The 56526-nt window shown below is 71.2% G+C and carries 54 protein-coding genes and 1 pseudogene (1 of these 55 only partly in view); 34 read left to right on the top strand and 21 right to left on the bottom strand.

Going from position 1 to position 56526, the window contains the following annotated elements; genetic code table 11:
* The 3 genes in view from E1281_RS02050 to E1281_RS02040 are tightly spaced (each overlapping or abutting the next) and all read right to left on the bottom strand, a layout consistent with a single transcriptional unit that may run on beyond the window.
* Positions 1–37, bottom strand: the 5' portion of a protein-coding gene (locus tag E1281_RS02050) for an ABC transporter ATP-binding protein (RefSeq protein WP_131875376.1). The gene continues 773 nt to the left of window position 1, outside the view; the window shows 37 of its 810 coding nt (coding positions 1–37); it begins with the start codon at positions 35–37; the stop codon falls past the left edge of the window.
* Positions 34–1095, bottom strand: coding sequence for an iron ABC transporter permease (locus E1281_RS02045; RefSeq protein WP_207943045.1), 1062 nt, complete (start codon positions 1093–1095; stop codon positions 34–36). The genes E1281_RS02050 and E1281_RS02045 overlap by 4 nt, the downstream gene beginning before the upstream one ends.
* On the bottom strand, positions 1092–2090 hold the full coding sequence (locus E1281_RS02040; RefSeq protein WP_131875375.1) for an iron ABC transporter permease: 999 nt from the start codon (positions 2088–2090) through the stop codon (positions 1092–1094). The genes E1281_RS02045 and E1281_RS02040 overlap by 4 nt, the downstream gene beginning before the upstream one ends.
* Before the next feature lie 443 nt (positions 2091–2533).
* Between E1281_RS02040 and E1281_RS02035 the strand changes: the two genes are divergently transcribed.
* Positions 2534–3910, top strand: coding sequence for a hypothetical protein (locus E1281_RS02035; protein ID WP_207943044.1), 1377 nt, complete (start codon positions 2534–2536; stop codon positions 3908–3910).
* A 7-nt stretch (positions 3911–3917) separates the two neighbouring features.
* Here E1281_RS02035 and E1281_RS02030 read toward each other — a convergent pair whose 3' ends face one another.
* The 3 genes from E1281_RS02030 to E1281_RS02020 form a co-directional block, all read right to left on the bottom strand.
* Entirely contained in the window at positions 3918–5201 is a 1284-nt protein-coding gene (locus tag E1281_RS02030; protein ID WP_131875373.1) for an MFS transporter, read from the bottom strand.
* Positions 5180–6385: a glycosyltransferase family 4 protein gene (locus E1281_RS02025; RefSeq protein ID WP_207943043.1), complete on the bottom strand. Its 1206-nt coding sequence runs from the start codon at positions 6383–6385 to the stop codon at positions 5180–5182. The genes E1281_RS02030 and E1281_RS02025 overlap by 22 nt, the downstream gene beginning before the upstream one ends.
* A 97-nt stretch (positions 6386–6482) precedes the next feature.
* Positions 6483–8018 carry a GMC oxidoreductase gene (locus tag E1281_RS02020; protein WP_243716480.1) on the bottom strand — a complete coding sequence of 512 codons (1536 nt, stop codon included), beginning with the start codon at positions 8016–8018 and terminating at the stop codon, positions 6483–6485.
* 238 nt (positions 8019–8256) lie between these two features.
* Here E1281_RS02020 and E1281_RS02015 point away from each other — a divergent pair, with 238 nt between their 5' ends.
* The 8 genes from E1281_RS02015 to E1281_RS01980 all read left to right on the top strand — a co-directional run bounded on the left by E1281_RS02015 (position 8257) and on the right by E1281_RS01980 (position 15364).
* Positions 8257–9336, top strand: a complete 1080-nt coding sequence (locus tag E1281_RS02015; protein WP_131875371.1) for a dihydrodipicolinate reductase — start codon at positions 8257–8259, stop codon at positions 9334–9336.
* The gene (locus tag E1281_RS02010; RefSeq protein WP_131875370.1) at positions 9333–9812 is read left to right on the top strand and encodes a carboxymuconolactone decarboxylase family protein; all 480 of its coding nucleotides are present in this window, start codon (positions 9333–9335) and stop codon (positions 9810–9812) included. The genes E1281_RS02015 and E1281_RS02010 overlap by 4 nt, the downstream gene beginning before the upstream one ends.
* 260 nt (positions 9813–10072) lie before the next feature.
* Positions 10073–10819, top strand: a complete 747-nt coding sequence (locus tag E1281_RS02005) for a methyltransferase domain-containing protein (protein ID WP_165958754.1) — start codon at positions 10073–10075, stop codon at positions 10817–10819.
* Positions 10820–11197: 378 nt separating this feature from the next.
* Entirely contained in the window at positions 11198–12898 is a 1701-nt protein-coding gene (locus E1281_RS02000) for a DUF262 domain-containing protein (protein WP_131875368.1), read from the top strand.
* A 54-nt stretch (positions 12899–12952) separates the two neighbouring features.
* The gene (locus tag E1281_RS01995; protein WP_243716479.1) at positions 12953–13702 is read left to right on the top strand and encodes a UPF0758 domain-containing protein; all 750 of its coding nucleotides are present in this window, start codon (positions 12953–12955) and stop codon (positions 13700–13702) included.
* A 361-nt stretch (positions 13703–14063) separates the two neighbouring features.
* On the top strand, positions 14064–15017 hold the full coding sequence (locus E1281_RS42780) for a helix-turn-helix transcriptional regulator (RefSeq protein WP_131875390.1): 954 nt from the start codon (positions 14064–14066) through the stop codon (positions 15015–15017).
* Positions 14974–15198, top strand: coding sequence for a DUF397 domain-containing protein (locus tag E1281_RS01985; protein WP_131875367.1), 225 nt, complete (start codon positions 14974–14976; stop codon positions 15196–15198). Before E1281_RS42780 ends, E1281_RS01985 begins: the two co-directional genes overlap by 44 nt.
* Positions 15161–15364, top strand: a complete 204-nt coding sequence (locus E1281_RS01980; RefSeq protein ID WP_131875366.1) for a DUF397 domain-containing protein — start codon at positions 15161–15163, stop codon at positions 15362–15364. The genes E1281_RS01985 and E1281_RS01980 overlap by 38 nt, the downstream gene beginning before the upstream one ends.
* Before the next feature lie 49 nt (positions 15365–15413).
* Here E1281_RS01980 and E1281_RS01975 read toward each other — a convergent pair whose 3' ends face one another.
* The 6 genes from E1281_RS01975 to E1281_RS01950 form a co-directional block, all read right to left on the bottom strand.
* Positions 15414–16559, bottom strand: coding sequence for a restriction endonuclease subunit S (locus E1281_RS01975; RefSeq protein ID WP_131875365.1), 1146 nt, complete (start codon positions 16557–16559; stop codon positions 15414–15416).
* Entirely contained in the window at positions 16556–17989 is a 1434-nt protein-coding gene (locus tag E1281_RS01970; RefSeq protein ID WP_207943042.1) for an N-6 DNA methylase, read from the bottom strand. Before E1281_RS01970 ends, E1281_RS01975 begins: the two co-directional genes overlap by 4 nt.
* A gap of 63 nt (positions 17990–18052) precedes the next feature.
* Positions 18053–18919, bottom strand: a complete 867-nt coding sequence (locus E1281_RS01965) for a nucleotidyl transferase AbiEii/AbiGii toxin family protein (RefSeq protein WP_131875363.1) — start codon at positions 18917–18919, stop codon at positions 18053–18055.
* Positions 18916–19518, bottom strand: a complete 603-nt coding sequence (locus tag E1281_RS01960) for a hypothetical protein (protein ID WP_131875362.1) — start codon at positions 19516–19518, stop codon at positions 18916–18918. Before E1281_RS01960 ends, E1281_RS01965 begins: the two co-directional genes overlap by 4 nt.
* An 84-nt stretch (positions 19519–19602) precedes the next feature.
* Positions 19603–22044, bottom strand: coding sequence for a type I restriction endonuclease subunit R (locus E1281_RS01955; RefSeq protein WP_165958753.1), 2442 nt, complete (start codon positions 22042–22044; stop codon positions 19603–19605).
* A 206-nt stretch (positions 22045–22250) separates the two neighbouring features.
* Positions 22251–23177: a hypothetical protein gene (locus tag E1281_RS01950; protein WP_243716478.1), complete on the bottom strand. Its 927-nt coding sequence runs from the start codon at positions 23175–23177 to the stop codon at positions 22251–22253.
* Positions 23178–23221: 44 nt separating this feature from the next.
* Here E1281_RS01950 and E1281_RS01945 point away from each other — a divergent pair, with 44 nt between their 5' ends.
* Positions 23222–24058, top strand: coding sequence for a 2,3,4,5-tetrahydropyridine-2,6-dicarboxylate N-succinyltransferase (locus tag E1281_RS01945; RefSeq protein ID WP_131875360.1), 837 nt, complete (start codon positions 23222–23224; stop codon positions 24056–24058).
* On the opposite strand, the gene E1281_RS01940 is transcribed toward E1281_RS01945, so the two are convergent.
* Positions 24048–24725: a 4'-phosphopantetheinyl transferase superfamily protein gene (locus tag E1281_RS01940; RefSeq protein WP_131875388.1), complete on the bottom strand. Its 678-nt coding sequence runs from the start codon at positions 24723–24725 to the stop codon at positions 24048–24050. The two genes, E1281_RS01945 and E1281_RS01940, sit on opposite strands and share 11 nt — an antisense overlap.
* A 30-nt stretch (positions 24726–24755) precedes the next feature.
* Between E1281_RS01940 and dapE the strand changes: the two genes are divergently transcribed.
* Positions 24756–25832 carry a succinyl-diaminopimelate desuccinylase gene (gene dapE / locus E1281_RS01935; protein WP_131875359.1) on the top strand — a complete coding sequence of 359 codons (1077 nt, stop codon included), beginning with the start codon at positions 24756–24758 and terminating at the stop codon, positions 25830–25832.
* Entirely contained in the window at positions 25829–26629 is an 801-nt protein-coding gene (locus E1281_RS01930) for a TIGR00730 family Rossman fold protein (protein ID WP_131875358.1), read from the top strand. Before dapE ends, E1281_RS01930 begins: the two co-directional genes overlap by 4 nt.
* On the opposite strand, the gene E1281_RS01925 is transcribed toward E1281_RS01930, so the two are convergent.
* Positions 26580–27101 (bottom strand): hypothetical protein, encoded by a 522-nt coding sequence (locus E1281_RS01925; protein WP_131875357.1) that lies wholly within the window; start codon positions 27099–27101, stop codon positions 26580–26582. The genes E1281_RS01930 and E1281_RS01925 overlap by 50 nt on opposite strands.
* A gap of 130 nt (positions 27102–27231) precedes the next feature.
* Here E1281_RS01925 and E1281_RS42455 point away from each other — a divergent pair, with 130 nt between their 5' ends.
* From E1281_RS42455 to E1281_RS01870, 12 genes are all read left to right on the top strand, one after another.
* On the top strand, positions 27232–27354 hold the full coding sequence (locus E1281_RS42455; protein ID WP_279433575.1) for a hypothetical protein: 123 nt from the start codon (positions 27232–27234) through the stop codon (positions 27352–27354).
* Positions 27351–27440: a K(+)-transporting ATPase subunit F gene (gene kdpF, locus E1281_RS01920; protein WP_131875356.1), complete on the top strand. Its 90-nt coding sequence runs from the start codon at positions 27351–27353 to the stop codon at positions 27438–27440. The genes E1281_RS42455 and kdpF overlap by 4 nt, the downstream gene beginning before the upstream one ends.
* Positions 27440–29101, top strand: a complete 1662-nt coding sequence (gene kdpA / locus E1281_RS01915; protein WP_131875355.1) for a potassium-transporting ATPase subunit KdpA — start codon at positions 27440–27442, stop codon at positions 29099–29101. The genes kdpF and kdpA overlap by 1 nt, the downstream gene beginning before the upstream one ends.
* 83 nt (positions 29102–29184) lie before the next feature.
* A complete protein-coding gene (kdpB, locus tag E1281_RS01910; protein ID WP_243716488.1) occupies positions 29185–31242 on the top strand; it encodes a potassium-transporting ATPase subunit KdpB in 2058 nt (685 codons plus the stop codon).
* A complete protein-coding gene (locus E1281_RS01905) occupies positions 31242–32111 on the top strand; it encodes a potassium-transporting ATPase subunit C (RefSeq protein ID WP_131875353.1) in 870 nt (289 codons plus the stop codon). Before kdpB ends, E1281_RS01905 begins: the two co-directional genes overlap by 1 nt.
* 13 nt (positions 32112–32124) lie before the next feature.
* Positions 32125–34665: a DUF4118 domain-containing protein gene (locus E1281_RS01900; RefSeq protein ID WP_131875352.1), complete on the top strand. Its 2541-nt coding sequence runs from the start codon at positions 32125–32127 to the stop codon at positions 34663–34665.
* Positions 34662–35327 carry a response regulator gene (locus tag E1281_RS01895; RefSeq protein WP_131875351.1) on the top strand — a complete coding sequence of 222 codons (666 nt, stop codon included), beginning with the start codon at positions 34662–34664 and terminating at the stop codon, positions 35325–35327. The genes E1281_RS01900 and E1281_RS01895 overlap by 4 nt, the downstream gene beginning before the upstream one ends.
* A gap of 59 nt (positions 35328–35386) precedes the next feature.
* The gene (locus tag E1281_RS01890; protein WP_131875350.1) at positions 35387–36454 is read left to right on the top strand and encodes a trypsin-like peptidase domain-containing protein; all 1068 of its coding nucleotides are present in this window, start codon (positions 35387–35389) and stop codon (positions 36452–36454) included.
* Positions 36455–36534: 80 nt separating this feature from the next.
* Positions 36535–37203, top strand: a complete 669-nt coding sequence (locus E1281_RS01885) for a TetR/AcrR family transcriptional regulator (RefSeq protein ID WP_131875349.1) — start codon at positions 36535–36537, stop codon at positions 37201–37203.
* Positions 37200–38117 (top strand): ABC transporter ATP-binding protein, encoded by a 918-nt coding sequence (locus E1281_RS01880; protein WP_131875348.1) that lies wholly within the window; start codon positions 37200–37202, stop codon positions 38115–38117. The genes E1281_RS01885 and E1281_RS01880 overlap by 4 nt, the downstream gene beginning before the upstream one ends.
* Positions 38114–39718 carry an ABC transporter permease gene (locus tag E1281_RS01875; protein WP_131875347.1) on the top strand — a complete coding sequence of 535 codons (1605 nt, stop codon included), beginning with the start codon at positions 38114–38116 and terminating at the stop codon, positions 39716–39718. Before E1281_RS01880 ends, E1281_RS01875 begins: the two co-directional genes overlap by 4 nt.
* Positions 39719–39735: 17 nt before the next feature.
* The gene (locus E1281_RS01870) at positions 39736–40338 is read left to right on the top strand and encodes a TIGR00730 family Rossman fold protein (RefSeq protein WP_243716477.1); all 603 of its coding nucleotides are present in this window, start codon (positions 39736–39738) and stop codon (positions 40336–40338) included.
* 15 nt (positions 40339–40353) lie between these two features.
* Here E1281_RS01870 and E1281_RS01865 read toward each other — a convergent pair whose 3' ends face one another.
* Entirely contained in the window at positions 40354–42156 is a 1803-nt protein-coding gene (locus E1281_RS01865) for a thiamine pyrophosphate-requiring protein (protein ID WP_131875345.1), read from the bottom strand.
* Between the two features lie 263 nt (positions 42157–42419).
* Here E1281_RS01865 and E1281_RS01860 point away from each other — a divergent pair, with 263 nt between their 5' ends.
* The gene (locus E1281_RS01860; RefSeq protein WP_131875344.1) at positions 42420–43304 is read left to right on the top strand and encodes an inositol monophosphatase family protein; all 885 of its coding nucleotides are present in this window, start codon (positions 42420–42422) and stop codon (positions 43302–43304) included.
* Between the two features lie 67 nt (positions 43305–43371).
* The gene (locus tag E1281_RS01855; RefSeq protein WP_131875343.1) at positions 43372–44745 is read left to right on the top strand and encodes an alkaline phosphatase PhoX; all 1374 of its coding nucleotides are present in this window, start codon (positions 43372–43374) and stop codon (positions 44743–44745) included.
* A gap of 73 nt (positions 44746–44818) precedes the next feature.
* Here E1281_RS01855 and E1281_RS01850 read toward each other — a convergent pair whose 3' ends face one another.
* On the bottom strand, positions 44819–45130 hold the full coding sequence (locus tag E1281_RS01850) for a hypothetical protein (protein ID WP_243716476.1): 312 nt from the start codon (positions 45128–45130) through the stop codon (positions 44819–44821).
* A 73-nt stretch (positions 45131–45203) separates the two neighbouring features.
* Here E1281_RS01850 and E1281_RS01845 point away from each other — a divergent pair, with 73 nt between their 5' ends.
* Genes E1281_RS01845 through E1281_RS01835 form a run of 3 tightly spaced genes read left to right on the top strand, consistent with a single transcriptional unit; the run spans position 45204 to position 46675 of the window.
* Positions 45204–45644 carry a DivIVA domain-containing protein gene (locus E1281_RS01845; protein ID WP_131875341.1) on the top strand — a complete coding sequence of 147 codons (441 nt, stop codon included), beginning with the start codon at positions 45204–45206 and terminating at the stop codon, positions 45642–45644.
* The gene (locus E1281_RS01840; protein WP_131875340.1) at positions 45641–46090 is read left to right on the top strand and encodes an SRPBCC family protein; all 450 of its coding nucleotides are present in this window, start codon (positions 45641–45643) and stop codon (positions 46088–46090) included. The genes E1281_RS01845 and E1281_RS01840 overlap by 4 nt, the downstream gene beginning before the upstream one ends.
* A 9-nt stretch (positions 46091–46099) precedes the next feature.
* Entirely contained in the window at positions 46100–46675 is a 576-nt protein-coding gene (locus E1281_RS01835) for a DNA-3-methyladenine glycosylase I (RefSeq protein ID WP_131875339.1), read from the top strand.
* Between the two features lie 8 nt (positions 46676–46683).
* Here the strand turns inward: E1281_RS01835 and E1281_RS01830 are convergent, their stop codons facing one another.
* The 3 genes from E1281_RS01830 to E1281_RS01820 all read right to left on the bottom strand — a co-directional run bounded on the left by E1281_RS01830 (position 46684) and on the right by E1281_RS01820 (position 51108).
* Positions 46684–47451, bottom strand: coding sequence for an ABC transporter ATP-binding protein (locus E1281_RS01830; protein ID WP_131875338.1), 768 nt, complete (start codon positions 47449–47451; stop codon positions 46684–46686).
* Positions 47452–47566: 115 nt separating this feature from the next.
* Positions 47567–50155, bottom strand: coding sequence for an ABC transporter permease (locus E1281_RS01825; protein WP_131875337.1), 2589 nt, complete (start codon positions 50153–50155; stop codon positions 47567–47569).
* A 167-nt stretch (positions 50156–50322) separates the two neighbouring features.
* Positions 50323–51108 carry an enoyl-CoA hydratase-related protein gene (locus tag E1281_RS01820; protein WP_131875336.1) on the bottom strand — a complete coding sequence of 262 codons (786 nt, stop codon included), beginning with the start codon at positions 51106–51108 and terminating at the stop codon, positions 50323–50325.
* 261 nt (positions 51109–51369) lie between these two features.
* Between E1281_RS01820 and E1281_RS01815 the strand changes: the two genes are divergently transcribed.
* Together E1281_RS01815 and E1281_RS01810 are read left to right on the top strand one after the other, a co-directional pair.
* A complete protein-coding gene (locus E1281_RS01815) occupies positions 51370–51537 on the top strand; it encodes a DUF3117 domain-containing protein (RefSeq protein ID WP_075022250.1) in 168 nt (55 codons plus the stop codon).
* Positions 51538–51672: 135 nt separating this feature from the next.
* Positions 51673–53250 (top strand): leucyl aminopeptidase family protein, encoded by a 1578-nt coding sequence (locus E1281_RS01810; protein ID WP_131875335.1) that lies wholly within the window; start codon positions 51673–51675, stop codon positions 53248–53250.
* A 21-nt stretch (positions 53251–53271) separates the two neighbouring features.
* Here E1281_RS01810 and E1281_RS01805 read toward each other — a convergent pair whose 3' ends face one another.
* Both E1281_RS01805 and E1281_RS01800 read right to left on the bottom strand, forming a co-directional pair.
* The gene (locus tag E1281_RS01805; RefSeq protein WP_243716475.1) at positions 53272–53940 is read right to left on the bottom strand and encodes a hypothetical protein; all 669 of its coding nucleotides are present in this window, start codon (positions 53938–53940) and stop codon (positions 53272–53274) included.
* Positions 53941–53944: 4 nt separating this feature from the next.
* A complete protein-coding gene (locus E1281_RS01800) occupies positions 53945–54547 on the bottom strand; it encodes an O-methyltransferase (RefSeq protein ID WP_131875334.1) in 603 nt (200 codons plus the stop codon).
* 253 nt (positions 54548–54800) lie between these two features.
* Here E1281_RS01800 and sigE point away from each other — a divergent pair, with 253 nt between their 5' ends.
* The 3 genes and pseudogenes from sigE to E1281_RS01785 all read left to right on the top strand — a co-directional run.
* Positions 54801–55529 carry an RNA polymerase sigma factor SigE gene (gene sigE / locus E1281_RS01795; protein ID WP_243716474.1) on the top strand — a complete coding sequence of 243 codons (729 nt, stop codon included), beginning with the start codon at positions 54801–54803 and terminating at the stop codon, positions 55527–55529.
* 63 nt (positions 55530–55592) lie between these two features.
* Positions 55593–56216, top strand: a complete 624-nt coding sequence (locus tag E1281_RS01790; RefSeq protein ID WP_131875333.1) for a zf-HC2 domain-containing protein — start codon at positions 55593–55595, stop codon at positions 56214–56216.
* Positions 56213–56526, top strand: a pseudogene (locus tag E1281_RS01785) (hypothetical protein); the annotation flags it as partial. The gene E1281_RS01790 and the pseudogene E1281_RS01785, both read left to right, overlap by 4 nt.

Raw genomic sequence — 56526 nt, 5'->3', positions numbered from 1 at the left:
TCCGCACCGGCGGACGCGCCTTGTCCTCGGGGGTCATGCGGTTCTCCTCCGTACGAGCAGCCACAGCAGGTACGGGCCGCCCAGCGCCGCGGTGAGCACGCCCACCGGCAGCTGGGTCGGCGCGAACGCGGTGCGGGCGATCAGGTCGGCCACGACCGTCAGCAGGGCGCCGGTCAGGGCCGCACATGCCAGCGGGGGACGTTCCGCGCGGACCAGGCGTCGGGCGAGCTGGGGCGCCGCGAGCGCGACGAAGTCCACGGCGCCCGCCTGGGAGGTGGTCAGCGCGGCCAGCACCACCGCGACGGCGCCGAGCGCGACGCGGCGCGGCACGACGCGGACGCCGAGGCTGCGGGCCGTCTCGTCGTCGAGGGCGGCGGTGTCCATGGCCCGTCCCGCCCACAGCAGCACCGGCAGGAGCAGCAGGAGCGGGATCAGCAGCGTGCGGGCCTCGGGGTGGCCGAGGCCGTTCAGGCTGCCCGCCAGCCAGATCCGCGCCCGCTGGCCCTCGATCGGGTCGGCGTCGACGATGAGGACCTCGGTGAGGGCGCGCAACGCCAGCGCCACGGCCATCCCGCTCAGCACGAAGCGGTGCGCGGCCAGCCCGTACCGCCATGACAGGGCGAACACCGCGGCCGCCGCCGCCAGGCCGCCGAGCAGCGCGGACGGCCCCAGCCAGAGCGTGCCCAGCCCCGCGCTCATCGCGATGGTGGCGGTGAGTCCGGCGCCGGAGGTGATGCCCACCACGTCCGGGCTGGCCAGGGGGTTGCGGCTGATCGACTGCAACAGCGCGCCGGACAGGCCGAGCAGCGCGCCGACGGCCAGCCCGACCGTGATCCTCGGCAGCCGCAGGTCCTGGATGATGACGGTGGACGTTCCCTGACCCGCCAGGGCGCGCACGACATCGACGGGTGGGACGAACGAGCTGCCCACCCCGAGCGAGACGACGGCGGCGGCGCCGGTCAGCAGCGCCAGCACGGCACCGACGACGGCCGGGCGGCGCCGCACGACGAACGTGACGGGGCCGTGGCCCACGACCATGCTGCCCGCCGCCGGATGCGCGGTGATCAGGCCCTTGCGGCCGCTCACCCCGCTCATGCCGTGACCGTCCGCCGGCGGTTGACCAGCAGGATCAGGAACGGGGCCCCGAGCAGCGCGGTGACCACCCCGGCGCGGATCTCGGCGGGCGGCAGGACCAGGCGGCCGAGCACGTCGGCGGTGAGCAGGAGCGTGGGCCCGAGCAGCAGCGAGACGGTCAGCACCCAGCCGTGGGCGCCGCCGACCAGGCCGCGCGCCAGGTGCGGCACGGCCAGCCCGACGAAGCCGATCGGCCCGGCGGCGGCGACCGCGGCCCCGGTGAGCAGGACGGCGGCGACGGCGGCGGCCAGCCGGGTCCGGCCGACGTTGCGTCCCAGCCCGCGGGCCATGTCGTCGCCGAGGGCGAGGGCGTCCAGCCCGCGGGCCGCGCCGAACGCCAGGACCGTCCCGGCGAGCAGGAACGGCAGCAGCCACAGCGCGACCTCGGCGGGGCGCCCGGCCAGCGACCCGACGGCCCAGAACCGGTAGGCGTCGAAGGTCTGCGCGTCGACGGTGAGCACGCCGATGACCACGCCGGTCAGCGAGGCGTCCAGGGCGGCGCCGGCCAGGATCAGCGTGACCGGGGACGAGCCGGTGCGCGCCCGCGCCGCCACGACGTAGACGAACGCCCCGGCCACGGCGGCGCCGGCGATGCCGAACCACACGTAGGCGGGCAGCGTCGTCAGCCCGAACACGCTGATCGCGACGACGACGCCGAGGGACGCGCCGGAGGTGACGCCCATCAGCCGGGGCTCGGCGAGGGGATTGCGGGTCAGCGCCTGCATCAGCACCCCCGCCAGCGCCAGCCCGGCGCCGACCGCGAGCCCGGTGACGGTGCGCGGCACCCGCATCGACCGCACGATCTCGCTCTCCTCGGTGCCGTCGGGGCGCAGCAGGACGTCCAGGACCTGCCCGGGGGCTATGCCGCGGCTGCCCGCGGCGAGGCTGGCCAGCGCCGACGCCGCCAGGAGCGCCCCGCACCCGGCCACCACGGCACAGCGACGACCGCGCGTCATGGGCACTGCCGCCACCTTCACGTCGATGAACCGGGACCTTCCCGCAGATATAGGTAAGGCATACCTAAGTCAGGCGGAATCGTAGAGGATGATCACCCGACGAACAAATGCCGCAGTGTCGGCCGAGCAGCACGATCCGGCGGTCGCCCGGTCACCGCCGAGACGGAACGACGGACGGCGGGAGCAGGCATCCCCCCGCCGTCAGAGGCGCTCCGACCCGTGCGGTACCGCGCTCAGGGCGATGCGGCGGTCTGCCCCTGCCCGGCCGGACCGGCCGGACGGCCGGTCGGCGATGTGGTCGGTTCCACACCCGCCGCCGACCGATACCGACCAGTCACCCGCCCGAAAAGTCGGAGGCGGGCCAGGGCCGGATGTGGACTCGCGTATTGCACAAACCGACTGGACGGTATGTGATGCGGGGTGATCGCCGCCAGAGGAGCATCATGCGCGTACGGGCTCTCTTCGCACTCGCCGCCACCGTCCTCGCATTGGCCGTCCCGCTTGCGGGGGCCGCGCATGCCGACCGGACGCCCGCCGATCCAACACCTGTCAGCCGAACACCGGGGGATCAGCCGCTTCCGGGGTACACGATCCAGAATCCGCCGCTTCCGCCTGCTCAGGTGGGCGGGAAGCCGTCCCTGGTGAAGCAGGGTGTGCACAACCATTCGGGCTACATCATCGAGGTGCCGCCCAAGTGGAACGGCAAGCTGGCCCTTTACGCGCACGGGTATCGGGGGCAGGGGTTCGTGCTGACGGTCGAGCCGCCGCCGTTCGGGCTGCGGCAGCGGCTGCTCGACCAGGGGTACGCGTGGGCGGCGTCGTCGTACTACCGCAACGGGTACGACGTCCGCGCGGGCGTGCTGAGCACGCGGGACCTCGCCGAGTTGTTCGCCGACGAGGTCGGGCGGCCGAAGCAGCGGCTCATCGTCGGCGTGTCGATGGGCGGTCACGTCATCGGGCGCTCGATCGAGCAGTTCCCCCGCTACTACGACGGTGCGCTGCCCATGTGCGGGGTGCTCGGCGACCACGAGCTCTTCGACTACCTGCTCGACTACAACCTCGTCGCGCAGGATCTGGCCGGCGTCCGCGAATACCCGGTGACGGACGAGTACGCGACCGTGACCGTCCCCAAGATCATGGAGAACCTCGGGCTCACCGGACTGACGCCGGGAGGGCCGGACACGGCGAACGAGCGCGGGAAGCAGTTCCGGTCCATCGCCGTCAACCGGACGGGCGGGGAGCGTCCAGGCGACGAGGAGTCGTTCGCGTACTGGAAGGCGTTCCCGTTCACGCTGGCGGCCCCGCCCGTCCCCGGCGCGACCCTTGCCGAGGAGCCGGATCAGCTCTCCACCAACCTGTTCACCTGGTACACGCCGAACAGGCCGGTCAACGTCAACGCGAGCGTGCAAAGGGTGCGCGCCCGGAACCTTCCGGCGCGGTTGTCGAACCGGCTTTCCCAGGTTCCGCGCATCAACGGACGGCCGGGAATCCCGGTGCTGAGCCTGCACAATCTCGGGGACATGTTCGTGCCGTTCTCGATGGAGCAGGTCTACGCCTCCGAGGTGGCGCGGCAGCACCGGTCGCGGTTCCTCGTGCAGCGGGCGATCCGTGCCGTCGAGCACTGCGAGTTCTCCGCCGCCGAAGCCGGAACGGCCTGGGACGACCTGGCCCGCTGGGTCGACAGGGGCAGGCGTCCGGCCGGTGACGTGGTGACGAAGCCGGGAGTGGTGAAGCGTCCCGACTACGGGTGCCGCTTCAGCGACCGGGCCGCCTACGACGCCGGTGCGGGCACCCGGCGGCTGTTCCCGGCCTGCCCCTGACCGCCGGTCAGCCGGGCCGGGCCGCGCGGGACGGCGGGGTCCGGATGAGGAACGTGCCGGTGAGGACGACCAGGCCGGACAGGGCCAGCACGAGCTGCGCCGGCGCCAGGCCGAGCGGGTCGAAGCCCCACCGTCCGAGCAGGTCGGCCGCGGCCCCGGCCACCAACGCGGCGAGGGCCAGGCCGAACCGCAGCACGGCGTGGAACGCGGTGAGGGCCAGGTTGCGCCGGTAGCCCTCCAGGCTCTCCTGCATGTAGGTGATGCCGCCGACCAGCGCGGCCGTGGCGGCGGCGCCGAACAGCACGGCGCCCAGGAACGCCCAGGCCGTCGACGCGATCAGGCCCATCGAGGCGATCACGACGCCCTGCGTCGCGGTCGCCGTCCGGATCTGCGTCACCAGGTTCCACGACCCGCGGCGGACGATCATCAGGCCCGTCAGCGCGCCGAGCCCGAACAGCGCCACCAGCGTCCCGAACCCCACCGGGCCCGCGTCCAGGACGTTCCGGACGAACACCACGCCGAGCGAGAACAGCGCCCCGAGCCCGAGCGCGACGACCGCGACACCCGGCAGGACCCCGCGCACCACGTCGAGCCGGAGCCCGTCGATGAACCGCCCCTCCCGCTTCTCCGGGGCGGCGGTGCGCGGCTCCCCGGCGGCCGGGCCGAGGTCCGGGATGGACCGGATCACGAAGTAGGACACGAGGTAGGTCGCCGCGTTCAGCCAGAACACCAGGACGTAGCGCCAGTGGCCCTCCCAGCCGACGCTGTTCGAGAACCACAGCACCAGACCGAACACGCCCGCGCCCACCGGGATCATGCCGTAGGAGGTGGCCATCGTGATGCCGTTGGCGACCTCCAGCGTGCCGGTGTCGTGCTCCTGCCCGTCCCGCGTGTGCCTCTCGTCGTCCTCGACGAGGTAGGGGATCGCGGCGTCCCGGGCGGGCAGGAACACCAGGCCGACGACCTCGATGACGAACGCCCAGAAGTACACCCACCACAGCCACGGCACGACCGGCAGCGCCAGCGCCATGCCCACGCGCACCAGGTCCGAGTTCATCATGACGCTGCGCCGCCGCCACCGGGTGACGATCCGCGCCGCGACCGGCGCGCCCAGCGCGTAGGGGAGCAGGCGCAGCACCAGCACGCCGCCGACCGCCGTCGTGGACCCGCTCAGCTCCAGGACGAAGTACATCAGCGCGAGCGTGCCCATCCAGTCGCCCAGGGACGAGACGAGCTGCCCGACCATGAGCCGCCGGAAGTCGCGGTGGCTCAGCAGCTCCCGGAGTCCCACGTGGGGCTCACCCTCCGTGCCGCGTCCTGCAGCTCCAGGCGGACCGCCCGTCCGGAGGGCGTCGCCGCCCCGGTGGGGGAGCCGCGGAGGAGGGAGGCGAGCCGGGACGCCGCCTGGTCCCAGCTCCAGGCGTCGCACACCCACCGGCGGCCCGCCTCGCCCATGAGGCGGGCGCCGCGCGGGTCGTCCAGCAGGCCGTTGAGCGTGCGCGCGAGCGCGCTGGGGTCGGCCGCGTCGACCACGGTTCCGGTGCCGCCGTCGACCACGGATTCGGGGCTGCCGCCGGAGCGGCCCACCACGACCGGAAGCCCGGCCGCCGACGCCTCCAGCACCGACAGCCCGAGGCCCTCGACCTGGAGTCCGCGGCGGTTGTCGCGGCACGGCAGGACGAACGCGTCCGCGGCGGCGTAGTAGAGCGGCAGGTCGGCGGCGGTGACCGGTCCGGTCAGCGTGACGGTGCCGGGGGCCGCCCGCGCCGCCTGGTCGGTGAGCCGGCGCCGCATCGGGCCGTCGCCGACGATGACGAGCCGCGCGTCCGGATGCCGCCGGACGATCTCCGGCCAGGCGTCCAGCAGCCTGTCGTGGCCCTTGCGGCGGACGAGGCGGGAGACGCTGACGACCACCGGCCCGTTCCCGAGCCCGTGCCGCCGGCGCACCGCCGCGCCGTCCAGCCCGGGGTGGAACCGGCGCGTGTCGACGGCACCGGCGAGCTGGACCAGCCGCGTCCGGTCGCCGAGGGCGTCGGCGATCTCCGCGCGGCCCGGTTCGGTGAGGTAGGTGAGCGCGTCGAAGGTCCGTGCGGCGCCGCGCAGCGCGGCGCGGGTGGGCGCGGCCCGGAACCAGCCGAACTCCTGGCCGTGCGTGGAGGCGATCAGCCGTTTCACCCCGGCCGCCTTCACCAGCGGGGCGTATATGGCGAACGGCGCGGCGGCGGGGATCCATCCGGCGTGGACGCGGTGCTCGGCGACGAGCCGGCGCAGCCCGCGGAAGAGCAGGTAGCCGTGCCGGCGGACGACGGGGAAGTCCAGCCCGGCGTCGAACTCGGCGGCGCCGGGCCATGCGGCCGCGACGACGAGCAGCCGGTCGGCGGGAAGCCTGCGCACCAGCTCCCAGGTGAACGTCTGGATGCCGCCCGGCTCCGGCGGGAAGTGCCCGGTCATCACGAGAGTCCGGGGAATGTCCATGCCCACCCGTTTCCCCGGGAGGGGCAGGGCATTCACCGGGTGTCCGGCCACGCGCGCCCGTGGCCGGACCGTCGTCAACGCCTCGGCAAAGAAGCGGTCAGAGATCGGTGGCGATGATCTTCTCGATGTTCCGTTCGGCGAGGGCGGTGATGGTGACGAACGGGTTCACGGTGGTGTTGCCGGGGATGAGCGAGCCGTCGATCGCGTAGAGCCCGGGGTGGCCGTGCAGACGGCCGTAGTTGTCGGTGGCCTTGTTGAGGACGGCGCCGCCGAGCGGGTGGTAGGTGAGGTGGTCTCCCCAGATCTTGTAGACGCCGAACAGGTCGGTCCGGTAGATCGTGCCCTCCTTCCGGTTGATCTTGTCGAAGATCGATTTGGCCATGTCGATGCTGGCCTGCTTCCAGGCGGTCTGCCAGTTCAGCTCGGCCCGTCCCGCGGCGGCGTTCCAGGAGAACTCCGCGCGGTGCGGGGTGTCGGTGATCGACAGGTAGAAGGAGGCCCAGGTCTCGATCCCCGTCGGGATCGGCGCGACCTCGGCGAACGCGCCGCCGTCGTCCCAGTTGTCGATGCCGGTGGTGGGGATGGACGACTGGAGGGCGCCGGTCGGGTCCCACATGTGGTTGGCCCGGCCGCACATGACGTTGCCGTTGTCGCCCCAGCCCTTGCCGACCTCGTTGTTCAGGTTGGGCAGCTTCCCGGTGGCCCGCATCTGTACCAGCAGCTTGCTGGTGCCGACGCTGCCCGCCGCGAAGAACACCCGGTCGGCGGTGACGGTCTTGGTGGCCGTGGTGGCGCCGGTCGTGTCCATCTGCTCGATGACGACCGTGTAGCCGCCGCCGGACGCGGGGGACACCGACGTGACCTTGTGCAGCGGCGAGACGGAGACGCGGCCGGTGGCCTTGGCCTGGGCGAGGTAAGTCTGCTGCAAAGACTTCTTGCCGTGGTTGTTCCCGTAGAGGATCTCGGCCGCGAGCGCCGATTTCGGGACCGTTCCAGCCGCCTCCTGCTCCATGTAGTCGAAGTCGTACACGTTCGGCACGAACGTGAAGTCGAAGCCCGAGCGCTGGGCGTGCTTACGCCCGACGCGCGAGTACTGGTAGGCGGCGGTGGTGTCGAACCACGCCGGGTCGATCTCGTTGACGCCGAGCCCGGCGTTGGCGCGCGGGTAGTACACGTCGTACATCTCGGCCGCGTTCACCGACGGCAGGACGGAGCTGAACCGCGCCCGCTTGGGGGTGACCGCCATCCCGCCGTTGACCAGCGAGCCGCCGCCGACGCCGCGTCCCTGGTAGACGGTGATGCCGCTGAAGTCCTCGGCGTCCAGGATGCCGGTGTGGCGGGGGACGTTCTTGTCGAGCGGGAAGCCGAGGAAGTTGCTGAGGGGCTGCTTGGTCCTGGTCCGCAGCCAGTAGGACCGGACGTCCGGCGTCCGGGTGTTGGCGAAGATCTTTCCGTCCGAGCCCGGGGTGTCCCAGGCCTGCCCCATCTCGATCATGTGCACGTCGACGCCCGCCTGGGCGAGCCGCAGGGCCGCGACCGAGCCGCCGTAGCCGGTGCCGATGACCAGAGCCGGGACGTGCGCTCCGTTGCCGATCGGCCCGGCCGCTCTGGCGTGGGCCGTGCCGCCCAGCATGCTCAGCCCCGCGATAGAACCGGTTCCAATCAGGAACCCGCGGCGTGAGGGCCCGCTGGGTCTCTCGTGGGGAAGGGTGGAGTCACTCATGTGACCTCCTCGCACTCGACAGGATTGAAACGTGTTCTACATCGAGATGTGAGGCGCGTCACGGGGCTACGTGAAAGTAACTCATGTCCACATCCGGCTACCAAGCACTTGCTTGGCTTCGCGTGGGTTCTCCTGTTACATTCCGCGCATGATCTCCGCGATCGTCTGGGGTACGGGCAACGTCGGCCGGCTGTCGATCCGCGCCGTCGAGGCGCATCCGGCGCTAGAACTCGCGGGCGTGATCGTCCACGATCCCGCCAAGGCCGGAAGGGACGCGGGCGACCTCGCCGGGCTCGGCCGCGACCTCGGCGTCACCGCGACCACCGACATCGGCGCCGTCCTCGCCACGGGCCCCCAGGCCGTCGTGTACGCGGCGTCCGGCGACATCCGCCCCGACGAGGCCCTCGCCGACATCGTCCGCGCGATCCGCGCGGGCGCCGTCGTCGTCACGCCCGCCCTGTACGCGCTCTACGACCAGAGCAACGCCCCGCCCGAGATGCGGGAGGCGGTCCTGGACGCCGTCGCCGAGGGCGGCGGCTCCCTGTTCGTCTCCGGCGTCGACCCCGGCTGGGGCAACGACGTCCTGCCGCTGCTGATCAGCGGGGTCGGCGGCACCATCGACGTGATCCGCTGCCAGGAGATCTTCGACTACACCACCTACGACCAGCCCGACTCCGTCCGGTACCTCGTCGGCATGGGGCAGCCGATGGACTACGAGCCGCCCATGCTCGCCGCGACCGTCCCGACCATGGTGTGGGGCGGGCAGATCCGCCTGATGGCTCGCGCCCTAGGCGTCGACCTGGACGAGATCCGCGAGACCGTGGACCGCCTCCCCCTGGACGACACCGTGACCACGCAGTCCATGGGCGACTTCGAGAAGGGCACCCAGGGCGCGGTCCGGTTCGAGGTGCAGGGCATCGTCGAAGGCGAGCCGCGCATCGTCATCGAGCACGTGACCCGCATCCACCCGTCGTGCGCCCCCGACTGGCCGAAGCCGCGGGACGGCGACGGCGCGCACCGCGTCGTCATCGAGGGCGACCCGCGCATCGGGGTCACGGTCGAGGCCACCGATCAGGAGGGCAACCGCGCCGCGGGCGGCAACGCCACGGCGGTCGGCCGCCTGGTCGGCGCCATCGACTGGCTCGTGGACGCGGCCCCCGGCCTCTACGATGCGCTCGACGTCCCCCTGCGCCCCGCAGTCGGCAAGCTCGGAGGCACCCGCCCATGAACCTCGACATCCCCGACGGCAAGGACCCGATCCAGTACGCGTGGGGCGAGATGGTCCCCGGCATCGGCCCCGCCGCCGCGAACCTCTCCCTGGCGGTCTACGAGCACACCACCCTGGGCCTCCGCGAGTTCGAGGCCGCCCGGCTCCGCATAGCGCAGATCAACGGATGCCTGTTCTGCCTCGACTGGCGCACCGAACGCGACGGCGAGAAGGTCGAGGACGGCTTCGCCGACGCGGTCACCGATTGGCGCACCACCGACGCCTTCGACACCCGCACCCGCCTGGCCGCCGAATACGCCGACCGCTACGCCGTCGACCACCACAACCTGGACGACGAGTTCTGGGAGCGCATGACCGCGCACTACACCCAGCGCGAGATCGTCGAACTCAGCATGTGCATCGGCTCCTGGCTCGCCTTCGGCCGCCTCAACCACGTCCTGGGCCTCGACGCCATGTGCGTCCTCCCCAAGCCCTGACCCGCCCGTCCTTCCCGGTGCCGGGCGGCGAACCTCCCAGGAGCACCGCCCGGTTGGATCGCGGCCGCCGCCTTCGCCCGGTCGGCGTCCGGTCCAGGCCCGGTCACCCGCTTGCGGCGGGTGACCGGGCCTGGACTGTCAAGGGCATCGAGCGGTCGGCCGGCATGAACGCCGGTCATCGCGATCAAACAAAACCTGAAAGGACAAACAAGACAATGACGAATAAATCGGCGTGGCGCGGCATCCGAGAGTCTCTCGCGATGCACTGCCAGAGCCGGGAGGCCGTCTGGCCCACCAGCGGCGACTGCGACGGTGAACCCGAGCGGATCCTGGGCTGGAAGTCCACCGGTGACGCTCGGCGTTACCGCGGGTACCAGGTCGCGCGGCTCGCCCGCTACGTGAAGGGGTCCGTTCTGGACGTCGGCGCGAAGACGGGAGAGCTGAGCCGCCTGCTTCTCGCGTCCCGGCGCGCGAAGATCGACGAGCTGGTCCTGAGCGACCGGAGCACGGACTGGCTGCTCCATCTGGAACGAGCGTTTCCGGACGAGAAGCTCATCTACCTGAACCTTCCCGCGAAGGTGCGAGCCGAGGTCGACACGGTGCTCGCCGTCAACGTCCTCGGGTTCATCGAGGACGAGGAGGGCGCACTCCGCTCGCTCGTCGAGGCCATCCGCCCCGGTGGACGCCTCGTCATCTGGGAGGCCGGGTGCCCGGCGCTCTACAGCGGGTTCGACCGGGAGAAGGCCGGGCGGCTGCGCCGCTACACGCGCAAGGATCTGACCGGGAAGCTCGAGGCCGCCGGCCTGGAGACCGAGGTCTGCCGCCCGATCAACGCGCTGGGCGCGATCTTCAACTGGTTCGTGGTCCGCCGGATGAGCGACGTCGGCGACCCTCGGGCCGTCCGCATCTACGACCGGACGGTGGTGCCGGTGAGCCGGCTCCTCGACCACCTGCGCCTGCCCTTCGGGCAGAACATCATCGCCGTGGCGAAGATGCCGGAAGCCTGAACCACCGGGCCTTTCCACGGGCCCGGTGAAGCACCGCGGGCGGGTCTCCGCGACCCGCCCGCGTCTCCCTTCTCCGAGCCGCGACTCCCTCGTCCTCGGCGGCGAGGACGGCGTCCTGCATATCTGGGCCCGGTCAGCGCCGGTGCCGTGGCCACCCACCAGTTCGGGGACATGATCCACAGTCTGGCCCTCGACCATGGCAAGACTCTTTCGTCGCGGCCTCCAACGGCCCTTCCGCCCTTGAACCCGGGACGGCTGGAGGTCGCGGTGGCTCACGCCCGCTGTCCTTCATCGGCCGCGTTCGGAAAGGCCGCAAAGCCGACAGCGGAGCGTGTCAGGATGAGGTAAAGAGCAGATGTTGACCGATGTGGGAGCCAAGTGCCGAAGAACTCCCAGGAACGAGAGCACAGGCCGCTGCCGGAGCAGATCACTGGACTGGCGACGCGCGTCCTCGAGGGGCGGATACTGCTGCCCAAGTTCCAGCGTGAGTTCGTCTGGTCGCGGACGCAGGTCCTTGACCTGCTGGACTCGATAGCGCGGAACTACCCGATCGGAAGCCTCCTGCTGTGGCGAAGCCGGCTCGACCTAGCCAGCGAGCGCAGCATCGCCGATCTCGAGATCAGCGCAACCGAGCCGAGCGATGGCAGGACCTATCTCCTCGACGGTTGTCAACGGCTGTCGACGATCTGCGGCGCGCTGCACTGGGAACCGGAACCGGACGGTGACCCTCGCAGCTTCTGGAACCTCGTCTACGATCTGCGGGACGAGCGGTTCCTGCACCGTGAGGATCTCGATGACCCACCGGCCCACCAGGTGCCTCTGCGCTTTCTGAGCGAGCCTTCGGACTTCTTCCCGCGGGTCATGGACCTGCCCATGGAACAACGAGAGCGAGCGAAGGTCCTGTTCACCCGGTTCACCAAGTACGAGGTCGCGGTGGTGACCCTCGAAGCGACCGAATTCACCGAGGTGGGCCGCATCTTCGAGCGGGTGAACACGCGGGCCACTCCGCTCACCACCGTGGAGTTCGTCCGGGCGGCCACCTGGACGAGCGACTTCGACCTGCTGGACGCGATCGATCGGGTTCGCGAGGTCCTCGCGGACAAGCACTACGGCCAGATCGACCGGAGGCTGCTGCTCCGGTCCATCGCCGCGGCCGCCGGTCTCGGCTTCGCCACCAAGGACATCGAACGACTCCCCACCATCCCGCCGGCTTCCCTGCCCACGGCCATCTCCGAGACCGAGGAGGCCGCCCGGCGGGCCGTCGACTTCCTGACGACGGAGATCGGGACCCCCACCGCCGAGGCACTGCCCTACCCGAACCAGCTCGCGGTGGTGATCGAGATCTTCCGGCGGCTTCCGAAGCCGGACGCGCACCAGTTCGCCGCGATCCGCGGCTGGTTCTGGAAAACCGCGCTCAGCGGGTACTACGAAGGCTGGAACGCCCGGAAGATGGCGGACGACCTCGCCGCCGTCACCCGTTTCGCCCAGCGCGAGACCAGGGTCATCGATGTCGAGACCGCGCCGCTGGGCGTCAAACGATGGTGGGGACACCAGTACCGGCGCGATAGCGGCAGGACGAAGGCGTACGCATTGATGCTGGCCGCGGCCGATCCGCGAGACCTGCGCACGGGACAGCGCATCGACGTCGGGCGTGCGCTCGCCATGTCCAACGAGATGCAGTACCACCACTTTTTCCCCAAGGCGTGGCTCATGCGTGAGGGGCTCTCCTACGAGGAGGCCAACACGCTGGTCAACATCGTCATGCTGACGGCGATCAGCAACCAGTTCGTGGCCGACCAGGCGCCCGCCGCCTACCTCCAGGCCGAGATCGACTTCAGCGGCGATAACGAGATACGTGACAGGCTCGACAGCCTTCTCGTCTCGCCCCGAGCCTTCGAGGCCGCGATGAACGGCGACTACCGAAGCTTTTTGGCGGCTCGCGGGGAAACGCTCCTCGGCTGGGGCCTTGAACTCGTGAGCGGCGCCCCGGTCGTCAACTCGCGCGCCAGGGAGTCCGATCCCGAGGTGGTCAGGCACGCGGAGAAGGTCGAGGTCCTGGACACCGATACCGACGACTGAGACCGCTGCGTTCTGTCGGTGCCGCCTGCTCTCCTGGGCGCGGAGGTATCGGGGATGCGGGTCACGGACTTGCCCGAGTCGGACAGACCCCGCGAGCGGCTGCTGAGGCAGGGGCCGCGGGCGCTGTCCGACCGTGAACTGCTCGCGCTCGTCCTGGGCGCGGGACTGCCAGGATGCGACGCGATCGAACTCGCGGCCCGCCTGATCGATGAACGAGGTGGACTGGCCGCCCTGGCCCTGGCCGACTCGCACGCGCTGAAGCGGTTGCCCGGTGTCGGCCCGGCCAGGGCGGCGAGGATCGCGGCGGCGTTCGAGTTGGCGCGCCGCGCGACCGGGGCACCGGACCCGCGCAGAATCCGTGGTTCCGCTGACCTGGCCGCCGTGGCGGCGCCGTTCCTACGCGGACTGCGGTTCGAACGCGTCGTCGTGGTCGTATGCGGGGGCAACAGAGGCGTGATCCGCGTCGTCCCGTTGACGGAGGGTGCCGCCGACCGCAGCCTGATCCCGGTAAGGGACGTGCTGAGCGCTGTGCTCGCTGCCGGCGGCACCGCGTTCGGTGTCGCGCACAACCACCCCAGCGGATGCCTGGAGCCGAGCACCCCCGACGTCCGGCGACGGAGACTCTGCGCGATGCCGCCGAGACGGTCGGCCTGCGCTTCCTCGATCACGTCATCGTCACCGAAACCGCCTGGGCCCGCGTGCCGTGACCCGGCCGGCATACGGGGTGAGCTTCCGCACGAGCACCTCGGGAGACGGCGCCTCGAACAGAAGGTCAGGGCGGCCCGGCACGAACGCCCACTATGACTTCGTGTAGATCCCGTACCAGACCTGTAGGCCGGGAATCCAGCACCTCAGCCCCGCGGTGGGATTCACTGGGACAGGTCCCCGCCGCATGGCTGGACGGCGAGCGCCGCCCGCAATTCGTCCTCGGAGTCAGCGATGACCGTGGGGGAAGGCCGGGCTTCGGTTCCCGCCGGACCGCGCCCCAGTACACGCCCCGCTGTGACAGCCACACCATCCACGCCGGGAAGTCCTGTTCGATCGCTGCCGTTCTCGTGTTCTTCATCGGCTTCCTGTCCCTGCCGTGGCCGATCTGATCGGCCCTCTTCGATTCGCGGGACAGACTGCTTTCTCTCGATTACTCTCGGCTACGAATCTGGATTAACTGCACGTCCACCGTCGCCACCCCCGGTTCACCGAGTGCAGGAGGCCCCCCGACAGGGCCAGCGATCAGCAAGACCCTGACGCCCTGCGCGTCCACTTCGGCCTGGAACTACGCCGCACGCGCGCACGCGCGAAGCTGTCTCAGAACGAACTGGCCAAGGCGCTCGGCTGCACCCCTCAGTGGATATGCCAGCTCGAGAAGGCCGACAAGACGGTCTCCGAGCAGACGGCCCTCGACCTGGACACCTACTTCAAGACGGAGGGCTGGGACCAGGACGACGGCCACTTCCACCGCATCCACCAGGCCATCCGCCGCGCCGGCCGCAGCCGCGTCCTGCGGCCGGGCTTCAAGACCTATCTGGAGCAAGAAACCAGAGCCATAGGCGTTCGCTGCTTCGCTGCCCAGATCGTGCCGGGCCTGCTTCAGATCGAGGACTACGCGCGGGGCATCATGGACCGCAGCGAACCTGAGGAGACCCTGGACGCGCGAGTTGCCAGCCGTATGGAACGACAAGCGATCTTCTCCCGTGACAAGCCCGTCATGATGACGTGCGTCTTGGACGAGTCCACGCTCCGGCGGCCGGTTGGGGGCCCTCAGACCATGGCGAGGCAGATCGATCACCTCATCAATGCGGCGAGGTCGCCCTTCGTTCAAGTCTTGATCATGCCGTTCGAGCGGATCACCACAGAAGCGCTGGCTGGGGACATGATCCTGCTCAGCTTCGAGAAGGAGCCAGACCTTGTGTACATCGAGTCAGGGAACATCGGCTATGTGATCGACAACAGGGACGATGTGTTCATGACAAGGGACGATGTGTTCATGACAGAGGTATATTTCAACAGGACGATGGGCGAGGTCCTGAGTCAGACCGAATCGAACGAGTTTATGCGCCGAATCCAGGAGACGTATCATGACCCCTCCGATCACAGCGGTTACCCGGTGGCGCAAGAGTAGCTACAGCAACGGCTTGGGTGGTGAGTGCGTTGAGGTCGCGGTCATTCCCGGTTGCGTACTTGTTCGCGACTCGAAGGACCCGAATGGCCCTACCATTGGCCTGACCCCGGCGGCGGCCCGTGCTCTGATCAGCCGAGCATTAGATGAAGCAACCCGGGAAGACAACGCGGCTGTGGCATAAGAGCAGCTACAGTGGCGGTACGGGCGGCGAGTGCGTAGAGATTGCGGCCGTCCCAGAGGGGCTCCTGATCCGGGACTCCAAAGACCCAGACGGCCCAACTCTCGAGCTACCTTCTGTGGCGGCACACCACCTGCTTGACCACCTACAAGCTGCCGCACCGCAGTAAAGCGGTCGACAGTGGCAGCCTTGGCCTGGCCTGGGCTGCCACTCCGGCCTTAAAGTTGGCCACTGAACGCCTTGTTTAGCAATGACGGCTTGAAAGCGGCAACTATTTCAGCACTGTCGTTAGCGCTGATGCCCTTTGAGATTGCGTCGAGAATGCGGCCGACTTTGTGCTGCTCGCTCAGTGATGGCAGTGGGATGGGTTGCGCCTCGAAGTTCTTGATGCCGAGTGTTTTGTTACGTCCGGCGGACCCAGGGGAAGTGCGGCGGATGGTTTCAAGCCCGGGTTTGCAGGTAAAATAATGGCGCAGATAAGAAGAGTCCGCGCGGTTCTCGTTGACCTGATAGGTCATGAACCGGTGGCTACCGATAAAACCGGCTTCGGTCTCGCTGGCCAAGGCAACCGCTCCCTCCCATGCGAAGACGTTGCTGAAGAGCAGGTCGCCCGGCCTGATGGCGAATACTCTCTTGTTTCCAAGATCTTCGCTTGTGACGGGCTCTTTATGGAAGACGCCTCTGCCGAAGGAGCGTATGCCAATTTCCCGGTAAGTCTTGCCGGGCTCCGGTGCGACAGGACGCCGGGTGAGGGTCATGATATCGCCGATCAGCCCGACGGATTGCGGTGACTCGATGGCGCTGCCTATCATGGACTCGGCTAGAGCAGCGCACAGTCGGGCGCGATGTTCTCTAAGCCCTTTCACGTGCGCGAGTTTCGCTAGCGCGGCGTCCAGACGGGCGGCGATGCGGCGCTGCTCCTTCACGTCTGGCAGCGGTACTACTAGATTCTCAAAGTCCTTGATGGACAGTGTCTGGTTCCGAAGAACCGTCCCAGTGGATGTGCCTCGAATTGCCCTCATGCCAGGGGCGCTCTGGAAGTAGTAGTTTAGGTATCGTACGTCTACGTTGGTTGACGGCGCGTAGCTGAGGAATCGATTTGATGCGATGCAGTCACGATCCCGATCAGTTGACACAGCAATTGCGCCCTCCCAGGCCATGATGTTGCTCACGATCAGGCGCTCAGGAGTGACTTCGAAGTAGCGCAGTTTGCTTAGTTCGTTGCCGGGCATCTTGTCGCGGTGAAATATCCCTCTACCGAACGAGCGGATGCCGATCTGGGTGTACTCGGTGTCAGTTGAAACCGCGACAGGGAATCGCTCAAGCTGTAGTTCGTCGCCAAGGCGAACGGGCTGAGCCGTCATCCGTGGGCCTCCAGGTCATCTTTAAGCTCCCTGAGGATAGAGAGGATCTCGTTCTCGGTTGCGATGAGGTCTGCTAGCAATTCGGCAGGCGGGTGGTGGGCTAGGTCGTCCTCGTCGGCAGGGTTGGTGAGGTTGAGGTTGTAGTCGTTGGCGATGATGTCTGCGATGGGGACGCACCAGGCGCGCTGGGTCTTCTCGCGGTTCGCTCGCTCCTTGCCGCCCCACCATTCGGCACATTCGGCGAATTCCTCGTAGCGCATGGGCCTGGTTTTGGCGTAGCCCTTGCGGCCTTCGGGTGGGTCGATCTGGTAGAACCAGGTCTCCTTCGTGGTTCCGGTCTTGTCGAAGAAGAGCAGGTTCGCGGGGATCTGGGTGTAGGGCGCGAAGACGCCTTGGGGGAGTCGGACGATGGTGTGCAGGTTGCACTCGTCCATCAGCTTCTTCTTGATCTTTGCGCCGATGCCCTCGCCGAAGAGTGCCCCATTCGGGAGGACGATCGCGCATCGGCCGTCCGGCTTGAGTTTCTTGATGACCTCGTGAAGGAACAGCCAGGCTGTCTCACGGGTCTGGTAGCCCTTCGGGAAAGCCTTGGCGATCGAGTCCTCTTCTTCCCCGCCGAAGGGCGGGTTGGTGAGGATCACGTCCACGCGGTCACTCGGCCCGGACTCGTTCAGCATGTGCCTCAGCGCGTTGGTGTGCAGGATCTTGGGTTCGGTGATGCCATGCAGGATCAGGTTCATCATGCATAGCAGGTACGGGAGCGGCTTCTTTTCGATGCCGCGCAGATCGCGCCAAAGCTTCTCCTGCTGGAGAATTCCAAGTTTCCGGCCGTTGGTCAGCTCCGTGTATGCCTCAACCAGGAAGCCTCCGGTCCCGCAGGCAGGGTCGAGAATCTTTTCGTCGAGTTCCAGGAACGTCTGCTCGACCATGAAGCGGATGACGGCGCGCGGGGTGTAGAATTCGCCGGAGTCGCCGGCTGCGTCCCGGACCTCTTTCAGCAGCGACTCGTACAGGTACGCCATTGTATGAATGTCGTCGCTGGACGTGAAGTCGATCTTCTTGATCTGGTTGAGGAGGTCGCGGAGCAGGTAGCCGGAGGCGATACGATTCTGGACACCCTGGAATACCTGGCCGAGGACGTTGCGCGGGTCGCCCGGGTCGCTACTCTTGAGGTCGCTCAGGTAAGGGAGCAACTCGCCATTGACGAACTCGAGTAGTTCATCTCCGGTGATGTTCTCGTCATTGGCCCAGGTGCTCCACTGAAACTCGGGGTCAATGGCAGGCCGGAAATCGTCCTCATATGCCTCGCGTTGCTTCTCCAAAGCGTCGAAGGCGCGGAGGAACAACAGCCAGGACAGCAGGGGGAGCCGATCTAGGTCGCCGTTCAGGCCGGCGTCCTTGCGCATGATGTCGCGGGCCGACTTGATCACTGAACCGAGCCTTGCGCGGGAACTGGTGTCCTCGGTCTTCTTCTTGGCTGGAGCCATGACGGGTCAGACTTCCGTTTCCGTGGTGAGGGCTTGCGCCCAGAACTTGCGGACCAGATCGAGCGCTACGGCGAGGTCCGGCTCAGTGAGCGTCCGGTCCTCGGCGAGCTTCGGATACTCCTTCGCCCAGACGGGCGGCGGGTCGGGAAGGGCCTGCGGAACCGGCTGGGCCTCGCGGGCGGCGAACACGTGGCTCACCACGTCCAGCAGAGACCTCTCCGAGGGGAGACCGTCCTCGATGAGCAGGACCATGTCCACGAGGTCCTTCACCCGCGTGTTCGGGCGGGTGCCGTAGTCACGTGTGAAGGCGTGGAGCTTCTCCGCGAAGTGCTGGCGGCGGTCCACCGACTCGATCGTGCGCGGTGGCACGTCCGCGAAGGCCAGGACGCCCGGCAGAGCGATACGTTCCGTCGCCGCGAGTTCCTCGCCGCGCAGGACGACGTCCAACCTGATGGAGGCGAACGACTTTCCTGCGAGCATGGCGTCAATGGAGAAGCGCCAGCCGGGGCGTCCCGCCGCATCGGGTTCCAGTCCCACGGGAGGCTTGACGGTGAACACGAAGCGGTCGCCGTCGACGTCCACCGAAAGTGCTTCGATGAGTTCCTCGCGTAGAGACTCGCCATCGCACGGCCCGTCCGGCAGCGCCAGGTCGATGTCCTTCGTCGCGCGGGCGCGGACACCCAGGCGGAACTCAAGGGACGCGCCTCCCTTGAGCACCCATCCCCGTTCGGCGGCGGACAGCCGGGCGCCGATCCGGTCGAACACCGCGACGCGGCGCAGGCGGCTGAGGTCCGTGCCGGTCTCGTCCGCACGCTGCTTGAGCCGGGCCTCAAGCGCGCGTCGAAGATCGACCGCGTTCGCGTAGCGGCTCATGCGCGTTCCGCTCCGAAGGCCCGCTCGACGGCGAGTTCCGCGCGTGCGCCCAGGTGCTGCGCGGCCCGGAGGATCTGCCCCTTGGTGGCGGCTCCGCGGGCGAGCAGCTCGGCAACGGCGGAGTCGATCGCGTCCTGGTCGAGCCGGTCGGCGGCTGACTCTGCGATGGCGCGTACGGGTGTGGTCACCCGGAACCCTTCATGCTCTTCGATCTCCTCCGGGGACAATTCGGCGCGGTGGACGACGACCGCCGCGTCCCGCTGCCGGAAACCCGGGGGGACCGTCAGGTGGATCTCGGCGGGGTTCGCGATGCCCAGGTCGTGAACGCCGAGAGCGGTGCTGTGCGACACCACCGCCAGGTCCCGGCTCCAGAGCGTCCAGCGGACGAGATGATCGTTCTCGCCGGTCGGCAGGTCGGCGAACTCGCGGAAGCGGTAGACCCCGCGATCGACGCGCGTCCAGTTGCCGCGCTGCGCATGGAAGTACTGCGACTGGTAGGAGTAGCCGTCCTCAAGGGCCTGGGCTGCGGTGAAGTAGCCGCGCTGACGTGCCGCCCGGCGCCACAGCCGGGCGCGAGGCTCGTCGTCTCGCTGCCGCATCCGGCGACTCTATCGCGAATACACCTTCAAGTCACTTTTAGTTTGGTGCAGGATGTCCACTTGCAACTAAAAGAGACTTGAAGGTCAGGATGCGGTGTAGACCAGGCTGTTCAACTCGTCGAGCGCCTCGCGCAACCGGTCGCCGCCGCCGAAGCGTTCACCGATCTCCAGGACGTTGCCGAAGTCCGAGCTGTAGGCGTCCGAACGCAGCGCCCGGATCTCCAACTCCTCGGACCCCCGTGCGGCGTACTGGTCCAGAACCCTATCGAGCACCTCGCGGGCCTGGGGAGCGAACGAGTCGAGGAACTCCCGGTGCCGGACAGCCACCCGGCGCGCCCGCTCCGACCGGGACAGGAGCGGAATCTCCCACGCCAGGTAGAGCAACAGGTCGATCGTGTCCGCGTCCGGGCGTCCCGCCCATTCGGCGAGATCCTCCGGGACGATATGGCTCTCGTCCAGCAGCTTGCGCAGTTCCTGCCTGCTCTTCGCATGCGCCCACTGCCCAAGGAGTTGGTGCGGTTCCAGGTTGAGCCTGATGACCTGTCCCCGGACGAACTGCTCGTACTCGATCAGCCGCAGCCCTCCCGCGGCATCGGTGTCCGACACGTAGAACGCGCTGCCCCATTGCGTTACCTGGACGCCGTCGACGTAGAACCTGTTCGGGCTGGCGAGGATCTCCTCCACCTCGTCCGGGTCGGTGACGAACGGGGGCAGGGTGCCGCCGTCCTGCTCCTCGTACTCGGCTCCGGGCTCTGCGACCATCTCCTCATCGCCGGGGACGTCCTCGTTGACGGAGTCGGTGATGTTGCCGTCGGCGTCGGTCTCGTCCCGCACCACGCGCATCGGCGGGCCGTCGAAGTCGGGGTCGTTGAACAGGCGTGTCGCGTCGACGAAATCGATGATGTCGAAGGAGAACTTGCCGGCCTCCGGGAACAAGCGGGTGCCGCGCCCGATGATCTGCTTGAACTCCGGCATCGACCTGATCACGCGGAAGAGCACGATGTTGCGCAGCGTCGGGATGTCCACGCCGGTCGACAGCAGCCGGGACGTGACCGCGATCACCGGGACGTCGGTGGCCTCCTCGCGGAACTCGTCCAGCAATTCCCGGCCGGGATCGCCGTCCGCCGCGGTGATACGGCACGCGTACTTGCCGTCGTACCGGCGCGCCAGGTCGGCGTTGGCGTTGTTCAGGGCTTTCATCATCCGGAAGGCGTGCTCGGTGCTGGCGCAGAACACGATCGTCTTCCCCATCCGGTCGGTGCGGTGCAGGAAGTCGGTCAGATAGCGGGCGGCCTCCTCGGTCCGCTCGATGATGGCGAGAACACGCTCGTACTCTCTCGGACCGTAGAGTTTGTCCGGAATCTCCCGGCCGAGAAGGTCCTTCTGCCCGGGATCGGGACGCCAGCCCGTCATGTCGACGTTCAGCCGCACCTTCCGGACCCGGTAGGGGGCCAGAAACCCGTCCTCGATGCCCTGCGCGAGCGTGTACTCGTACAGCGGCTCCCCGAAGTAGCCGTAGGTGTCGGTGTCCTTCCCGAGGACCGGGGTCGCGGTCAGGCCGATCTGCACGGCGGGAGAGTAGTACTCCAGGATCGCCCGCCATCTCGAGTTCTCAGCCGCGCTGCCCCGGTGGCATTCGTCGACGATGATGAGATCGAAGTGGTCCGCGGGGAACTGCTTGTACAGACTCTCCTCATCGCCGCTGCTGTCCAGTGACTGGTAGAGCGCCAGATAGATGTTCCTGCCCGTCTTGGCGTCACCGCCGCCGAGTTTGTGCACCGCTTCGCCGAACATCGGCACGAAGTAGTCGTCCTTGGGCTGGTCGATCAGGATGCTGCGGTCGGCCAGGTAGAGGACGCGGGGCCTGCGGCCGCCCGGCCAATTCGCGTTCCACAACTTGGCGACGATCTGTGAGGCGACGAGAGTCTTTCCCGTGCCGGTGGCCAGGACGAGCAGCATCCGCGACCTGCCGGAAGCGATGGCCTGGACCGTCCGATTGATCGCTATGCGCTGGTAGTACCGCGGTTCCTTCGGTGTGCCGTCCCAGTTGCGGAGCGTCGAATTGAGCGGCGCCGAGGCCAGCCCTGCCTGATGGTCGTCGGTGAGTTCTCGTTCCCGCCGGAACCGGGACCACAGCTCCTGGGGGGAGGGGAACTCCTGAATCTCCGCCAGGCGGCCGGTCCGGGCGTCGTATTCCAGGATGCGGTGCCCGTTCGTCGTGTAGGCGAAGGGAACGTCCAGCAGGCGGGCGTACCGCTTGACCTGCTCGTAACCGTCCTCCGGGTCTCGGCGGGTGCGCTTGGCCTCGATGACGGCGATGGGCAACCCGTCGGAGTACGACAGCACATAGTCGGCCTTCAGCGGCCTTTCCTGCAGATGGCGGCGGGCGGTCGCGCGGATGCGGCCGAGGTTGATCGGGTACTGGGCACGGATCTGGTCTTCCCGCCAACCGGCACCCTCCAGGGCGGGAAGGACGAAGCGGCGGCAGGTCTCGTCCTCAAGGGGGTCCTGGAATCTGGACGTCACGTCCTTATTTCTACTCGACGCCTCCGACACGAACCGGGCACTCGCACCCTCTCATGGGGCCGAGTCCGGCCGCCGTTCTTTCGCCACCTGGGAGAAGTCGCCGCGGACGGCGTCACGGACGGCTGGTTGGCCACCACCCATCCCGACGTGACGCCCTGGCATTTCAAGGGCGTCCTGCCCGTCTGAATCCCGCCGGGCGGTGGCGGTCACTTGATGATGACGGTGTCCTTGGGGGCGTCGGGGTCGGTGGTCCAGCCGTCGTGGCCGGCTTCGGACTGCCAGTGCTTGCCGGCGTAGCGGACCTCGGTGAGGCCGTAGACCTGGGCGTGCGCCATCGCCCAGGCGGCGACGGCCCAGCCTTCGCGGGTGCTGGCCGCCTTCACCGAGTTCCAGGAGTCCGGGCGGGACGGGGCACCGGCCGTGAGGGGGCCGGGGCCGCCCACCTGGAGCCTGCTGCCGAACGCGCGGCGCATCTCCCGGAGCGCCTCCGGGCGGCGCGAGCCGGTCTGCTCGTCGGGCGGGTACCAGCAGCGCGCCGTGCCGGGCTCGCGGCCGGTGAACGCCGCCGCGAGCAGCGTGCCCTCGTCCTCGTGCTGGGCGTAGGCCTCGCCGTCGGCGCTCTTCTGCACCTCCTGCGCCGCGATGTGCAGGTCGTGGTCGACGTAACCCTGCACCTGGACGAGCGCGTCGAAGAACTTGCTGGTGGAGATGACCGGGTCGCGGAGCTTGTCCGGGGTGCCCCATCCCTGGGACGGGCGCTGCTGGAACATGCCGACCGAGTCGCGGTCGCCGCCCTCCAGGTTGCGGATGTGCGACTCCTGGATGGCGGTCGCGTAGGCGATCACCACGGCGCGCTCGGGCAGCCGCTTGCGGAACGCGACGGCGGCGATCGTGGCCGCGTTGGCGGCCTGCTCCAGGTCGAGCGGCATCTTGCCCGCGCTCGCCGTCACCTCGCATCCGGAACCGTGCAGGTAGGGGCGGGCCCCCTGGAACAGCGCGTACCCGCCGACGGCCAGCAGCACGATGATGACCGACAGGCCCGCTGCCCAGCCCAGGCCGCCGCGACGGCGGCGCCCACCGCCGCCGTCCTCGGGCTCCTTCTCGGAGCGCGCCTTCTTCGCCCAAACTGCCACGCGAAGAAGGTACCGGGAGATGGCCACCAGTAAGCTCAGGAGGCATGACCGAAACGTTCACCAGCCCGATCACCAGCGGCATCGACGAGTTGTGGGAGCGGCGCGCCGACCTCGGCCCGGACGACGCCGACGCGAAGGCCGCCATCGTGGCCGCCGTCGACCAGATCGACGCCGGCGAGGCCCGCGTCGCCCGCATCGACCCCGCGTCCGGCGAGGTGGTCGTCGACGAGCGGGCCAAGCGGGCGATCCTGCTGAGCTTCAAGGTCCTCGGCATGGTGCGCTCCCAGGTCGGCGACTTCCGGTACCACGACCGCATCCCGCTGAAGAGCCGCCTGGACGGCGTTCGCGTCGTCCCGGGCGCGATCGCCCGCTGGGGCTCCTACCTGGCGCCCGGCGTGGTGCTGATGCCGTCGTTCACCAACATCGGCGCCTACGTCGACTCCGGCACGATGGTCGACACGTGGGCGACCGTGGGCTCGTGCGCCCAGGTCGGCAAGAACGTCCACCTGTCCGGCGGCGTCGGCATCGGCGGCGTCCTGGAGCCGCCGAACGCCAAGCCGGTGGTCATCGAGGACGAGGCGATGATCGGCAGCCGCTCGATGATCGTCGAGGGGGCGCGGGTCGGCAGGGGCGCGGTCGTCGGGTCCGGGACGAACCTGTCGGCGTCCATGCCGGTCATCGACGTGGAGACGGGCGAGGAGATCAGCCGCGGCCGCATCCCGGACTGGTGCGTCGCCGTCGGCGGCACCCGCTACAAGGAGTTCAAGGGCGGGACGTTCGGGCTCCCGGCGGTGCTCATCCTGAAGCGCCTCGAAGAGGGCCGGCGGCACGACAAGGCGTCCCTGAACGACATCCTCCGCGACCACGGCATCAACACGTGACCTCTGTGATCTTGAGGGGGCGCCCCGTCAGGACGGCCGCCGCGGCGGCGTAGCCGGAGCCCGGGGTGAGGTCGGCCAGGCGGACGGGGGAGACCGCCGCCTCGCCGTCCCACGCCAGGACCTCGGCGGGCTCGTCGGGGCCGGACACGCGGATGGCCGTCATGGGGGCGGCCAGTCCGTGGCCCGTCGCCTTGAGCAGGGCCTCCTTGCGGCTCCAGTAGCGATGGAAGCCGCGTTTCCGGTCGGCCATGGCCGCGAGGGTCGCGCGCTCGGGGGCGGTGAGGACCATCTCGGCGAGGCGGTCGATGTCGCGGTCGCTCTCCCGCTCCACGTCCACGCCGACCTCGGCGCCCTCGGCGAGGACGAGGACGACGCGGTCGCCGGAATGGGAGAGCGAGAAGTCGACCCCGGCGCCCGGGAGGCGGGGCTTGCCGTGGGTGCCGCCGCAGTGGGGGCAGTCGGTGGTGAACCGGATGGCTCCCGGGTCCAGGCCCGTGACCTCGGCGAGGGCCGTCCGCGCGAGGAACCGGCCGGTGACGAAACGGGCCTTGTCCTCCGCGCGGAGGAACCGTTCGTAGCGGTCGCGTTCCCCGTCGTCCAGGAGGGCGCGCATCCCGGGTTCGTCGGCGGGGGCCGCCCAGTGAACGGCGCACTCAAGCACAGGCATCTCCACGACCGCGATGATAGGACTTGGACCATGGGGCTGGATCTCTTGTCGGACGTCGCCGACCTGACGGCGGCGATCGTCGACGTCGAATCGGTCAGCGGCGCGGAAGGGCCGCTGGCCGACGCGGTCGAGGAGGCGCTGCGGGCGCTCCCGCATCTGGCCGTGGAACGCGTCGGCAACAACGTGGTCGCCCGGACCGATCTCGGACGCGCCGAACGCGTCGTCCTGGCCGGGCATCTCGACACCGTCCCGCTGAACGGCAACCTCCCGTCCCGCGTGGAGGGCGACCGCCTCTACGGCTGCGGGACGACGGACATGAAGAGCGGCGTCGCGGTCGCGCTCCGCCTCGCCGCGACCGTCACCGAGCCGACGCGCGACATCACCTGGGTCTTCTACGACTGCGAGGAGGTCGAGGCGGAGCGCAACGGGCTGCGGCGGCTGGCGGCGACCGGCCCCGAGCTGCTCGCCGGCGACTTCGCGGTGCTGCTGGAGCCGACCGGCGGCCTGATCGAGGGCGGCTGCCAGGGCACGATGCGCGCCGAGGTCGCGGCGGCGGGGGAGCGGGCGCACAGCGCGCGGGCGTGGATGGGCTCCAACGCGATCCACACCGCCGGGCGGATCCTGGACGTCCTGCGCGCCTACGAGCCGGCCCGCCCGGTCGTGGACGGCCTGGAGTACCACGAGGGCCTGAACGCCGTGTTCATCAGCGGAGGCGTCGCGGGCAACGTCATCCCCGACGCGTGCGTCGTCACGGTGAACTACCGGTTCGCGCCCGACAAGTCGCCCGCCGACGCCGAGACGTACCTTCGGGAAACCTTCCGTGAGTTCGCGGTGACGATCACCGACAGTGCGCCGGGCGCGCGTCCCGGGCTGACGCATCCGGCCGCCGCCGCGTTCGTCGCGTCCAGCGGCGCCGGTGTCCGCGCCAAACTCGGCTGGACGGACGTGGCCCGCTTCTCCGAACTCGGCGTGCCGGCCGTCAACTACGGCCCCGGCGAACCCACCCTCGCCCACACCAAGGACGAATTCGTCGAGGTTCACCTGATAGCGGCGTGCGAACAACGTATGCGCACGTGGTTGGAGGGGCCTACTACCGTGGCCCCATGACTTTGAATCCGCACTCCCCCTCGCGACGGCAGGGGCCCGCGATGCTGCGGGGGAAGGCCGTTCCGAAGACCACGACCGACCAGCGGCTCCTGGAGAGCCGCGGCCCGGTCGACTGGGTGCACGCCGACCCGTGGCGGGTCCTGCGGATCCAGGCGGAGTTCGTCGAGGGGTTCGGCCTGCTGGCGGAGCTGCCGAAGGCGGTCAGCGTGTTCGGCAGCGCCCGCACCAAGCCGGACACCGGCGAGTACAAGCTCGGCGTGCAGATCGGCGCCCTGCTGAAGGACGCCGGCTACGCCGTGATCACCGGCGGCGGCCCGGGGATCATGGAGGCGGCCAACAAGGGCTGCGACGAGAACGGCGGCCTTTCGGTCGGCCTCGGGATCGAGCTGCCGTTCGAGCAGGGGATGAACGACCACGTCGACATCGGGCTGGAGTTCCGCTACTTCTTCGTCCGCAAGACGATGTTCGTCAAGTACTCGCAGGCGTTCGTGGTGCTGCCCGGCGGTTTCGGGACGCTGGACGAGCTGTTCGAGGCGATCACCCTCGTCCAGACCAGGAAGATCACCCGCTTCCCGATCGTGCTCGTCGGCACCGAGTTCTGGGGCGGGCTGATCGAGTGGATCCGCTCGACCATGCTGCCGTCCGGCAAGATCTCCCCCCACGACCTCGACCTGATCCACCTCACCGACGACCCGGACGAGGCCGTCCGCATCATCGTCGAGGGCCACACCCGCGCCGAACAGGAGATCATCGAGGCCCGCGCCCAGGCCGAAGCGGAGGAAGCCGCCTCCGAGTGACCCGTCCCCCGGAGCCCGCGGGCTCCGGGGCCAGGCGGCCTCCGACCACGACGCCGTACAGGACGTGGTCGAGGGCGACCGCGGCGCGCCATTGGAAGCCGTGCTCGTGCACGTGCCGGACGCCCAGCATCGGGGCGATGCCGGCTTCGAAGCCGAGCCAGATCGCCAGGCCGTAGAGCGGGCCGCTGAGGGTGCTGCCGCGGATTCCGCGCGGCAGCAGCCCGTACGCCACGCCGCCCGCCGCACCGTACGTCCAGTGGAACAGCTCGGTGAGGGCCTCCTGGTGCCTGGGGGGCAGCTTCCCGAGGAACGGCAGGTGTTCCTTCACGAACGCCTCGGGCGGGGTCTCCTCGTGCGGTCCGACGGCGGCGGTCACGGTCCGGACCCCGGTCATCGCCATGGCGGCCACGAGCCCGCGCGCCCCGGCCCGGACGACCGTGCCCGCGTTCCTCGCCGGCATGTCCGACCCCATGGCCACCTCCTGGGGGACCGCCTGCCCTCTGGGCCGGGAAACATGCGCCGAGCCGGAACGCGTCGGCGTCCCGCCGGGGGCGTAGAAAACGCGTGAAGAACGCGGGCAGGCGCGTAGGGAACGCGTCAAGATGCGCCATAAGCGCCTGAACTGGGTGTTTTCTTCGGGCATGGCAGATTTGATGCTTCTCGCGCTGACGCTCGCGGTCTTCGCGGTGCTCGGCCTCGTGGTCAAGGGGGCGGGGCGGCTGTGAGTCCCGAGAACGCGGTCGGGCTCGTGCTCGCCGCCGGGCTGATCGTCTTCCTCGTGGTGGCGCTTCTCCTCCCGGAGAGGTTCTGATGGGGACGACGGCGGCCGGGATCCTGTTCATCGGATCGCTGATCCTCGCCCTCGCCGTCGTGCACGTGCCGCTGGGCGACCACATGTACCGGATCTTCACCACCCGGAGGCACGGGAAGGCAGAGCGGGCGGTCTACAAGATCGTCGGAGTCGACGCGGACGCCGAGCAGAAGTGGAGCGTCTACGCCAGGAGCGTGCTCGCCTTCTCGCTCGTGTCCGTCCTGGCCCTCTACGGGCTCCAGCGGCTCCAGAGCCACCTCATGCTCAGCCTGGGGTTCGACGGCGTCCAGCCCGACATCGCGTGGAACACCGCGATCAGCTTCGTCACCAACACCAACTGGCAGGCCTACTCCGGTGAGAGCACCATGGGGCACCTGGTGCAGATGGCCGGGCTGGCGGTGCAGAACTTCGTGTCGGCCGCCGTCGGCATCGCCGTCGCGATGGCGTTCGTCCGCGGCCTCGCCCGGCGGAGGACCGGTGAACTCGGCAACTTCTGGGTGGACCTCACCCGGGCCGTGCTGCGCCTGCTGCTCCCGATCGCGGCGGTCGCCGCCGTCGTGCTGGTCGCGGGCGGAGCGATCCAGAACCTCGCCGACCCGCACACCGTCTCCACGCTGACCGGCGGGCAGCAGACGATCATCGGGGGGCCGGTCGCGTCCCAGGAGGCCATCAAGGAACTCGGCACCAACGGCGGCGGGTTCTACAACGCCAACTCGGCGCATCCGTTCGAGAACCCGACGAGCTGGACGAACTGGATCGAGATCTTCCTGATCCTGCTGATCCCGTTCGCGCTGCCGCGGACGTTCGGCCGGATGGTCGGCGACCGGCGGCAGGGCCTCGCGATCCTCGCGACGATGGCCACGTTCGCGATCCTGAGCGTCGTCGCGGTGAACGCGGCGCAGCTCACCTATCCGGGGACGGTCCCCGGATCGGTGGGCGCCTCCGCCGAGGGCACCGAGACGCGGTTCGGCATATCCAACTCCGCGACGTTCGCCGCGTCGACGACGCTGACCTCGACCGGGGCCGTCGACTCGTTCCACGACTCCTACACCAGCGTGGGCGGCGCGGTTCTCCTGCTCAACATGATGGTCGGGGAGGTCGCGCCCGGCGGCGTCGGGTCGGGGCTGTACGGGATGCTGGTCCTGGCGATCATCACGGTGTTCGCGGCCGGGCTGATGGTCGGCCGCACGCCCGAGTACCTCGGCAAGCGGATCGGCGCCCGCGAGATCAAGCTCGCCTCGCTGTACTTCCTGGTCACCCCGATGATCGTCCTGGTGGGAACCGGGATCGCGATGGCGTTCGAGACGCCGCGCGAGAGCATGCTGAACTCCGGGCCGCACGGCCTGTCCGAGGTGCTCTACGCGTTCACCTCGGCGGCGAACAACAACGGCTCGGCGTTCGCGGGCCTGTCCGCCGGGACCCCGTTCTACGACGTCGCGCTCGGCCTGGCCATGGCCTTCGGGCGTTTCCTGCCGATGGTGCTGGTCCTGGCGCTGGCCGGGTCGCTGGCCCGGCAGACGCCCGTCCCGGCGTCGGCGGGCACGCTGCCGACCCACCGCCCGCAGTTCGCCGGCATGGTCGCCGGCGTCACCCTCGTCCTCGTCGCGCTGACGTTCCTCCCCGCGCTGGCCCTCGGGCCGCTCGCAGAAGGGATCCACTGATGTCCGTCCAGACCCAGGAGCCCCCGGCCACGACCGGGGAGCAGGCCCCGGACCGGGTCGGCGGCGGCCTGCTGGACGCGGGCATGCTGCTGCGCTCGCTGCCCATCGCGCTGCGCAAGCTGGACCCCCGGGTCATGTGGCGCAACCCGGTGATGCTGGTCGTCGAGATCGGCGCGGTGTGGACGAGCGTCCTCGCCGTCCTGGACCTCACGGCGTTCTCCGTGCTGATCGCGGTCTGGCTGTGGCTCACCGTGGTCTTCGCCAACCTCTCCGAGGCCGTCGCCGAGGGACGGGGCAAGGCGCAGGCCGCCACCCTCCGCCGGACCCGGAAGGAGACGACGGCGCGCCGGCTGACCGGCCGCGGTCCCGGCGTGCCCGGACGGGAGGAGGCCGTGGCGGCGGCCGAGCTGCGGCGGGGCGACATCGTGGTGGTCGGGGCCGGGCAGGTCATCCCGGGCGACGGAGACGTCATCGAGGGCATCGCCAGCGTCGACGAGTCCGCGATCACCGGCGAGTCGGCGCCGGTGATCCGCGAGTCCGGCGGCGACCGCAGCGCCGTGACCGGCGGGACGCGGGTCCTGTCGGACCGGATCGTCGTGCGGATCACGCAGCGGCCCGGCGAGTCGTTCGTCGACCGGATGATCGCGCTGGTGGAGGGCTCGTCCCGGCAGAAGACCCCGAACGAGATCGCGCTGAACATCCTGCTGGCCGCGCTGACGATCATCTTCCTGGTCGCGATCGCGAGCATGCAGCCGCTGGCGGTCTACTCCATGGCCAACGACCCCGGTGTCTCGGGCGGCGACGTCCTCGACGCCGACGGGGTCACCGGGATCGTCCTGGTCTCGCTGGTGGTGTGCCTGATCCCGACGACGATCGGGGCGCTGCTGTCCGCCATCGGCATCGCGGGCATGGACCGGCTCGTCCAGCGCAACGTGCTGGCCATGTCGGGACGCGCCGTCGAGGCCGCCGGGGACGTCGGCACCCTGCTCTTGGACAAGACCGGCACGATCACGCTCGGCGACCGGCAGGCGTCGGAGTTCGTCCCGGTCGGCGGCACGGCCACCGGGGAGCTGGCGGACGCCGCGCAGCTCTCCTCCCTGGCCGACGAGACGCCCGAGGGACGCTCGATCGTGGTCCACGCCAATCGGGCGCACGGGCTGTGTGAACGGCACACCGGGGAACTGGCGCACGCCGAATGGGTCCCGTTCACGGCGCAGAGCAGGATGTCCGGCGTCGACGTGGCCGGCCGCCGGCTCCGCAAGGGCGCCGCCGGTGCCGTCACCGCGTGGGTGCGCGAGCAGGGCGGCACGGTGCCGCCGGAACTCGCCGGCGTCGTCGACGGGGTCTCCGCGTCCGGCGGCACCCCGCTGGTCGTCGCCGAGGCGCACGACGGCCGGGCGCGTGTGCTCGGCGCCGTCCATCTGAAGGACGTGGTCAAGCCGGGCATGCGCGAGCGGTTCGACCGGATGCGCGCCATGGGCATCAGAACGATCATGGTGACCGGCGACAACCGGCTGACCGCGAAGGCCATCGCGGACGAGGCCGGGGTGGACGACTTCATCGCCGAGGCGACGCCCGAGGACAAGCTGGCCTTCATCAAGGCCGAGCAGGAGGGCGGCCGGCTCGTCGCGATGACCGGGGACGGCACCAACGACGCGCCCGCCCTCGCGCAGGCCGATGTCGGCGTCGCCATGAACACCGGCACGTCCGCCGCCAAGGAGGCGGGCAACATGGTCGACCTCGACTCCGATCCGACCAAGCTCATCCAGATCGTCGAGATCGGCAAGCAGCTGCTCATCACCCGGGGCGCGCTGACGACCTTCTCGATCGCCAACGACATCGCCAAGTACTTCGCCATCATCCCGGCGCTGTTCGTGGCGCTGTTCCCGGGCCTGGACGCGCTCAACGTGATGCGGCTGGCCAGTCCCCAGTCGGCGATCCTGTCGGCCGTCGTGTTCAACGCGCTGGTCATCGTCGCGCTGATCCCGCTCGCGCTGCGCGGCGTCCGCTACCGGCCGGGTCCGGCGTCCCGGCTGCTGAACCGCAACCTGCTGGTCTACGGGCTCGGCGGCGTCGTCGCGCCGTTCGCCGGAATCAAGATCATCGACCTTCTCATCCAGTTCGTCCCGGGAATCGCCTGATGAACATGCTTCCTTCCGTCATTCGCCGGCACCTCGCGGCGCTGCGCGCGGTGCTCGTGTTCACCGCCGTCCTCGGCGTCGCCTACCCGCTGGCCGTCACGGGCGTCGCCCAGTTGCCCGGCTTGAAGGACCGCGCCGCCGGGTCGTACGTCAGCGCCGACGGCGAGCGGGTCGGCAGCGCGCTGATCGGCCAGTCGTTCACCGGCGCGGACGGCAAGCCGCTCAAGCAGTACTTCCAGAGCCGGCCCTCGGCGGCGGGGGACGGCTACGACCCGACCGCCACGTCCGCGAGCAACCTCGGCCCCGAGGACGTCGTCGACACCGGCGACCGGGAGAGCCTGCTCACCACGGTCTGCGCGACCAGCAAGGCCGTCGGGGAGCTGGAAGGCGTGGACGGTTCCCGCCCGTACTGCACCGAGGGCGGGGTCGGCGCGGTCCTGTCCGTCCTCGGGCCCCGGGACGCCTCCGGCGCCGTCACCCGCCCGACCAGGGTGATCAGCGTCAACGAGCCGTGCCCGGCCGTGCCGTTCCGCACCGGGTACCGGGGCGTCGAGGTGGAGTGCGCCGGCGGCCAGGACCCGCGGGCCGGGCGGATCGTGCCGATCCGGGGGGAGGCCCCCGGGAAGCCCGCCGTCCCCGCCGACGCGGTCACGTCGAGCGGTTCCGGCCTCGACCCGCACATCTCCACCGCCTACGCCGACCTCCAGGCCGGGCGGATCGCGGAGGTGCGCGGAATCCCGGCCGGAACCGTGCGGAAGCTGATCGACGGCGAGACCACGGGCCGGGCACTCGGCTTCATGGGCGAGCCCGCGGTGAACGTGCTCAAGCTGAACATCGCCCTGGACAAGGCCGCCCCCTACCGGGGCTGAGATGATGGGCGCCATGGCCAGGGGGCAGCTCCGCATCTACCTGGGGGCCGCCCCAGGCGTGGGGAAGACCTACGCGATGCTCGCGGAGGGGCGGCGGCGGGCGGAACGCGGCACCGACGTGGTCGTCGGCTTCGTCGAGACGCACGGCCGCCCGCGCACCGCCGCGCTCCTGGAGGGCATGGAGGTCCTCCCGCGGGTGCGGACGACGCACCGCGGCGCGGAGTTCACCGAGCTCGACGTGGACGCCGTCCTGCGCCGCGCCCCCGACGTGGTCCTGGTGGACGAGCTGGCGCACACGAACGTGCCGGGCGGCCGGCACGGCAAGCGCTGGCGGGACGTCGAGGAGATCCTCGACGCCGGGATCGGCGTCATCTCCACGGTCAACATCCAGCACCTGGAGTCGGTCAACGACGTCGTGGAGAAGATCACCGGCGTCCCGCAGCGGGAGACGGTCCCGGACGAGGTGGTCCGCGCCGCCGGGCAGGTCGAGCTGGTCGACATGGCGCCCGAGGCGCTGCGCCGCCGGATGGCGCACGGCAACATCTACCCGCCCGAGCGGGTCGACGCCGCCCTGTCCAACTACTTCCGCGTCGGCAACCTGACGGCGCTGCGCGAGCTGGCGCTGCTGTGGCTCGCGGGCGAGGTGGACGAGCAGCTCGGCCGGTACCGCGCCGACCACGGGATCGGCGGCACCTGGGAGGCGCGGGAGCGGATCGTCGTGGCGCTCACCGGCGGGCCGGAGGGCGAGACGCTGCTGCGCCGCGCGACCCGGATCGCCGACCGCTCCAAGGGCGCCGACCTGCTCGCCGTCCATGTGACCCGCGGCGACGCGCTGCGCGGGACGAGGCCCCGTGACCTGGTGCGGCAGCGGGAGATCGTGGAAGGGCTGGGTGGCACGTTCCACCAGGTCGTGGGGGAGGACATCCCGCGTGCGCTGCTGGACTTCGCGGGTGCCGTGAACGCGACGCAACTGGTGCTCGGGGTGTCCCGGCGGGGCCGGTTCGCGCAGCTGCTGCGGCCGGGGATCGGGGTGACGACGACCGCGCTGTCCGGCACGATCGACGTCCACATGGTCACCCACGACCAGGCCCGGCGCGGCGTCGGCCGCCGGGTGCGCGACCAGGGGCTGCCGGCGGGCCGCCGCGCCGCCGGGTTCCTGCTCGCCGTCCTCGGGCTGCCCGTGCTGACGTTCGTGCTGACGCAGGCGCGCCCGCCCATGTCGCTGCCCGCCGACATCCTGTTCTTCCTGGCGGCCGTCGTCGGGATCGCGCTGGTCGGCGGCATGTGGCCCGCGCTGTTCGCCGCGGTCGCCGGGTTCCTGCTGCTCGACTGGTTCTTCACCCCGCCGCTGTACAGGTTCACCATCGCCGGGCAGGAGAACATCATCGCGCTCACGGTGTTCCTGCTGGTCGGCGTCGGTGTCAGCCTCGTGGTGGACCGCGCCGCGCGGCGGTCGCGGGAGGCGGCCAAGCTCGGGGCCGAGGCGGCGCTGCTGTCCGCCCTCGCCGGTAACGTCCTGCGCGGCGAGCACGCGCTGGACACGCTGCTCGGGCGGCTGCGCGAGACGTTCGGGCTGACGTCGGTGACGCTGCTGGAGCGTCCCGTCCCGGCCACGCCCGACAGCCGCGACGACCCGGCCGACTGGGGCATCGTCGCGGCCGTCGGCGGCCGCCCCTGCACCTCGCCCGGCGAGGGCGACACCGAGATCCCGGCCGGCGACGGCCTCACCCTGGCGATCCGCGGCCATCCGCTTCCGGCGGGCGACCGGCGCGTGCTGGAGGCGTTCGCCGGCCAGGCCGCGGCGGCGCTGCGCCGGCAGCGGCTGGAGGCGGAGGCGGAGCGGGCCCGGCCGCTGGAGGCGGCGGACCGGATGCGCACCGCGCTGCTCAACGCGGTCAGCCACGACCTGCGCACGCCGCTGGCCTCGGCGAAGGCCGCCGTGGACAGCCTCGGCACCACCTCGGTCGACTGGACGCCGGAGGAGCGCGCCGAGCTGCTCGACACCGCCGCCCAGTCCCTGGACCGCCTCGACCGGCTGGTCGCCAACCTGCTCGACATGAGCCGCCTGGAGGCCGGTGTGCTCGGCATCGCCGCGCAGCCGGTCGCCCTGGACGAGATCATGCCGCGCGTTCTGGACGACCTCGGCGGCGATGACGGAGGCCGCGTCACCGTCCGGCTCGACCCGGATCTGCCCGAGGTGACCGCCGACCCGGCGTTGCTGGAACGCGTCCTGGTCAACCTCGTCGCCAACGCGCGGCGGCACAGCCTGCCCGGCGAGGCCGTCCTGGTGACCGCCGGGGCCATCCACGACCGCGTCGAGGTGCGGATCGCCGACCGCGGCCCCGGCGTCCCGCCCGGCGACCGCGAGCGGATCTTCCTTCCCTTCCAGCGGCTGGGCGACCGGGACAACCACACCGGTGTCGGTCTCGGCCTCGCGCTGGCGCGCGGGCTCACCGAGGCGATGGACGGCGAACTCGTCCCCGAGGACACCCCCGGCGGCGGCCTGACGATGATCGTCGCGCTGCCCGTCCACCGGACGGAGCCGGCGTCATGACGCGCGTCCTCGTCGTCGACGACGACCCTCAGCTGCTGCGCGCCCTGCGGATCAACCTGCGCGCCCGCGACTACGAGGTGGAGGTCGCCGCCGACGGCACGACGGCGCTCCGCCGCGCCGGCGAATCGCCACCCGACCTGGTCGTCCTGGACCTCGGCCTGCCCGACGTCCCGGGCGTCGACGTCATCCACGGCCTCCGGGGTTGGACGCGGGTGCCGATCATCGTCCTGTCCGGCCGGACGGGCAGCCAGGACAAGGTGGAGGCGCTGGAGGCGGGCGCCGACGACTACGTCACCAAGCCGTTCGACATCCAGGAGCTGGTCGCCCGCATCCGCGCGGTGACCCGCCGCGTCTCGGCGACCGGCGAGGTCGCGCGGGTGGACGTCGGCGGGCGCACCGTCGACCTGGCGGGCAAAACGGTGTCCGGCGGCGTCCATCTGACCCCCACCGAGTGGCACCTGCTGGAGATCCTGCTCCGCAACCCCGGCAAGCTCATCAGCCAGCGGCAGCTCCTCACCGCGGTCTGGGGTCCCGCCTACCAGCGCGAGACCCACTACCTGCGCCAGTACATGGCCCAGCTCCGCCGCAAGCTGGAGATCGATCCTGCGCACCCCCGGCACCTCCTGACCGAACCCGGGATGGGCTACCGCTTCCAGCCTTAGGTGGCAGGTTCCATGTCTGTTCCCCGAAGGGGGGGAAGGAGACGTGGTGGAGGTGGAGCGTGAGCGGCAACGTGAAGGTCAAGGCGGGCGCGGCGGCGATGGGGTTCCTCCTGGTCGCCGGATGCAGCGGTGGCGGCGAGGACGCGGAGAGGACGGGGGCGGGCGCGCGTACCCCGGCTCCGGCGTCGGGGGCCGCGGCCCAGGTGCAGCGGCAGTTCGAGCAGGTCGTCGACGCGGTGCTGCCCTCGGTGGTGAAGATCGAGACGGGCCAGGCCGAGGGGTCGGGGGTCGTCTACGACGACCAGGGCCACATCGTGACCAACGCGCACGTGGTCGCGGGGGCGCGGCAGATCCGGGTCACGGCGGCCAGTGGCGGCTCGGCGCTCGACGCGCGGCTCGTCGGCGCCTTCGCGCCCGACGACCTGGCCGTGGTCAAGGTCGGCGGCGGGTCGCTGAAACCCGCCGTGTGGGGCGACTCCAGCAAGGCCGAGGTCGGGCAGATGGTCATGGCCATGGGCAACCCGCTGGGGCTGTCCGGCAGCGTGACCAACGGCATCGTGTCGGCGCTGCACCGGACGGTGTCGACGCAGGGAGAGGGCGACTTCCAGGGCTCGACGATCGCCGACGCGATCCAGACGAGCGCGCCGATCAACCCGGGCAACAGCGGCGGCGCCCTGGTCACGCTGGACGGGAAGGTGATCGGCGTCCCGACCGCGGCGGCCTCGGACCCCGGGGCCGGCGGCGCGGCGCCCGGGATCGGGTTCGCGACGCCGAGCAACACGGTCAAGCGGATCGTCCCGCAGCTCATCCGCACCGGTGAGGTCTCCGACTCCGGCCGGGCGGCGCTCGGCGTGGTGGTGCGCACGATCGTCGATCCGCAGAGCGGGCAGCGGTCCGCGGTCGCCGTCGTGGAGGTCACGAGGGGCGGCGGCGCGGCCAAGGCGGGCATCGAGGCGGGCGACCTGATCCTCTCGGTCAACGGCACCGCGACACCCGACCAGACGGCGCTGTCCTCGGTGCTCGCGACCATGAAGCCCGGCGATGTCGTGACGGTCGAGACCCAGAAGCCCGACGGCTCGAAGAAGCAGGTCAAGGTGACGCTCGGCGAGCTTCCGGGAAACGGCTGACCCGGCCTTGACGCACCCCGCCTGTACAGAGGTACAGTGTACAGACGTACAGGTTGCTGATCTCATGTACAGGTGGTGGCATGGCGGGGCGCGAGCGACCCGAGGACCTGACCGGACGCGCCCGGATCAGGGACGCGGCGCTGCTGGAGTTCGCGAGGCTGGGCGTGAAGGGCGCGACGATCCGCGGCATCGCGAAGGCCGCGGGAGTCTCGCCCGCCCTGGTGCAGCACCACTACGGGACCAAGGAGGAGTTGCGCCGGGCGTGCGACGAGCACGTCATCGAGGTCATCCGCGAGGTCAAGCAGGAGGCGCTCAGCGGAGGGATGGCCAATCCCGGCTTCCTGGCGGTCGCCATGCGGACGGCCCTGCCCATCCAGCGGTACGTGGCCCGCGCGATGACCGACGGCTCCGAGGCCGCCCGCAAGCTGTTCGACGACTCCGTGGAGTTCAGCAAGGAGGTCATGGGACGCGGGATGGCGGGGGTGTCGGAGCCGCGGACCGATGACCTGCACGCCTACGCGGCCGTCCTGACCGCGATGAACGTGGGCCTGATGGTCCTGCACGAACACCTCTCACGCGCCCTGGGCGCCGACGTCCTGGTGGGCGACGGATATCCCCGGATGGCCCTCGCGATGCTGGACATCTACGACGACAGGATCATGTCGCCCGAGCTGATCGAGCAGTCGCGCACCGCGCTCAAGTCCCTGCTCGCCGACGGCGCGCAGTCCTCACCAGAGGAGAACCCGTGACCACGAGAACACCCCCCGTAGAGATCTCCGGCCTGGTCAAGAGCTACGGCCGTACCCGCGCGCTGGACGGCCTGGACCTGACCGTCCGGCAAGGCGAGGTGCACGGCTTCCTCGGCCCGAACGGCTCCGGGAAGTCGACCACGATCAGGATCCTGCTCGGCCTGCTGCGCGCGGACGCGGGCACGGCCCGGCTGCTCGGGGGCGACCCCTGGAGCGACGCGACCGCCCTGCACCGCAGGCTCGCCTACGTCCCCGGCGACGTGACGCTGTGGCCGAACCTGTCCGGCGGCGAGGTGATCGACCTGCTCGGCCGGATGCGCGGCGGGGCGAACGCGCGGCGCAAGGCCGAGCTGCTGGAGCGGTTCGAGCTCGATCCGCGCAAGAAGGGCCGCGCCTACTCCAAGGGCAACCGGCAGAAGGTCGGCCTGGTCGCCGCGCTCGCCTCGGACGCCGAGCTCCTGCTCCTCGACGAGCCCACCTCCGGTCTGGACCCCCTGATGGAGGAGACGTTCCAGCAGTGCGTCCGCGAGGCGCGCGACGAGGGGCGGACCGTCCTGCTGTCCAGCCACATCCTGTCCGAGGTCGAGGCGCTGTGCGACCAGGTGACGATCATCCGCAGGGGAGCGGCCGTCGAGTCCGGCACCCTGGACGAGCTGCGGCACCTCACCCGCACGTCGATCAGCGCCGAGCTGGCGTCCCCGCCGGACGGACTCCCGCTGCCCGCCGCCCACGACGTCCACATCGACGGCACCAGCATCAGGTTCGAGGTGGACACCCCGCGGCTCGACGAGGCGCTGCGGCAGCTCACCGAGGTCGGAGTCCGCAGCCTGACCAGCCGGCCCCCGACGCTGGAGGAGCTGTTCCTGCGGCACTACCAGGACGAGCTCGCCGACGTCGACGAGGCCGTACGATGAGCGTGCCGGCGGGCACCGGCGGCCTGATCCGGCTGGCCCTGCGGCGCGACAGGTTCCTGCTTCCCGCCTGGGTCCTGGTGGCCGGGCTCATCCCGATCAACTTCGTCGCGGCCACGAAGGGGCTGCTCCCGACGACCGCCGACCAGCTCGACTACGTCGAGACCACGGCGACGAATCCCACCTTCCTGGCGCTGTACGGGCCGCTCTACAGCAGCGACATCGCCGGCATCCTGGTGCAGCGCTCCGGCTTCCTGCCCGTGGTGATCGGGCTGATCAGCGCCCTCACGGTCATCCGGCACACCCGGACCGAGGAGGAGGCCGGACGCCGCGAGCTGCTCGGCGCCACGGTCATCGGGCGCGGCGCGGGACTCGCGGCGGCGCTCACCGTCACCATGGCGGCGAACCTCGTGATCGCCGTTCTGGTCACCGCCGGGATGGTGGCGCAGGGCCTTGCGTTCCCCGGCTCGCTGGCCTTCGGCCTCCAGCTCGCCGCGGCCGGCTGCGTGTTCGCGGCGGTCGCGGGCGTCACCGCCCAGCTCAGCGAGAGCGCAGGGGCGGCCAGGGGAGCGGCCGTCGGGACGCTCGGCGGCGCGTTCGTGATCCGGATGGCCGCGGATGTCGGCGGCGCGGGCAACGCGCTGTCGTGGCTCGGCTGGCTGTCCCCGCTCGGCTGGGCCCAGCGGATGCGTCCCTACGGCGGGGAACGCTGGTGGACGCTGGCGATGCTCGTCGCGCTCGTCGCGGTCCTGGTCGCGGCGGCCACGGCGCTGTCGGCGCGGCGCGACCTGGGTGCGGGGATCCTGCCGCCCAAGCAGGGGCCCGCCGACGCCTCGCCGAGGCTGTCAGGCCCGTTCGGACTCGGCTGGCGGCTGCAGAGCCGTCCCCTGTACGGCTGGCTCACCGGTTTCGTGGCCCTGGGCGTGGTGTACGGCGCCATCACGGGCGGGATCAAGGACATGATGGAGGACAACCCCGGCCTGAAGGACATCTTCACCAGGCTCGGCGGGCAGTCCGGCATCGTCGACGCCTACTTCACCTCGGTGCTGAACATCCTCGGGCTGATCGCGGCCGCCTACGCGGTGTCCGCCACGCTGCGGCTGCGCTCCGAGGAGAGCGGCGGCCACGCCGAGCCGCTGCTCGCCACCGCGACCGCCCGGCTGCGGTGGGCGGCGAGCCACCTGGCGTTCGCCCTGCTGGGGCCCGCGGTCGCGATGGCGGCCGCCGGCACCGCCGCCGGGCTGGCGCACGGCCTGAACGTGGGCGACGTCGGCCGGGAACTGCCCCGCGTCCTCGGTGCGTCGCTGGCGCAGCTGCCCGCCGTCTGGCCGGCCGCGGCGATCGCCCTCGCCCTGTTCGGCCTCGCGCCCCGGTTCGCCGGCGCGGCCTGGGCCGCGGTCGGGCTCTTCGCCGTGGTCACGATGTTCGGGGCCGGGATGGACCTCGACCAGCGGATCATGAACCTCTCGCCGTTCAGCCACCTCCCGAAGCTGCCCGGCGGCCCGCTCACCGCCGCGCCCTTCGTCTGGCTGCTGGCGCTGACCGCCGCCCTGTCCGTCCTCGGGCTGATCGGGTTCCGGCGCAGGGACCTCGCCGCGCACTGACCCCTAGGATGGGTCCGGTGACCTCCACGAAGCCCCTCGCCGTCTGCGTGTTCTGCTCGTCCAGCGGCAGGATCGACCGCCGCTACGTCGATCTCGCCGCCGAGGCCGGCGCCGAGCTGGCCCGCCGCGGCCACAGCCTGGTCAGCGGCGGCGCCCAGGTGTCGTGCATGGGCGCCGTCGCCCGCGCCGCGCGGGCGGGCGGCGCCCGCAGCGTCGGCGTGATCCCCGAGGGACTGGTCAGCGTCGAGATCTCCGACGAGGACAACGACGAGCTGATCGTCACCGAGGACATGCGGTCCCGCAAGGGCGAGATGGACCGCCGCAGCGACGCGTTCCTCATCCTGCCCGGCGGCATCGGCACGCTGGAGGAGCTGTTCGAGGTGTGGACGGCCAAGGTCCTCGCCATGCACGAGAAGCCCGTCGTGATCCTCGACCCGACCGGCGTGTACGACCCGCTGCGCGAGCTGATGGAGGGGCTCACCGAGCAGGGCTTCGCCCGCCACCGGATCTGGGACGCCATCGGCTGGACGTCCTCCGTCCCCGAGGCGTTCGACCTCCTGGAGCGCTCGCAGCCCCGCATCGAGTTCTCGCCCGGGGACTACGCGGAGACCCAGCTCTAGCCCTCCCGCGAGGAGTCAGTGCTTGCGGCCGGGCATGTTCTCGTACATCTCGGTGAGCTTCTGCCGGAACCCGCGCGCCGCGATGCCGATCTTCTGCGGGTCCTGGACCCCCGCCTTGACGGTCTTCTTGGCCTGCTCCTTCATGATGTGCGGCGGGATCGGCGCGATCTCGTTGTCCACGACGAACTCCAGCACCACGGGACGGTCGCCGGCAAGGGCCTCCTCCCAGGCGCTGGTGACCTTCTTCGGCTTGTCGCAGTAGACGCCCTTCAGCCCGCACATCTCCGCGTACTTGGAGTACGGGAAGTCGGGCAGGGACTGCGAGCCCTCGAACTTGGGGTCGCCGCCCATCGCGCGCTGCTCCCAGGTGACCTGGTTGAGATCCTGGTTGTTGAACACGGCGAAGATCAGCGGCGGTGAGCCGGCCATCCGGTCGGCGTAGCGCTTGACCGTGAGCATCTCGTTCATGCCGTTCATCTGGAAGGCGCCGTCGCCGACGAAGCAGATCACCGGACGGTCCGGGTAGGCGAACCGGGCGGCGATCGCGTAGGGGACGCCGGGTCCCATCGTGGCGAGGGTCCCCGACAGCGACGCCCTCATCCCGTCGCGGAGCTTGATGTGGCGGGCCCACCAGTTGGTCGCCGAGCCGGAGTCCGCGGTGAGGATCGCGCCGTCCGGCAGCAGCGGGGACAGCTCGTGCGCGACGGCCTGCGGGTTGATCTTCCCCCCGAAGCTCTGCCCGGCCCGCTTCTCCATGACGGTGTTCCAGGAGCGGACGTCCTCCTCGATCCGCTCCCGCCAGGACCGGTCCTCCTTGCGCCGCAGGAGCGGGATCAGCTCCTTGAGCGTCTCCTTGGCGTCGCCCACGACATGGGCGTCCATCGGGTACCGGATGCCGATCATGCGGCCGTCGATGTCGATCTCGACGCCGCGGCAGCTGCCCTCGTCCGGCAGCCACTCGGCGTAGGGGAAGCTGGAGCCGATCATGAACAGGGTGTCGCAGTTCATGATCATCTCATCGCTGGCCTTGGAGCCGAGCAGGCCGATCGGCCCGGTCACGAACGGCAGGTCGTCGGGGACGACCTCGCGCCCGAGCAGCGCCTTGGCGATGCCCGCGCCGAGCAGCTCGGCCGCCTCGACGACCTCGGCCTGCGCGTTCGCGGCGCCCTGCCCGACCAGCATGGCGACCTTCTCGCCCTGGTTGAGGATGTCGGCGGCCTTGCGCAGCTCATCGGGGTCGGGCAGCACGCGCGGCCGGCTCCACCCGACGCTGGAGTACACCGAGCCGTGCTCCTTCGGCGGCGAGGGCACCGCCTCCGCCTCCTGGACGTCCTCGGGAATGATGATCGTCGCGACGCTCCGCGTGGTCAGCGCCGTCTTGAACGCACGGTCGATCACATGCCGCATCTGCCCGGGGTGCATGACGATCTGGCAGTACTCGGAGACGTCGGAGAACAGGTTCTCCAGGTTCACCTCCTGCTGGTAGTGCGTGCCCTGCGCGAGCCGCTTCTGCTGCCCGACGATCGCGACGACGGGCTGGTGGTCGAGCTTGGCGTCGTACAGGCCGTTCAGCAGGTGGATCGCCCCCGGCCCGGACGTCGCCGCGCAGCAGCCGACCTCGCCGGTGAACTTGGCGTGCCCGCAGGCCATGAACGCGGACATCTCCTCATGCCGCGACTGGATGAACTCCGGCTTCCCCTCGGCCCGGTCGAAGGCGCCGAGCAGCCCGTTGATCCCGTCGCCCGGGTAGCCGAAGACCCGCTCGACGCCCCATTCGGTCAGCCGCTGGAGGACGTAGTCGGACACTTCCCGTGCCATTGATCGCTCCTCTCGTCGTGATGGCGGGGCGCCCGCGCCGCGCCGCCCGGGTTCGGTGCCGCAGGAGGCGCGCCGCGCCCACCGCGGCGCCCTTCATCTCGCCCCCCACGGCAGCGCTGATCCGGCACAGGAACCCACTGCCCGTGCCGGGGGGTCTGTAACGGCCCCGTGCCGGCCGGCCCTGTCCCAGGCGGGCGTGGCCAGGGGATCCTCGGATACCGTCGGGACTGTGCGTGCCCGCCCACGGCCGACGAAGGAGACGAATGAGCGCCGACGTGCCCACCTCGCGGGAACTGGCCGCGATCGCCGAACTCGCCGCTCGGACGACCGGCGACCGGCTGCGGACGGCGTTCCGCTCCCGTCCCGAGGTCGACGTGAAGGCGGACTTCCACGACCCGGTCACCGAGCACGACCGCGCGGCGGAGGAGACCATCCGGGAGGTGCTCGCCGAGCAGACCCCGGGCAGCGTCGTCGTGGGGGAGGAGGGCGGCGTGCAGGGCGGCGGCGAGCACGGTGGTCGGGGACGGGGCCGCGGCGCCGACGTCCGCTGGTACGTGGACCCGATCGACGGGACGGCCAACTTCGCCGTCGGCCTGCCGTTCTTCTGCACCTCCATCGCGGCCGTCGCGGGCGGCGAGCTGGTGGCGGGCGTGGTGTACGACCCGGTCCGCGACGACATGTTCACCGCGTCCCTCGACGGCGCGACCTGCAACGGCGAGCCGATCCGCAGCGAGGGCGCGGCGGGCGACCGGACCGCCGTGCTCGCCGCCTCCTACCCGAGCGCGCGGGACCTGGCCACCGGCGACCGGGCGGAGACGCTGCGGCGCTACGGGCTGCTCGTCGACGCGTTCGCCACCCTGCGCCGGCCCGGCAGCGCGGCGCTCACCCTCGCGCACGTCGCGGCGGGCTGGACGGACGTCGCCTACGACTCGTCCATCAACGCCTACGACATCGCGGCGGGGCTGCTGCTCGTCCGGCAGGCGGGCGGGACGTACCTGCCGCTCGGCGGCAAGCCCGGCGGGGACGACTGGGACGCCCCCGGATACCTCGCGTGCGTCGGCGGTTTCGACCTCGCGGGCTCCGCCATCGCGGAGGCCGCCGGCCTCACGGCACAAGATTGTCCTGGGGGTTTTCCGTCCGTCCGGTGATCGTTAACCGGTGGTTCAGGGGCGGCGACCAGGCTCCCGCGTGATCCCCTCACGTGAAGGAGTGCCCATGTCCGTGACCCGTCGCGGAGTCGTCAAGGGCGGCGCGGCCGGCGCGCTGTCCATCGCCCTCGCCGGAAGCCTGGACGGAATCTTCCAGACCTCCGCGGGTGCCGACACCGGTGAGGCGTTCGGCTACGGCCCGCTGATCCCCGACCCCAAGGGCGTCCTGGACCTGCCCAAGGGCTTCTCGTACAAGGTCCTCTCGACGGAGGGCGACCCCATCTCCGACGGCGTCGTCGTCCCCGGCCACCAGGACGGGATGGCCTCGTTCCCCGTACGCCGCAACGGCAACGGTCACGGTGACCGAGGCCGAGGCAGGGGAGGCGGCGGCCGCCCCGGCAACACTCTGCTGGTGCTCAACCACGAGCAGGGCACCAACGGCACGCGCGCCGTCGGGACCCCCGAGCTGACCTACGACCCGGCGGTCAACGGCGGCACCACCACCCTGGAGGTCGACCGCGACGGGGACCTGCTGTCGCAGTACGTCAGCCTCGCCGGGACGGCCGTGAACTGCGCCGGCGGCCGCACCCCCTGGGGCACCTGGCTGACGTGCGAGGAGACCGAGGGCGTCGGCGGCGAGAGCAAGAGCCACGGCTGGGTCTTCGAGGTCGACCCGTACGGCAGGGACACCAAGCCCGAGCCGCTGACCGCGCTGGGCCGCTTCGCCCACGAGGCCGTCGCCGTCGACCCGCACACGAACATCGCCTACCTGACCGAGGACGCGTCCGGCCCGTTCGGCCTGTTCTACCGGTTCCGTCCCCGGTCGCACCGCGGCCGCTACCACTCCTACATGGCGGGCGGGAAGCTGGAGGCGCTGAAGGTCCGGGGCGTCCCGGACCTGTCGCTCGTCACCGAGCCCGGGACCCGGCTGCGCGCCGGGTGGGTGGACGTCCCGGACCCGCTGGCCAAGCAGACGTCCGTCCGCAAGCAGTTCGAGGACGGCGACGTCACCCGGAGCCAGAAGCTCGAAGGCGCCTGGTGGGGGCACGGCAAGGCGTACTTCGTCGCGAGCTTCTCGAACACGTCGTCCGGCGCCGCCGGCGACCACGCGGGCCAGGTCTGGACCTACGACCCGCGCCGCAACGAGGTCGAGCTCCAGCTCATCTTCAAGCCGGGCGGCCGTTTCGACGGCCCTGACAACATCACCGTCTCCCCGTACGGCGGCGGCGTGATCCTGGCCGAGGACGGCGACGGCGAGCAGTACCTCGTCGGCACCACGCGCAGGGACGAGCCGTTCGCGATGGCGCGCAACGCCCTCAACGGCAGCGAGTTCACCGGCGTCACGTTCTCCCCGGACGGCCGCGTCCTGTTCTTCAGCCGCCAGTCCGGCCCGGGCGCGACGTTCGCGGTCAAGGGCCCCTGGCACCGCCTCCGCGGCTAGCCCCTCCCGTTGACTTGCGGCGTGTTGCTGTTATGGAGCGCTCCATAACAACAACACGCCGCAACTCGACGAATCAGGCGAGGCCGCGGCGAGTGGCCGCAGGGGGGCGGGTGCCCTGGATGGACGCCACCATGTCCAGCACCTGGCGCACTCCGTCCGCCTGCGGATCGGGCACGCGGAACAGCGTCGCGCCCAGCCACGCGTAGACGGACGCCGCGGCGAGCAGCCCGGGATCAGGCTCCCGCGCGTCCGTCTCCAGCGTGACCATGACCACGGCGCCACCGGCCGTGAGCCGCTCGACGCGGCTCGCCGGCGGCGCCGTTCCCGCGTCGGCGACCCCGTCCGGGACGGGCGCGTCCGGTGGCAGGACCCTCTGCTCTAGCATCCCCATGTCTCCAAGCGTGGCACGATCGGGGACTGGGGAACGTCTCTCCAAGTGAGTGCGAGCAGAACGGAGCGTGATCGTGGTCGTGGTCTTCGTCCTGGCCGGCTTGGCCGTGCTGGGCGCCGTCGTCGTCCTCGCCATGGGCAGGGGCGGCGAGCTGGCCGAGACCCATCCCGACTATCCGCAGCTTCCGCTCGGCGAGGACGGCGGTCCCGTGACCGGGGACGACGCCGCCTACGTGCGCCTGCCCCGCACCTTCTGGGGCTACCAGCCGCAGCTGACGGACGAGGCCCTGCACCGCCTCGCCGACGCCCTTCACGAGCGTGACGCCCGGGTGGCGGCGCTCGAGGAGCAGCTCATGGACCTCCGCCACCGCTCGGACGAGGCCGAACCGGTCGGTGCCCTGCACGGTCTGGAAGAGCCCGCCGTGAACGGCACGCCGCCTCTCCTGCGCAAGGAGACCCTGACCGAGGAACCGGTCGACGACGGCCTCGCGAAGGAGGACAGCCCGTGAGCGCGGTCGCCGTCCACGCCGAGGCGGTTTCGGACGCCCCCGCCGAACGCGTCTTCGAGGTCCTGACCGACTGGCCGAGGCATCGCGAGTGGATGCCGTTCACCAGCGCCGAGGGCGGCGACAGGGTCGGCGACGAGATCCGGGGCTGGACGGGCGTGGGGCCGGTCGGATTCCTCGACACGATGGTCATCACCGACTGGCGGGACGGCCGCCGCGTCGCGGTCCGGCACACCGGCCGGGTGGTGCGCGGCGAGGCGTGGTTCAAGGTCGTCCCGGAGGGCTCCGGCAGCCGCGTCGTGTGGGCCGAGCGCGTCGACCTCCCGCTCGGACCCCTCGGACGCGCCGGATGGATCGTCGCCGGCCCGGTCGTGAAGGCGTTCATGACCCTCGGCCTCCGGCGCCTCGCGGCCCTGGCGCGGGGCGGATCTGTCACAGGCGTGAGGTAGAACGGGCGGGTGAGCACCGCGATCCGGGGCGAGGACGGGCTGGCCCGCTGCCCGTGGGGGCTGTCGGCCCCCGACTACATCGCCTACCACGATGACGAGTGGGGCCGTCCCATCCGCGACGACCAGGGCCTTTACGAGCGCCTCTGCCTTGAGGCGTTCCAGTCCGGCCTGTCGTGGCTGACGATCCTGCGCAAGCGCGAGGGTTTCCGCGCCGCGTTCCACGGGTTCGACCTGGAGAAGGTCGCCGCCTTCGGCCCGGACGACGTCGAGCGGCTGATGGGCGACGCCGCGATCGTCCGCAACCGCGCCAAGATCGAGGCGGCGATCGGGAACGCCCGCGCCGCGCTCGACCTACCCGGCGGCCTCGCCGAGACCGCCTGGCGCCACGCCGACCCCGCCGCGCCGCCGCACGCGGACCTGGCGGACGTGCCCGCGTACACCGACGGCTCGAAGGCCCTGGCCAAGGAGCTGAAGAAGCACGGCTTCCGCTTCGTCGGCCCCACCACGGCCTACGCCCTGATGCAGGCGTGCGGCCTGGTCGACGACCACCTCACCGGCTGCCACCGCCGCGGCGCCTACCGCTGAGAGCCCGCTCACTCGGCTTCCAGCCGCCGCATCGCGGCGTGCACGCGGTCGATGGACGGAGCCTCCAGATCGTCGACGATCATTCCGTCGGCGAGGAACAGCACCCGGTCGGCGTGCGCGGCGGCGGCCGGGTCGTGCGTCACCATGATCACCGTCTGGTGGTAGGCGTCCACGGCGCTGCGCAGGAACCCGAGCACCTCGGCGCCCGACTTCGAGTCGAGGTTGCCGGTCGGCTCGTCGGCGAACAGCACCTCGGGCCGGGTGAGCAGCGCCCGCGCCACCGCGACCCGCTGCTGCTGCCCGCCCGACAGTTCGCTCGGGCGGTGCGCCAGCCGTTCCCGCAGGCCCAGCGCGCCCACGATGGTGTCGAACCACTGCCGGTCGGCGGGCCGGTTCCCGAGCCGGCCGGTGAGCCTGATGTTCTCCTCCGCCGTCAGCATCGGCAGCAGGTTGAACGACTGGAACACGAACCCGAGCCGGTCGCGGCGCAGCTTCGTCAGCCGGGTCCGCGACAGTTTCGTGATCTCCACGCCGCCGATCAGCACCGACCCGGACGACACCCCGTCCAGTCCGGCCATGCAGTGCAGGAACGTCGACTTCCCGGAGCCGGACGGCCCCATGATCGCGGTGAACCGGCCGCGCGCGAACGCCGCCGAGACACCGCGCAGCGCGGACACGGCGCTGTCGCCCGTCCCGTACGCCTTGACCACGTCGCGCGCGACGGCGACGTGATCGTGGACGTGCTGGACCGGGGGTATGGCGGTTGTCTGCGTCATACGTCCAAGCAAACCGCCAGGGGGCCGTTCGCCGCATTGGCGCCCGCTCCCCAGAAACGGGTGGGGCTGTCCCCAGCTTCCGCTCAGGACAGCCCCACCCGACACCCGGCTCGGCTCACTCGGACTTCGCGGCCTCCAGGACGGGGACGGCCGCGGCGCGGCGGGCGGGGAGCGCGGACGTCGCGAGCGTGACGCCGGCGGCCCCGACGACCACCACGGCGAACAGCCACCAGGGCGGGTCCGGGCTCAGGAACGAGCTGCCCGTGCCCACGTGCATCAGGAACACGGTGCCGAGCGCGGTGCCGAGGCCGAGGAGGCTCCCGAGCAGGACGACCGTGGCGGCCTCCCACCGCACGATCGACCGGATCTGAGCCGCCGTCGCGCCGACCGCGCCGAGCAGCCCGAACTCGCGGGTCCGCTCGCCGACGCTCATCGACACGGTCGTCGCCATCCCGAACAGGGCGAGGACGAGCGACATGCCGATGAAGCCGTAGATGACGCGCATGCCGCTCGTCAGCGAGTCGGCCGCCGCCTGGACGTAGGCGGACCTGTCGAGCACCTCGACGCCCGGCACGTCCGCGACCGCGCGGGTCAGGCCGTCCTTCGTGCCTCCCTTGACGAGGACCGCCTGCGTGGCGGCGTCCGGGTCCAGCCGGTCCATGGTCGCCGGTGACACGAGCGCCTGGTCGGCGAACACGTGGGACGGGTCGTGGTAGGCGCCCGCGACCGTCAGCGCCACCCGGCCCGCGCCGCCGCGGACGACGATCCGCTGCCCCTTCTCCAGCTTCTGCGCCTTCATGATCGTGGACGTGAGCCCGATCTCCCCGGTGCGGAGCGGCCGCAGGTCGCCGCCGAGGTCGAGGACGGACGGCAGCGCGGTCTGGTCGGCACCCGACACCATCAGGTACAGCGGCGCGGGATCCTCGTCGCCGTAGGGGCTCTTCGGACGCGGGGAGACCAGCTTGGCCTCGGTGCCGGTGAGCGGCGTCGCCCGGGACACGCCCGGCGCTGCGGCGGCCCGGTCCGCCACGTCGCGGGGGAGCGGCGCCTGGCCGGACGAGGTCGTGCCCGTCGCGGCGATCGCGTGGTCGGCCCGCATCACCTCCTCCCCGGCCTCGGCGAACCGCGCGTTCACCGACAGGACGATCAGCGCGGTGGCGCCGACCAGCGCCACGCCGAGCATCAGCGACGACGCGGCCGACGACACGCGGCGCGGGCTGCGGGTGATGGTGGCGCGGGCCAGCCGCCCGGCCTCCCCGCTGACCATGGTCCCGACGCGTCCGACCAGGCCGCCGAGCGGGCCGACGAAGAACGGCGCGAGGACGGCGAGCGCCGCGACGGTCGTCATGGAGCCCATGAGGATCAGCACGCAGACGCCGATGGTGCGGTCGGGGCCGGGGGGCTCGTCGGCCCTGATCGCGGAGACCAGGCCGAAGAACATGCAGGCGAAGGCGAACACGGCGAGCGCGCCGAGCAGCCGGGGCCGGCGCCGCCCGGCGGGTTCGGTGCTCGCGGCGCGGAGCGCCTGCATCGGCGAGATCCGCGCGGCCTTCCGCGCCGCCCGCCACGCCGCCAGCTGGGTGACCAGGACTCCGGTCACGGCCGGGATGATGAGCGCGACCCAGCCGTACTGGGCGTCGGCGGCGGTGATGTCGAAGCCGTCCTGCGCGAACAGGCTGGTCAGCAGTCCCGACACCGGGTAGCCGAGCAGCACGCCGCCGATCGAGGCGACGACGCCGAGCGCCAGGGCCTCCAGCTTGATCAGCCGCTTGATCTGGCGGGGCGTCGCGCCGATCGCGCCGAGCAGCGCGAGCCGCCGGGTCCGCTGCCGGACGAGCGTGCCGAACGTGTTGGCCACGACGAACAGGCCGACGAACACCGCGACCGACGCGAGCATGCCGATGGCGCCGCCGATCGACGTTCCGTCGGCCCGGAGGCTCGCCGAGTGGGCCTCGCGCACGCCGGCCGCCGTCCGCACGGTGACGTCCGCGCCGCGCAGGTCGCGGGCCAGGTCCCTGCTGAGCCGCGACGCCTCCACCCCGGGCGCGGCCTTCACCCACACGCCCTGCCATGTCCCGGCCGGGAGCCCGGCCGCCTTCCGGACGGTCTCCGGCGGAGCGAGGATCAGATCGCCCCGGGCAACGGAACCGCGGCCCTCCACGGTGGCGATCCCGACGACCTTCATCTCGCGGCTCCGCTTCGGCAGCACCACCCGGAGCGGGTCACCGGCCTCCACTTCTCCCGCCCGCGCCACGTGCCAGGTGACCACGACCTCGCCGTCCGCGGTGGGCGCACGCCCCGACTCCAGGTGGTACGGGTTGAGACCGGCCTCCGCCGTCCACGGCCGCAGCGTCGTCCCGGCCCCCGCGGGCGGGACGATCATCTCGCCGTCCGGGCCGCTCGCGGTCACCGGGACCAGCGCGTCCCCCGCGACCGCCGCCACGCCGGGCCGCCCCGCGACCTCGTCCAGCGCCACCTGCCCGTCCGGGGCCCCGTAAACGTCGTCGGGGTCGGTCGTACCGCCGAGGACCAGGACGTCCGTCTTCGCGTACTCGCTGGCGTCGCTGCCCGACACCGCCTCCTGCGCACGCATCGTGAACTGCACCGAGCCCGCGATCAACCCGATCGAGAAGACCGCCGCCATCAGCGTGGCGACGAGCCGCATCCAGCCCTCGGTGAACGAGCGGCGCGCGATGAGCCACATGCCGCTCAGCCCTCCCCGCGCCGCAGGGCGGAATCGTGGACGTGCTCGACAGGCGGTACGGCAGTTGTCTGGAACATGCCGTCAAGCAAAGCGCCGGGGACCCCGCCGCCACAGTGGCGCATACTCCCCAGCGGCCGGTGGGGACAGCCCCACCGGTCCGCTGCGGGCTACCGGCCCTCGAACACCGGCTGCTCCTTCTTCAGGAACGCCTCGGTCGCGCCACGGTGATCGCTGGTCTTCTCGCACTCGTCCTGGAGCTCGGCCTCCCGCTCCAGCGCGGACGCCAGCTCGTGCGTCGCCGCGTGGTCGAGCGCCGCCTTCACCGCGCCGTAGGCGACCGTCGGGCCTCCGGCGAGCCGGCGGGCGAGCTCCACCGACGCCGGGGCCAGCTCATCGGCCGGGACGACCCGGTTCACCAGGCCCAGCTCCAGGGCCTCCGGCGCCTTGACCGGCTCGCCCAGCAGCAGCAGCTCGGCGGCCTTGGCGCGGCCGACGAGGCGCTGCAGCGTCCACGACATGCCACTGTCCGGGGCGAGGCCGATCCCGGTGAACGCGGTCGCGAACCGCGCCTTGTCGGACGCGATGATCAGGTCGCACGCGAACGCCAGCGACGCGCCCGCGCCCGCCGCGACGCCGTTCACCACCGCGACGACCGGTTTGCGCATCCCCGCGATCGCCAGCACGATCGGGTTGTACTGCTTGCGGACGGTGTCGTCCAGGCCCCTGCCCGCGGCGAGGTTGTCCCCGTGCTCACGCAGGTCCTGCCCGGCGCAGAAGGCCCGCCCGGCACCGGTGAGGATCACCGCGCGGGCGGCCGGGTCCGCGGCGGCGCGCACCACGGTCGCGCGCAGCAGGTCCTTCATCTCGCCCGTCAGCGAGTTCATCCCGTCCGGCCGGTTCAGTGTGATAGTGCCCACACCGTCGGTCACGTCGTACAGCACGGTCTCAGACATGCGTCCTCCAGGCTTTCGGTAGATCTTCCCAGGCAACCATCGGCGAACCCGGACGCGGGGGGCAAGGGGCCTGCCGCGCCACCGCCCGGGAGCCGCGCCGGCGGCCGCATCCCCCCAGGTGGCGGATCTGGAGGCTGATCGTTACCACTTCGCGCCCGGAAGACGAGATAATGGACCACTACTGATGACGCGGATGCGACACGCGGCCACGCGGCCAACGGTGCGCGAGGCCGCGGCCCTACGCAGGAAGGGGATTCACGCATGGCGGCGATGAAGCCGCGGACGGGAGACGGTCCGCTCGAAGTGACCAAGGAGGGACGCGGAATCGTCATGCGGGTCCCTCTCGAAGGCGGCGGCCGTCTCGTGGTCGAGCTCTCCGCCGACGAGGCCAAGGAACTCGGCGAGGCCCTCAAAGAGGTCGTGGGCTGACCGCTCCGCCGATCCCGGCTTGCTGGTGACGGTCCCGGCGGCACCGCCGGGGCCCTTGCCGTTCCCGTAAGCAGGCCGCTTCCGTAAGCAGGCCAGTCCGTAACGCAGCCACGACCTACAGGGGGAACCGCCGCCATGCCCATCGAGACCCGCATCCACGGTGTCGGCGGCACCGTGTCGGAGACGGCGGTCGACCTCGGGGCCGAGGTGGTGGCGGTGCCCGTCCGGCAGGGGCCGGTGGCCCCGGCCGCCGAGGTGGCCGGCTCGCTGCCGTTCACGCTGGACGAGCTGCTGGCGCTCCACAACGCCAAGGGCGAGCCGGGCGAGATCACCTCCGCGCAGGTCCGCGTCGGCGACCGGGTGCGGGAACTCCTGCTGTACGGGGTGGGCGACGCGGCCCCGGCCGACCTGCGCAAGGCCGGCGCCGCGCTCGCCCGCCGCGGCAAGGGCAGGACGGCCCTGGTCGCGGGCGTCCCCACCGGCGACACCCCCGACGCGCTGGCCGCCTTCGTGGAGGGCGTGCTGCTCGCCTGCTACGAGTTCAAGATCGGCAAGGCGCCGGCCAAGAGGGCGCCCGGCACCATCGCCGTGCTGACCGAGGCCGGGCCCGAGGCGGACGCCGCGGCGATCGAGCTGGGCACCGTCCGCGCGCGGGCGACCGCGCTGGCCCGCGACCTCGCCAACACACCGTCCCGCGAGAAGGACCCGGCGTGGCTCGCCGGGCAGGCCGAGCAGGTCGCCGCCGACTCCGGCCTCACCGTCCGCGTGCGCGGCGAGAAGGAGCTGGTCGAGGAGGGGTTCGGCGGCCTGGTGGCCGTCGGCGCCGGCTCGTCGCGCCCGCCCCGCCTCATCGAGCTGTCCTATGACCCGCGAAGCGCCGGGGGGTCTGGGGGGTCGTCCCCTCAGAGAAAACAGGGTGACCCGCGAAGCGCCGGGGGGCCTGGGGGGTCGTCCCCCCAGAGAGAACAGGGCCCGGAGGGCGAGCCCGAGCGGCATGTCGTGCTGGTCGGCAAGGGCATCACGTTCGACAGCGGCGGCCTGTCGCTCAAGCCCAACGAGGGCATGAAGGCGATGAAGACCGACATGGCGGGCGGTGGGGCGGTCATCGCCGTGATGAGCGCGCTGCGCGACCTCGGCGTGCGCGCCCGCGTCACCGGGCTGGTCGCCGCGGCGGAGAACATGCCGTCCGGGTCGGCCATGCGTCCCGGGGACGTGATCGCCCACTACGGCGGGAAGACGTCGGAGGTCCTGAACACCGACGCCGAGGGCCGCCTCGTCCTGGCCGACGCCCTCGCCTACGCCGACGCCGAGCTCGATCCCGACGTGCTGGTGGACGTCGCGACGCTGACCGGCGCGGCCAAGGTCGCGCTGGGCCTGCGGCACGGCGCGCTGTTCTCCACCGACGACGACCTCGCCGCGGCGCTCACCGGCGCCGGGACGGCCGCCGGCGACCCGGTGTGGCGGCTCCCGCTGGTCGACGACTACCGCGCCGCGATCGACTCCGATGTCGCCGACATCAACAACATCGGCCGCGGCGGTTACGGCGGCGGCTCGATCACGGCGGCGCTGTTCCTGCGCGAGTTCGCCGGCGACCGGGCCTGGGCGCACCTCGACATCGCCGGGCCCGGCCGGGCCGCCTCCGACGACGCCGAGACCACCCGCGGCGCGACCGGCTTCGGCACCCGGCTGCTGCTCCGCTGGCTGGCGGGCTGACCCGTCCGGCCCGCCGGCCGGTCACTTCGTCCGGCGGTCGATCACCGGGACGCGGCGCCGCGCCCTGGCCTCCTTGACGATCCGCGGGAGCGCCGCGTCCCAGCCCTGCTCCACCGCGAAGCACCACGGGACGGCCGCCGCCGTGGCCGGGACGTCCCGCATCGTCAGCGCCACGAGCCCCGGCCGCTCCGAGGTGCGGGCCAGCTCGGCCAGCTCCTTCGTCGGCAGGAACACGAGGTAGTCCATCTCGCCCTTGCGGGTGCCGCCGACGCCGCGCCGCAGCGCCGCGATCGCCGCCACCTCCGCCCAGGGCAGCGTCCGCCCGGCCTTGCGCGGCAGCGGCCAGCGCGCCGGGCGGCGCACCCCGTCCGCGTCCAGTTCCAGCACGGGACGGCGCGCCACCATCCCCCCGGCCGACATGACCAGCCCGATCCCGAACAGCACGAGTCCGGCGAACCCGAGGACCGTGAACATGACGCCGCCGATCCCGGCGCCGCCCATCACGCCGCCCGCGACGAACCCGGCCGACGCCGCGAACAGGATCAGGTGCGCGGTCAGCTGCCAGACGCCCCGCCACGTCCACCGGACGCGCACGGCGAACGACGAGCCCGCCTCGGCGGCCTCGTTCCCGGCTTCGCCCTCCGCGTCGGTCGCGGTCTCGGTTCCGGTCTCGCCGGCGTCGGTGTCCATCGGGCTACTCGCACTTCACCGCGCACAGCAGGCCGTCGCCCACCGGGACCAGCAGCGGCACGAGCCGCTCGTCCTCGCGGACGATCCGGTGCACCTCGCGGATCGCCTCGGTGTCGGGGTCGCGCCGGCTGGAGTCGGCGACCCGGTCGTGCCACAGCGCGTTGTCGAACGCGACCACGCCGCCCGGCCGCAGCAGCCGCAGCGCGTCGGCCAGGTACTCGGGGTACTCGCGCTTCTGCGCGTCGCAGAAGACCATGTCGTAGGCGCCGTCGGTGAGCCGCGGCAGCACGTCCAGCGCCGGCCCGCTGATCATCCGGGTGCGGAAGGACCCGAGGCCCGCCTCCACGTACGCCTGCTTGGCGATGCGCTGGTGCTCGGGGTCGATGTCCACGCTCGTCAGCACCGCGTCCTTGGGCATGCCGCGCATCAGCCAGATACCGGACACGCCGCAGCCGGAGCCGACCTCCACGACCGTCCGCGCGCCGATGAGCGTCGCGAGGAAGCGCAGCGCCGCCCCGCCGGCCGCGCCGATCGGCGCCGCGCCGATCTCCTCGCCGCGGCGCCTGGCGTTCAGGAGCGGCTCGTCTTCCGGGAGGTAGTCCTCCACATAGGCCCGGGTGGCCTGAACGGCGTCGATGGCTGCCTCCTCGCGGGACCCCCGCCTGGCTCATGCTGGAAAGACCATATCGCTGACCGGGAACGAACTGGAGTTTCAGCGCGTTGTAACCACGGAAGGTACCCGCTCATGAGCGGGTCGAGTCCGCGAGAACCGAGTCGGTCCAGAAGCGCCCCAGCCCAGGCGAGACCGTGCCGTTCCAAGGCCGAGACCTTGGCTCACGAGAGAGGAACAGCCCGGCACCATGGGAGTCGCAGCACTCAGTTTCAGAAGCGCTGTGGGGGTCGGCCCCAGGCAGGCCGTGGGCGGTGCGCGCACACGCGAGAACGCCCCCGAGGCCGAGTGGGCGCCGCCGTCCTGGGACGAGGTCGTCCGCGAGCACTCCGCTCGCGTCTACCGGCTCGCCTACAGGCTGACCGGCAACCAGCACGACGCGGAGGACCTCACGCAGGAGGTCTTCGTCCGCGTGTTCCGTTCACTGTCGAACTACACGCCGGGCACGTTCGAGGGCTGGCTGCACCGGATCACCACGAACCTGTTCCTCGACATGGCCAGGCGCCGCCAGCGCATCCGCTTCGAGGGGCTCGCCGACGACGCCGCCGAACGCCTCCAGGGCCGCGAGCCGACCCCGGCGCAGGTGTTCGACGACACCAACTTCGACGCCGACGTGCAGGCCGCGCTCGACGCGCTGGCGCCCGAGTACCGCGCGGCCGTCGTGCTGTGCGACATCGAGGGGCTCTCCTACGAGGAGATCTCCGCGACGCTCGGCGTCAAGCTCGGAACCGTGCGCAGCCGCATCCACCGGGGACGGGCGCAGTTGCGCGCGGCGCTGGAGCACCGCGCCCCGACCCGTCGCCGGCCGGGGACCAGGAACGAGTACCTGCCCCTGCACGCGGCGGAGGCCGCCGCGGACGGGGAGCCGGGCGGCATCCACGCGGCGGGCGGTGTCCAGCCGCAGCCGGAGGGCGTGTAAAGCTGTGCTTACCGCGCGCGGGCGTGTTCCGCGCGCCTGATCGAACGGAACGACGGAGGCGGCGTGAGTTGTCTGGGGGAGCGTCTGACCGCTCTGGTCGACGGTGAGCTGGGGCATGAGGAGCGCGACCGCGCCCACGCCCATCTCGCCGGCTGCGCCCAGTGCAGGGACGAGGTCGCCGCGCTGCGCAGGCTCAAGGGCCGGCTGCGGGACCTGTCCGACTCTCCGGTCGCGGACGAGGTGGGCGACCTCCCGTCCGACGACTTCCTGACCCGGCTGCGCTCGCTGCCCGCGTCCGCCGGTCCGCCCGCCTCCGACGGCGTCCCGCCGGGCCCGCACGCGGGGACCCCCGCCCGGCACTCCGCGCGTCCGCTCCGATCATCGGCCCGCCCCGCCAGGACGCCGCCGCCCGCCCGTCCGCGCGACAACCGCCCGGCCGGGCACGCGGGCGTCCTGAAGGCCCAGCCGCGGCGCCGCTACCTGGTCGTGGGCGCCGCCACGCTGTTCCTCGGACTCGGCACCGCCTCCTACGCCGTGGGCGGGCGCCAGGAGGCGCCGAGCGTCACGCCTGACTTCGACCGTTTCGCCATCGAGCACGCGCTGACCTCCGGCGACGCCCCGCTGACCGATCCGCTGACGGACCCGCTCAGCCGGGTCCCGGTACCGGCGGCCTCCGCGGGGCCGTGATCGCGAAGACCGCGACCGGCCGGGGACGGGTCCGTTCCGTCCTCGCCTGCGGGCTCGCCGGCGCGCTGGCCCTGGCCGCGGCCCTCGCCGCCGATCCGGCGGCCGCCCGGCGCGTCCGCAGCGACCCGGCCGCGGTGGCGCTGCTGCGCGCCGCCGCCGACGCCGCGAGCCGCGTCCCGTACCAGGGCAGGCGGTTCCTCACGACATCGGGCCGCAGCCGCGCCGCCACCTCCCGGGTCATCGTGGCGCACGCGCCGGGTGACGGCATCCGCTACTGGGCGGTTCCGGGGGGTGTGGGGGGTCGTCCCCC

Source organism: Actinomadura sp. KC345 (genome assembly GCF_004348515.1).
GTDB lineage: Bacteria > Actinomycetota > Actinomycetes > Streptosporangiales > Streptosporangiaceae > Spirillospora.
The sequence above is the reverse complement of the archived record's forward strand: the minus strand, read 5'-3'. Positions and strand labels throughout refer to the sequence as shown.

Coding starts and splice junctions, on each gene's coding strand:
- E1281_RS02045 (WP_207943045.1), bottom strand. CDS start 1,095: ATGAGCGGGGTGAGCGGCCGCAAGGGCCTGATCACCGCGCATCCGGCG.
- E1281_RS02040 (WP_131875375.1), bottom strand. CDS start 2,090: ATGACGCGCGGTCGTCGCTGTGCCGTGGTGGCCGGGTGCGGGGCGCTC.
- E1281_RS02035 (WP_207943044.1), top strand. CDS start 2,534: ATGCGCGTACGGGCTCTCTTCGCACTCGCCGCCACCGTCCTCGCATTG.
- E1281_RS02025 (WP_207943043.1), bottom strand. CDS start 6,385: ATGGACATTCCCCGGACTCTCGTGATGACCGGGCACTTCCCGCCGGAG.
- E1281_RS02020 (WP_243716480.1), bottom strand. CDS start 8,018: ATGCTGGGCGGCACGGCCCACGCCAGAGCGGCCGGGCCGATCGGCAAC.
- E1281_RS02015 (WP_131875371.1), top strand. CDS start 8,257: ATGATCTCCGCGATCGTCTGGGGTACGGGCAACGTCGGCCGGCTGTCG.
- E1281_RS02010 (WP_131875370.1), top strand. CDS start 9,333: ATGAACCTCGACATCCCCGACGGCAAGGACCCGATCCAGTACGCGTGG.
- E1281_RS02005 (WP_165958754.1), top strand. CDS start 10,073: ATGCACTGCCAGAGCCGGGAGGCCGTCTGGCCCACCAGCGGCGACTGC.
- E1281_RS01995 (WP_243716479.1), top strand. CDS start 12,953: ATGCGGGTCACGGACTTGCCCGAGTCGGACAGACCCCGCGAGCGGCTG.
- E1281_RS01985 (WP_131875367.1), top strand. CDS start 14,974: ATGACCCCTCCGATCACAGCGGTTACCCGGTGGCGCAAGAGTAGCTAC.
- E1281_RS01980 (WP_131875366.1), top strand. CDS start 15,161: ATGAAGCAACCCGGGAAGACAACGCGGCTGTGGCATAAGAGCAGCTAC.
- E1281_RS01975 (WP_131875365.1), bottom strand. CDS start 16,559: ATGACGGCTCAGCCCGTTCGCCTTGGCGACGAACTACAGCTTGAGCGA.
- E1281_RS01965 (WP_131875363.1), bottom strand. CDS start 18,919: ATGAGCCGCTACGCGAACGCGGTCGATCTTCGACGCGCGCTTGAGGCC.
- E1281_RS01960 (WP_131875362.1), bottom strand. CDS start 19,518: ATGCGGCAGCGAGACGACGAGCCTCGCGCCCGGCTGTGGCGCCGGGCG.
- E1281_RS01945 (WP_131875360.1), top strand. CDS start 23,222: ATGACCGAAACGTTCACCAGCCCGATCACCAGCGGCATCGACGAGTTG.
- E1281_RS01940 (WP_131875388.1), bottom strand. CDS start 24,725: ATGCCTGTGCTTGAGTGCGCCGTTCACTGGGCGGCCCCCGCCGACGAA.
- dapE (WP_131875359.1), top strand. CDS start 24,756: ATGGGGCTGGATCTCTTGTCGGACGTCGCCGACCTGACGGCGGCGATC.
- E1281_RS01930 (WP_131875358.1), top strand. CDS start 25,829: ATGACTTTGAATCCGCACTCCCCCTCGCGACGGCAGGGGCCCGCGATG.
- E1281_RS01925 (WP_131875357.1), bottom strand. CDS start 27,101: ATGGGGTCGGACATGCCGGCGAGGAACGCGGGCACGGTCGTCCGGGCC.
- E1281_RS42455 (WP_279433575.1), top strand. CDS start 27,232: ATGCGCCATAAGCGCCTGAACTGGGTGTTTTCTTCGGGCATGGCAGAT.
- kdpA (WP_131875355.1), top strand. CDS start 27,440: ATGGGGACGACGGCGGCCGGGATCCTGTTCATCGGATCGCTGATCCTC.
- kdpB (WP_243716488.1), top strand. CDS start 29,185: ATGCTGCTGCGCTCGCTGCCCATCGCGCTGCGCAAGCTGGACCCCCGG.
- E1281_RS01905 (WP_131875353.1), top strand. CDS start 31,242: ATGAACATGCTTCCTTCCGTCATTCGCCGGCACCTCGCGGCGCTGCGC.
- E1281_RS01900 (WP_131875352.1), top strand. CDS start 32,125: ATGGCCAGGGGGCAGCTCCGCATCTACCTGGGGGCCGCCCCAGGCGTG.
- E1281_RS01895 (WP_131875351.1), top strand. CDS start 34,662: ATGACGCGCGTCCTCGTCGTCGACGACGACCCTCAGCTGCTGCGCGCC.
- E1281_RS01885 (WP_131875349.1), top strand. CDS start 36,535: ATGGCGGGGCGCGAGCGACCCGAGGACCTGACCGGACGCGCCCGGATC.
- E1281_RS01875 (WP_131875347.1), top strand. CDS start 38,114: ATGAGCGTGCCGGCGGGCACCGGCGGCCTGATCCGGCTGGCCCTGCGG.
- E1281_RS01865 (WP_131875345.1), bottom strand. CDS start 42,156: ATGGCACGGGAAGTGTCCGACTACGTCCTCCAGCGGCTGACCGAATGG.
- E1281_RS01860 (WP_131875344.1), top strand. CDS start 42,420: ATGAGCGCCGACGTGCCCACCTCGCGGGAACTGGCCGCGATCGCCGAA.
- E1281_RS01855 (WP_131875343.1), top strand. CDS start 43,372: ATGTCCGTGACCCGTCGCGGAGTCGTCAAGGGCGGCGCGGCCGGCGCG.
- E1281_RS01850 (WP_243716476.1), bottom strand. CDS start 45,130: ATGCTAGAGCAGAGGGTCCTGCCACCGGACGCGCCCGTCCCGGACGGG.
- E1281_RS01830 (WP_131875338.1), bottom strand. CDS start 47,451: ATGACGCAGACAACCGCCATACCCCCGGTCCAGCACGTCCACGATCAC.
- E1281_RS01825 (WP_131875337.1), bottom strand. CDS start 50,155: ATGTGGCTCATCGCGCGCCGCTCGTTCACCGAGGGCTGGATGCGGCTC.
- E1281_RS01820 (WP_131875336.1), bottom strand. CDS start 51,108: ATGTCTGAGACCGTGCTGTACGACGTGACCGACGGTGTGGGCACTATC.
- E1281_RS01815 (WP_075022250.1), top strand. CDS start 51,370: ATGGCGGCGATGAAGCCGCGGACGGGAGACGGTCCGCTCGAAGTGACC.
- E1281_RS01810 (WP_131875335.1), top strand. CDS start 51,673: ATGCCCATCGAGACCCGCATCCACGGTGTCGGCGGCACCGTGTCGGAG.
- E1281_RS01805 (WP_243716475.1), bottom strand. CDS start 53,940: ATGGACACCGACGCCGGCGAGACCGGAACCGAGACCGCGACCGACGCG.
- sigE (WP_243716474.1), top strand. CDS start 54,801: ATGGGAGTCGCAGCACTCAGTTTCAGAAGCGCTGTGGGGGTCGGCCCC.